This window comes from Sphingobacterium alimentarium (assembly GCF_004342685.1).
Taxonomy (GTDB): domain Bacteria; phylum Bacteroidota; class Bacteroidia; order Sphingobacteriales; family Sphingobacteriaceae; genus Sphingobacterium; species Sphingobacterium alimentarium.
This window is the reverse complement of sequence record NZ_SMBZ01000001.1, coordinates 1-57671: the sequence shown is the minus strand read 5'-3', so window position 1 is coordinate 57671 and position 57671 is coordinate 1. Positions and strand designations below refer to the sequence as shown.

Below are 57671 nucleotides of genomic sequence, written 5' to 3'. Positions count from 1 at the left end.
TAATTATTCCAGTGGTTCGCTGGTATTATATTCTTTACGCGATGATGGAAGTATAAAATCGCAAGATGATTTTATGGCTTTTGCAGGATCTTCTGTTAATAAGGAAAGACAGCAAGAATCTCATATTCATTCTGCCTTCTTCAAGAGGGACGGCTCTCGTGTCTTTGTGTCCGATTTAGGTGCAGATTTGATTTATGTTTTTGAGATAATCCAGAAGGAAGACAAATTTAACCTACACAAAGTTCAAGAGATAAACACCAAAGCAGGAGGAGGTCCACGGCATCTGGTTTTTTCAAAGGACGAAAAGACAATATATAGTGTATTGGAACTGACGGGCGAAATTGAGGTGTTCCAGCAAAATGGAGACAAGTGGGTATCTAAACAGATTGTTCCCATGTATACAGCAGACTTCAATGGCGAGCATGGTGGGGCGGATATTAAAATGAGTAAAAACGGTAAATATTTATACGCTACAAACAGAGGAACAGCGAATACATTAGCTACTTACCAAGTCAATAACAAGGGGTTACTTCAATCGAAAAAAATACAATTTGTCGAAGGTGACTCACCACGTAATGTAAATATTTCTCCCGGAGGAAAACTTTTATTAATTTCAAATCAAAATTCCAACAACATTACCGTGTTTTCGAAGAACGGCAACAAAAAGAATAGCGTTGACGTGCCTAAACCAGTATGTGTGATATTTTAATGGTATAGAATGTTTAGGGATAGCTTAGCTTGTTTTAATCAATTAAAATGTCTTCATATCTTAAAGATTTAAAAGTATTATTCGATCATCACTATCAAAATTTGTGTTTTTTCGTGTATACTTTGACACACGATCAAGTTTTAGCTGAAGATGTAGTGCAAGATGCTTTTATATCTTTACATCATAATTTAGATTCCTTACCATCCGAAGAAAAAGTGACACTGTTGTATCTAATTTTGTTAATTCAGGAAGAAGTGTACGCTATTTTGAATTGAAATTTGAAGGTGCGAGTTCTATGATTTTCAATTTATATTATGCGGCTGGAGCAACCAATTATACGGCTTCTGTGACGTTTGATTATAATATTGAGAACGGTATAATTACTTTGTCAAATCCAACAGGCCATACATCCGGAAACTGGAACACGCGAAGAGCACCAATACAACCATTAGAAACTTACTTATATAACTTGGGGCCTGCTAAAATTGACTGGGTTCCGAATAATGACGGACAAGTGATAGGTGGTTTTTACTCCACCACAAATCCTAACAATGTGTTTTATGGATTCTTAAAGTAGTCTCATATTTTAGGAAAATAACAATTTAAAGGAACTTATTAGCTCCCTTTTTTATTCTGGTACTGTATAATGATTGAGATAACGGACTATGTTATTAGCTCTGGAATTTATATAGCGTGATGGTCTTTTGGCGTCCCATTTCCGAGGGTTAGGAAGAATAGCGATGATCAATGCTGCCTCCTTTTTTGAAAGGCTCTTTCCGGATTTGTTGAAGTAATATTGTGCTGCCGCTTCCGCACCATACACCCCTTGCCCCATTTCTATCACATTCAGATATACTTCCAAAATTCTTTTCTTTGACCAGAAGAGTTCGATGAGAAAAGTAAAATATGTTTCCAATCCTTTTCTGATCCATGAGCGTTCGGGCCATAAAAACACATTCTTGGCCGTTTGTTGAGAGATCGTCGAACCGCCACGCAGGGGTTTTCCATCTTTATTTTTTTCAAAGGCCTCCATGATGGCTTTAGAATCAAATCCATTGTGGGTCATAAAATGCGCATCCTCGCCCGCAAGCGCTGCTTTTTTGAGGTTCGTGGATAGTTCCTCATAGTTTAGCCATTTTTTCTCTATTTTAAAGCCTTTGCCCACAGCCTGCCATTCGAATCCTCTTTTGATCATCAAATAAGTCACAGGCGGATTAATAAATTTGAGTGCTAATACCCACAATATGGTTACAGCAAAAAATCCTCCTACAATGCGGATTGTCCATTTCTTGGTGCGTTGAAGCCACGTCGTAGTGGTGGATTTTCGGGTGTTGTACTTTTTGCGATTTGATGGCGCGTTTGTTCTTTTGATAGCCATTACTATACGATACAGTTTTTCGATGCAAACCTAAATAAAAATTGCACATTTTGCATCAGGAATTGTAACTTGTAGAGCAATATATTTTATAATAATAAGTTAATTATCCGTTTTAAAATTTGTTGAATAAAATGAAAGAATCAAGCAGTCACGATGAAAAAATCGCCAAAATGCGGTTTTCATCCGTTTATCCACATTATGTGACTAAAGTGGAGAAAAAAGGGCGTACTGTACCCGAATTGCATGAAGTAATTTTATGGTTGACGGGTTATACAGAAGAGCAATTGCAAAGCTTTATTTCTGACACCTCAACATTTGAAGAATTCTTCGCTACAGCAAAGGTTAATGAGAACGCTTCTTTGATCACGGGTAGTATTTGTGGTTATCGCGTAGAAGAAATTTCAAATCCTTTGACTCAAAATGTACGCTATCTCGACAAGCTTGTCGATGAATTGGCTAAAGGTCGTAAGATGGAAAAAATATTAAGAAAGTAGCCTTTTGGCTATTTTTTCTTCTTAAAATATAACCTCCTTTGCCCTTGTCAAATCCCCCTAATTCTATTATTTTTACACTTCAACTAAAATTTATTTTCCATTGGCAAAGGCAAAGAAAGAAACTCCTCTAATGCAGCAGTATAATAGCATTAAAGCTAAATATCCAGGTGCATTATTGTTATTTCGTGTAGGTGATTTTTATGAAACTTTTGGTGAAGATGCGATTAAGGCAGCGGGAATTTTGGGTATCGTACAAACCAAAAGGGGAAATGGCTCAGAATCTGAGACTGCGTTAGCGGGTTTTCCTCATCATTCACTAGAGACCTACTTGCCAAAATTGGTTCGGGCGGGCTGTCGTGTAGCGATCTGTGATCAGCTCGAAGATCCGAAACAAACCAAAACCATTGTAAAACGCGGGGTGACCGAACTAGTCACGCCCGGCGTCTCGTACAATGATAATATTGTACAGCAAAAATCCAACAACTATTTAGCGTCCATATTTTTCGAAAAAAGCGTTGTGGGGATATCTTTTCTAGATATTTCTACAGGTGAGTTTTTGGTCGCTCAGGGCAATACACAATATATAGACAAGTTGCTTCAAGGGTTCAAACCTACAGAAGTCATTATGCCGCGCAAGCAGTCCAAAGAGTTTTTAGAACACTTTGGACCGAACTATTATACCTATTTTCTGGATGAATGGCCATATTCTGGTGATTATGCCAATGAAACATTATTGAAACACTTCGAAGTAAATTCTTTCAAAGGATTTGGTATCGATCGCATGCCTGTCGGTATAGTAGCTGCAGGTGTGGCGCTGCACTATCTCAACGAAACCGAGCACCGCAATTTGCAACACATTTCCCACATCGCACGAATCGAAGAGGATCGTTATATGTGGCTGGATCGTTTTACAATTCGAAATTTGGAGTTAATTGGTTCGTCAAACGAAAATGCCATTACACTTTCGGATGTGCTGGATGAGACCGCTTCACCTATGGGTGCACGCTTGTTGAAGCGTTGGATTGTAATGCCGTTGAAAGACCGTAAATCGATTCAAGAGCGATTGAATGTGGTGGATTATTTTTATCAAAATCGTGAACTGCGTGATGAGCTAATTCGGGAAATCAAAACAGTAGGGGATTTAGAACGTCTGATTTCCAAAATTGGTTTGCTCAAAGCGAATCCGCGGGAAATCATACAATTGAAACGTGCTTTGCATGCTGTTGAAAAACTAAAGCAGCTAACAAATGTCGCGGAATCTGAATCGTTGCGTATGATTTCGGAGCAATTGAATGCATGTACAATAATTCGGGAGAAAATAGAAAATACGGTTCAAGCCGAGCCGCCAGTACTACTCAACAAAGGTAATGTCATCGCTGATGGTGTAGATGCTGATCTGGATAAATTGAGGAAGGTAGCTTTTGGGGGTAAGGATTATCTGTTGGAGATACAAAGACGAGAATCTGAGGCTACAGGCATCCCTTCGTTGAAAATCGCTTTCAATAATGTATTTGGATACTATTTGGAGGTGACCAATACACATCGGGATAAGGTGCCCGAAGGATGGATTCGTAAACAAACGTTGGTGAATGCAGAGCGCTATATCACCGAAGAACTCAAAGAATACGAAGATCAAATATTGGGGGCTGAAGAAAAAATTCAAGTCATTGAAAATCGAATCTACGCCGAGTTGCTGGTTTCTATTTCGGAATATATCAAGCCGATTCAATTGAATGCTCAACTTATCGCCAAGCTCGATGTCTTATTGAATTTTGCAACGATTGCCGAGAAGAATTATTACACCAAACCAGAAGTTTCGGACTCCAAGATTATCGATATCAAAGGCGGTCGCCACCCGGTGATTGAGAAAAATTTGCCTATTGGCGAGGATTATATCACAAATGACACCTATTTGGATCCCGAATCCCAGCAAATAATTATTATTACTGGTCCGAATATGGCGGGTAAATCCGCTTTATTGCGTCAGACTGGTTTAATTGTATTAATGGCTCAAATTGGCTCGTTCGTTCCGGCGAAAGTAGCGTATATCGGCTTGGTAGACAAAATATTTACCCGTGTAGGTGCTTCGGATAATTTGTCTTCTGGTGAATCCACGTTTATGGTGGAGATGAATGAAACCGCCAGTATTATGAATAATCTTTCGGATCGTTCGCTAATCCTTTTGGATGAAATCGGGCGTGGCACAAGTACTTACGACGGTATTTCCATAGCTTGGGCTATTGCCGAATTCTTGCACAATCATCCTGCTGCACGGGCCAAAACACTTTTTGCGACGCACTACCATGAATTGAATGAGCTGAACAATTCAATGCCGCGTATCAAGAATTTCAATGTGACGGTTAAGGAACTAAATAATAAAGTGATATTCTTACGTAAGCTAATGCCCGGCGGTTCGGAGCATAGCTTTGGTATTCACGTTGCTAAATTGGCGGGTATGCCACCAAAATTGATTGGTCGCGCCTCCGAGATATTGAAACGTCTGGAGCAAGAGCGTACTGGTGGCGAGAAAATCAAAGACAGTATGCGCAAAATCCAAAAGCAAGCGCATCAATTGCAAATGTTTGCTATTGACGATCCTGTCTTAGAAAAAATCCGGGATATGTTGAATAATCTGGACGTCAACTCATTGACTCCGGTAGAAGCGTTAATGAAATTGGATGAAATCCAACGCGTATTAAAAAGCTAAAACCGTACAAAAAACTCGAAAGAAGCATATTGGGATGGGATAGGAGAATGCAAATTACTATCCCATTGATAAGGAATGATATGCAGGTTGCTTTCCAGGCCTATATAGGTTTTGTTGCGCAGATGACGCATGAACGTCAGTCCAAATGTGGAGTGCAACGTATTGACATTGCGGAATCGTGTGGTCTCCGTTTCGTTACCTTCATCATCTTCACCATATTCTACTTCGGATAATCCCGTCCAGATAAAGCCCAGTCCCAGATTTACTTTAGGAAGAATGGTATTTTTTTTAGTGTCAACGAGTTTGTATCCCAATCCCACGGAGAGGACATGGCTTGTGCTTGATTGCACTTCTCGAATTTCTTCTTTATAATTAAAATCAAAAGGCTGTGCCCCAGGGTGTATTCGGAATTTATACTGCAGTTCACCTACAAAGTCTTTCGTAAGAGGTGTCATGATGGAGAGGCCCGCGGTGAAGGACTTGGAGAAAAAATTATTTGTTCCCAAGGGACTAAATAATCCAGCATATATTCCAAAGGTATGTTTGGGTTGATGCCAATCATACACATTGGGTTCCACGTCGGAGGGCTCGTCATCTTTTCTTTCTGCTATAATATCCAAATACGCTTCAGAGTCTCCAGCAAATAGGTAAAGAATGGCAATTTCTTCGTCATTAATAGAGGAATAAGAAGCAGAATTCAATAGCGCTTTGGCTTTGATTTTCATAAGCGAATCCGTAGCATGCCTTAACGGTACATAGTTGAATTTTTGCTTGTTTCTAGTATATATATTTTGGTAATCTGCTTCCGCTGAATTATCCCATCGGGAAATAAGTTCATCATCAAATCTCTGTTTGATGTATTTGTTATAGACTGCGTCCGTCGTTTCTCTGTTTATAATTTGATATATGAGTTTTGTGCGCAGAGTAAATTCATTTTCGCCACAACTCGATTCCATCGTTTGAAGGGTACTCATGATGGAGGAAACCTCATTTTTTTGCAAGAGTAGGGTAAGCTTTTGTAAGGATAAAGTGGTTTGCTGTTCACAATGATTTTGGGCTTTTAAAGACACAACTGGGCATACAAATAAAATCAATACTATAAGCTTGCGGAAATAAGTCATATTGGTTGCTTTATACGAATGTATGTATAAAATTCAATTTCTTCAACAGTAAAATTGGCTACCTTTGTGCTACATGGGATCAATCTTTAAGTTTAAAGAGTTCGAAATTAATCAACAGGGATGTGCAATGAAAATTAATACGGACGGCGTATTATTAGGTGCACTCGTAAATTCACAGCATCCATCGAGGATTTTGGACATAGGTACCGGTACAGGGGTAATTGCGATGATGTTGGCGCAGCGATTTCCTTTTTCCCAAGTAGATGCTGTAGAGATCGATGAAGATGCGTATGCTACGGCGATTCAAAATTTTCAAAATTCTGCTTTTTCCAATCGATTACGAGGTTATTCAGGATCTTTTGAAGATTTGAAAAAGGTTGATAATTACGATTTGCTAGTAAGCAATCCTCCATTTTATACCAACTCTTTGCATAATCCTGATCTGAGAAAAAAGTTGGCACGTCATACCGACTTCCATTTCTTTGATAAATTGCTTCTTTTTGCGAAGGAAAATCTTTCTGATAGAGGTGAGTTAAACTTAATATTACCTATTGAATTAGCTGATTATGTGATTAGGGAAGGGCTAAAACAGGATTTTCATCTAGTCAAAAAAATAGAAATTAAGTCTTTTGTTAATACAGACGTTATTCGAAATATCATTACACTAAGCAAAGTACAAAATGAGGTTGAGATAGTAGAGTTCGTTATATATGAATCCAAGGGTGTGCACTCGCAAGAATATAAAGAATTACTAAAACCCTTCTTTTTAGCATTTTAGACTATGAAAAAAATTGGATTGCTTTCAGATACACATAGTTTTTTAGATGAAGCGGTTTTTTCACATTTCAAAGATTGTGATGAAGTCTGGCACGCTGGCGATTTTGGATCATTAGAAGTAGTAGAGAAGTTGGAAGCTTTCAAGCCCTTTCGCGGTGTATATGGCAATATCGATGATAAAACAATCCAGCTTCGATGTCCCGAGCACTTACGCTTTGAATGTGAGGGTGTAGATGTGTGGATGACGCATATTGGTGGTTATCCAGGACGTTACTCTTCGTTAGTAAAAGCTGAAATAACAAAGAATCCACCCAAGCTTTTTATCTGCGGACATTCACATATTCTCAAAGTACAATACGATCAAAAATTGCAGTTACTACATCTTAATCCAGGAGCTGTTGGAAAACACGGTTGGCATAAGGTTCGAACATTGATGCGTTTTGAGTTAAATAATGGTAGAATTGAAAATTTGGAAATAATAGAGTTGAAAAACAGATAATAATTTTCATATGTTTGCAAAAGCAAACTAAAAATTATGATTTCCATAAAAACTCTCGGTCAGTTTATCATTGAAAAACAAGCTGACTTTCCTTACGCCAAAGGCGAACTTTCCCGACTATTACGTGATATTGGCATTGCTGCAAAGATTGTGAACCGGGAGGTGAATAAGGCTGGATTAGTCGATATTCTGGGTACGAACGGTGACAGCACAAATGTATTTGGCGAGAACCAAAAGAAACTGGATGTCTATGCTGATGAGCAATTTATTTCGGCATTGAGAAGCGGAGGTGAGTGTTGTTTTGTGGCATCTGAAGAGCAGGAAGAAGGTGTAGTGCTGACAGATACTGGTGTATCCAAAAATGCTAAATATATTGTCTGCATCGATCCATTGGATGGCAGTTCGAATATTGAAGTTAACGTATCGGTAGGTACTATTTTTTCGATCTATAGACGCAAAAGCGAAGTAGGAGAAGATCTGACGGAGGATGATATTCTACAGACGGGTGTGGAGCAGGTAGCGGCCGGATATATTATTTATGGTTCATCGACGATGTTGGTATATACCACCGGCAAAGGTGTCAATGGTTTTACGCTAGATCCTTCTATCGGAGAGTTTTGTCTTTCGCATCCAAACATGAAAATTCCTTCAGCTGGTAAAATCTATTCTATTAATGAGGGTAATTATGTCAAATTTCCGCAAGGCATCAAAAACTATATTAAATATTGCCAGCAAGAAGATAAAAATACCAACAGACCTTATACTTCACGATATATTGGCTCAATGGTAGCGGACATTCATCGCAATTTATTGTTAGGCGGGGTATTCATATATCCAGAGACCTCCGCACAGCCTTATGGAAAGTTGCGCTTGATGTATGAATGCAATCCCATTGCTTTTATAATTGAGCAAGCAGGCGGCAAAGCGACGACCGGTACGAAGCGCATATTGGAAATTAAGCCTACCGAATTGCATCAGCGTGTGCCTGCAATTTTAGGTAGCATTGACATGGTGGATAAAGTATTGGAATTTTTGAGTTAGACTATAAGCTATCGCGAACTTCTATCAAGAAAGACTTTAAGCGTTCAAGGGAATCAACGACACGTTGATTCTCTTTTGCTTCTGTCTTGTTGGCTTTCAAGTAGTCACGTGCCCCTTGTAGGGTGAAGCCTTTGTCTTTAACCAAGTTAAAAATGATTTTTAGGTTTGCGATGTCTTCTTGTGTGAAGAGGCGGTTCCCTTTTTTATTCTTTTTGGGTTGAAGAATGTCAAATTCACGTTCATAAAAACGAATCTGAGAAGCATTAACGTCGAACATCGATGTCACTTCTCCCATTGTATAATACAATTTATTTATTTCTCGTTCTTTGTATGGCATACTTCCAACGTGTTTTACTTAGTGATAACAAATATACAATCTATGTTTCAAATATTAAAGTTAGGAATAATTGTTGTTTGTTTTGTATATATATTGGAACATATGAAAGGTAAAATACTGGTAAGTAAGTTTTGGACTAAAATTTTTTCTTTGGGAAAAGCCGAAGCTATTACTATTTTCCCTTTTATCTTTTTGCGGCGTAAGGTACTAAAGACAGATCCTATATTGCTGAATCACGAACGTATTCATCTATTGCAAGCTCTTGAGTTGCTTGTGTTGCCTTTTTATGTCTGGTATATCCTCGAATTTTTCGTCCGTTATATCCAGCACCAAAATTTTTTCAAGGCCTATAAGCATATCTCTTTCGAAAAGGAAGCCTACGCGAATCAATCAAATTCTGATTATCTAAAGGAAAGAAAGCTGTGGAGCTTCTGGAGGTATGTATAAAAAGAAATATTTTGTTATTATATTTAGTGAATGCCATTAGCTAACCAATGATTTATATTTCCAAAATAACAAACCTAAAGCCTAAAAAGGAACGTAAGGCTTATCCTTACAATATTAAAGCACTTCGAAATCTTACAGAATTAGAATTTACCAATCCTATAACCTTTATCGTTGGTGAGAATGGTATGGGTAAATCTACTTTGGTCGAGGCCATAGCAATCCAAGCTGGTTTCAATCCCGAAGGAGGAAGTCGAAATTTTAATTTCAATACCATGCACTCACATTCGACTTTATTTGAAGATATACGCGTCACACGTACCGCTTGGCGAAATAAGGATGGTTATTTTCTTAGGGCGGAAAGTTTTTATAATGTGGCAACAACTATTGATAGTTATGGCGTGCAAGAGTTTTATAGTGGTTCATTGCATGAATGCTCGCATGGAGAAAGTTTTATGGCATTGCTTCATTCTCGACTGGGAGGAAAAGGGTTATACATATTTGATGAGACTGAGTCGGCACTTTCCTTATCTCGTCAGATGAATATGATGGTACGGATGAAAGAATTATTAGAGCAAGATTCTCAATTTATTATTGCAACGCATTCGCCCATATTGCTTGCTTATCCTGGAGCTGATATTTTTCATTTAGATGAAAAGGGGATACGAAAAGTCGAATACGAAGAAACAGATCAATATCGATTAACTAAGTTCTTCTTAAATAATCATGAAAGGATGTTGAAAGAATTGGAATTGATTTAATATATACGTGTAGAAACGTTTTTGTTGGGAAATTTGTCGCCTTATAAAATTTTGAAAGATGCAAGTATGGTGTGAGGTAGTTCAAAATTTTTCAGCGACGAGCTTTTGGTAACTTTTTTCGGGAAAAAGTTACTGTCCGCCCGGCATGAGGGCGTGAGCAAGCCTGATTAAATTATTTTTAAACACAAAGGTCATTCAAATTTGAATGACCTTTGTGTTTTTATTTTATCAACTTTAAGAACGTTGAAACTTTCTCTTTTAGTTGTCTTCTATCGACGATAAAATCTAGGAAACCATGTTCTAACACGAATTCTGAAGTTTGGAAACCTTTAGGAAGGTCTTTTTTGATGGTCTCTTTGATGACACGTGGACCAGCAAAACCGATTAGGGCACCTGGCTCAGCAATATTAATATCGCCCAACATCGCGTAAGAAGCCGTTACACCACCTGTAGTAGGATCTGTCAATAAACAGATGTACGGCAATTGTGCTTGACTTAATAAGGCTAATTTAGCGGAAGTTTTGGCCATTTGCATTAATGAGAAAGCCGCTTCCATCATACGTGCACCACCCGATTTTGAAATCAACATAAATGGTAATTTATGCTCTAAACAGTAATCTATCGAACGTGCGATTTTCTCTCCCACTACAGAGCCCATAGAGCCACCAATGAAATTAAAATCCATACAGGCAATCACTATTTCATGGCCATTTAGGTTGCCGTGAGCGGATCGCAATGCGTCTTTAAGGCCTGTTTTCTTTTGACTTTCCACTAATCTTTCGTGATAAGGCTTGCTATCTACGAACTGTAAAGGGTCACCAGCTGTCAAATTAGGGAATAATTCGGTAAACTGATTGTCGTCAAATAAAATAGAGAAATATGCAGCAGAACCAATACGGATGTGGTAATCACAATACTGACATACGTACTTGTTCTCGATTTGTTCTAAGTTAAGAAGAGGTTTTTTACAATTAGGACATTTGTCCCACATGCCGTCCGGCGCCTCTTTTTTATTTTCTGTGGCAGTTCTAATCCCTGCTATACTTCTTTTAAACCAACTCATACACTAGTGTTTATTCGCATTACAAATAAACAAAAAGATATGCTAAAAGTAAAACTAAAAGGCTAAAAGTAATAAATGAGGTGTGGGGGAGTAGAAAAGTTTATAAACAAAAAGTGGGCAAGCTCCCTTTATCGCACCGCTCAACCTAATACCCTTGCTATGTTCCCATCCTGGGGGAGTCAAAGGGAGCTGGTCGTAAAGGACTTACCCACCACAAAAGTAGGAAAATTTTTATATGAACAAAAATAAAAAGCGCTATTCTTTCTATTGTGTTGATGTTCAGCCGGAAAAATTACATTTTGCTTTTGTCAAATTCCCCTGTAAGGGCAAAATAGCCAAAAATCCCCAAGCCAATAGAGATGATGGGCGTCAAAATAAACACAATAATGAGCCCAAATACCAAATCTTCTTGATGACCCGTTTGTAATTTGGGAAAACCAAATTGTACTATGCAGAAATAGGCTGCCAATAATGCTAAAACAATCCAAACAATGCCTAATATTTTTTTTATGAATTCCATTTTATTGATTTTTAGCGTAAATATTCTTGTTGATATACAAAGCACCGATGACAAAACATACCGCTGAGATAATAATCGGATACCACAATCCGGCTAAATAAAACTCTGCATCTTGCATGGTCTGCGCATTGGTGGCGAGGTAGGTCGATACTGCGGGCAGTAGACCTCCAAAGACGCCATTTCCGATATGATAAGGCAATGACATGGACGTATAGCGGATTTTGACTGGAAAAATCTCAACTAAAAATGCCGCAATAGGGCCGTAGACCAATGTGATGTAAATAATTTGGATAAAAATGAGTAAAATAAGCTTGATATAATTGATTCCGCTGATGATGACAGTTTGTTTTACGGTCGGGGTAGGATGATCTACCGTTTGTTTGACCTGTGTAGTGGTGACGACGGTGCCATCGGTGTAATAGGATTTGTGTGTGATAAGCTCATCTTTCTGCTGCTCGTTGTTCACTTCTTCAAAAGACTCTTCCTTTTGCGCAGTGATTTCTTCTTTGTTCGCTACATTGGTCAGCTGATACATCTGTTCGTATATCGGTCTGTAGGTGAGGATGGCCAGAGCCATACCTGTGAGCATCACCCATTTGCGCCCAACTTTGTCCGAAAGCCAACCAAATACGATGAAAAATGGTGTACCACACAATAATGCAATACCTAACACCACATCTGCTTGATCGGTATGCAGGTGCATGACGGTCTTCATGAAACTCATGGAATAAAATTGTCCCGTATACCACACTACACCTTGTCCCATTGCAGCTCCAAAAAGTGCTAAAAGCACAAATTTGAGGTTGTACTTGTTGCCAAAGCTTTCTTTAAGTGGATTTTTGGATGTCTTGCCTTCGGTCTTAGCCTGTTTAAATTCGGGCGATTCATCCATATTCTTCCGGATGAGGTAAGATACATAAACCATAAAAATGGACAGTAGGAATGGTACACGCCAACCCCAAGAATCAAATTGGGCTTCGTCCATCAGTGAGCGGGTCAGTAGAATAACAAGAAGGGAAATGAATAAGCCAAAGGTAGCCGTAGTTTGGATCCATGAGGTCCAATAGCCGCGTTGTCCTTTGGGGCTATGCTCGGCCACATACGTCGCCGCACCTCCATATTCACCACCGAGGGCTAGTCCTTGCAATAGGCGTAATATCAGTACTAATATTGGCGCCCAGAATCCAATACTTTCATAGCTAGGAATACACCCAATCAAAAAGGTAGCACCACCCATCAGCATTAGCGTCACCATGAAGGTGTATTTGCGACCAATAAGATCGCCCAAACGTCCGAAAAATAATGCGCCAAACGGCCTTACCACAAATCCTGCTGCAAATGTCGCCAAGGTGGAAAGGAAGGCCGCAGTAGGATTGTCGGCGGGAAAGAATTTGGTGGAAATTACGATGGACAAACTTCCAAAGATAAAGAAGTCGTACCACTCAATGAGTGTGCCCAGAGAGGAGGCACCGATTACTTTCCAAATTCCTTTAGTTTGTTGGGTTTCTGTTGACATATACGTTTAAGGTTAGATTAATTTATAGGTTTTTCCGGGTAGCGAAGTAAGGATATTTTTCATTTCCATTTCGAGATGAACGATAGCCAATTTGCTTTGTAGCCAGTCGCAATAGAGGGCTATTTCGCCTATAGTCGTTTGCTCTTGTTCTTTGATATATTCATATACTTTCGTCCCGTCCTTTGTCATATCCACGGTCAAGAGGTTTAATTGCCGCGAAGTCGCCTTACTATCGTCTTTGTTCCAATTCATGAGGTAGGAAAGATCATCTACGTGGCGTATGATATGTGCACGATGGCTTTTGATAAGGGAATTGCAACCGACGGAATATTCTTGGTCAATTCTGTTAGGAAATGCGCATACATCGCGATTGTAAGTGTATGCTATCTCGGCTGTAATGAGCACTCCTCCCTTTTGTTCGGCTTCTACTACGATCGTGACATCTGCTAACCCCGCCATGATTCGATTGCGCATAGGAAAGTTTTGCCTAGGATTAATTCCAGAAGGAAATTCGGTGAGCAATCCGCCCTTTTCGAGCATTCGGGATGCTAATTCGCGGTGTGTAGCCGGATATATACGATCCTGCCCATGACCTAATACCCCAATTGTAGGAATTTGGTTTTTCAATGACTCACGATGCTCTAGGCTATCTAGACCATAAGCTAAGACGATGATGATTTGTACATTATTTTCTTTTAATTGCTGTATGAACTCTTCGCAAATTCTTTTTCCGTGGGAAGTAGCATTGCGAGCACCAACGATACCGATGACTCGAGAAGGATTGAGACTGATATTGCCTTTGAAATATAGTAATAGGGGAGCGTCCTCACAATTTCTTAGACGCTTTGGGTAATTCGAATCTTCTATCCACGCAATTTCTATATCATGTTTTTGGACAAAATTATATCCCTCTTCCGCATCTTTTAAATAGAATCTGGAGATAATGCTATTGGCGATAATTTCCCAAATATTGGGAATAGACAATAATTGTTTTTTTGAACTTCTGAAAATTTCGTCTACCGAACTATTGTATGCTAACAATGTACGGCTCAATTTAGGGCCAATACCTTTGATTTTGGTTAATGCGATTTTCTCAAGAATGTTCATAACTGGTAGTTTAAATATAAGGAATACTTTGTTTTTGTTCCAAACCTTTGCACCAATTTCTTTCTAGGAGTGTTACCTTTGTATATTAAAATTGAGAACTATGGAAATGAAAGAACCTTTTGATATAGAAATCGGAGAGATCGTATATTCTGTCTTTCCGGATGAAGAAGATACCTATACCATCTTCAAGGAGGGAAAAGAATATGTACAGATTATAAAAGATACAGGTACCAATTGGCTCAAGCTTCATCCTGAAACGGGATTGCCTCTCTTTGGTATGGATGAAGAAGTAAATCTCATTGGTGCAGAGATTACTAAAGAATTGGAAAGTTAAAATAGATTACGTTGTGAGAGAAAAAAAAGCAATATATATAGAATGCACTGCCCCCAAAAAGTTAGACACTTTCTGGGGGTATTTTTATGGAACGAAGAGTCAAATACGATGTAGCATTTAAGCTCAATTGTGTAAAATTAAATATTGAAAAGTATCATTCTATTTCTTCATATCCGAAAAAATATGGATTGAATACAAGGTTAGTCACACGATGGATTCAGACTATCGTATACTAGGATTGCAAGGGTTAATTTCAACTAAGAATAAAAGATATACGGTCGAATTTAAGTTAAAAGTTATTCGCGCAATTGAGCAAGAAAAACTAAGCTCAAGCCAAGCTAAATTCAAGTTTCATATACCCAATGCGAGTATTATTATCCAGTGGCAGAAAAAATATGCTACATTTGGATTGGACGGATTAACCCCAAAACGAAAAGGCCGTCCTGTCAAAAATATGAGTACTAATAAACGTAACCTCTAAAATCGAATAAACCATTGACTCGTGAAGAGGAGCTATTAAGAGAGAATGAAGAGTTACGTTGTGAGGTGGCATTCTTAAAAAAGTACAATGCCTTAATTCAAGCGCTGGAGGAACAAGAACGCCAGCAAAAATCCAAGCCATCCAAGAATTAAGGCAAGAGTTTGATATGACATTCCTCATTAAGTATGGCAAAGTAGTGAGAAGTACGTATTATTTCCATGAAAAAAAAGATAAAAAAGACAAGTATGATGTGATCAAAAACCTGATTAAAAGTGTTTATAACAAACATAAGGGAAGATATGGCTATAGGCGTATCACGGATGAATTGCGTAAGACAGTGTTTTTTGAATATAAAAATAAGCTTTCTATGGAAGAAAATAGCATACTTTTCAAGTTTGCTATTGGAACAAGTGTTAAGGGATGAATAATATTTATCCAGCTAGTTGATCAGTGTTGTGATGATTAATATATGGCTATTAAGTATTTTGATTTACATCTAATTTGAATCAATTTTATTCTAAAAAAAATCAAAACTAAACGATGGGCGAAGGAGGATGTAATAATTAAATTGGAATATATAAACGATTAAAGGAGAACTAAATGTTCTCCTTTATTTTTACATAGGTACGTAAACTACGTATTTGGTATCAAAGAAATCTTCTTTAAAATAGGAGGATAAAGGATGTAATTCTGCCTTCAGTTTGGATTCTTTAATTTCCTCTTTTAAGTCACCTCCTTTTAGGTAAAGAATACCATTCGGAATTGCATTTTTATCTTTTTTCTCAAACTTGTTGCGTATCCAAGGTGTGAAATCCGCCAGACGAGTAACTGCTCTTGATACGACAAAATCATATTTATAGTCTAATTGTTCTGCACGTATATGATCAGCTTCTACATTTTTCAGTCCTATGGCAGCGGCGACTTCACGTACTACCTTAATTTTTTTTCCAATAGAATCTACCAGATGAAATTGTACCTCAGGGAACATGATTGCTAATGGAATTCCCGGAAAACCACCTCCTGTACCTACATCCAAAATGCGAGTGCCGGGTGTAAATTCAGTGACGAATTTTGCAATACCTAATGAATGTAAAATGTGCTTCAAATAAAGACTTTCGATGTCTTTTCTTGAAATTACGTTGATTTGGTCATTCCAAAAAGGATAGACTTCTGCTAATTTGGTGAATTGCTCCTTTTGTTTTTCCGTAAGACGTGGAAAATAATTAAAAATAATATCTACTGATGGATTCACGATTGCTGTATTTAATGTTATTGTACAAAAGCATTTGTAGAAATGCTATTTCCAAGATTGTTGTTTCTTTTTACGATTGAATAATCCGTTAAGACAGATGTAAAAATAATAAAACACGTCCAATATAAGTAGCCAAGCTAATAAATCCTTTACAGCCAGCTTCTTGTATATGGAGGAGAATGTAATAAGTTGACAAAGATAACGCAGCAAAAACATACCTACACCCACAAACCATAACGATGGATAACAGGCGATGCATACTATCAACATGACGTAAAATAGAAATGCAGTAATCAATTGCGTGCCCAGCATACGCTGGTGGGATTTTTTGTAGACTACAGAAGCTCCGGAATGTCTAGCTTTTTGCTTGTAGTAACTTTTCCATGTTTCTTTTGGATTGGAATATACATGTGCATCAGGATGAATGGCAATATTTACATTCTGACGAGTGGCATTTTGATTGACAAATAGATCGTCGTCCCCCGATTTGATATGCATGTGCGCATTGAAACCTTTTCCTTTGAAAAATAGCGATTTCAGATAAGACAAGTTTCGGCCAACACCCATATAAGCATTCCTTTTCAAGGCATAGGATAAATAGCTCATGGCAGTATGTGCCGTCTCAAAACGTATCAACTTATTCAAGAAGCCTGTCTGTGGAAAGTAGGGTGAATATCCCAACACAATTTCTTTGTCTTCGGAATATGCACCTGCCATTTCTTTCAGCCAATTGCTGCTGTTGGGCATACAGTCGGCATCTGTCATGATAAGTAATTCATGCTTTGCCGCTTTAATTCCTAATGTTAAGGCAAATTTTTTGGAGTTCTTAAGTTTGATATGCTCTTTGATGTCGACCACATTTAAATGCGAATATTGACGTTTGAAGTCCTCTAATATCCATTTCGTTTCGTCGGTAGAGTAATCATTGACCACGATCACCTCGAAATTGGGATATTCTTGTTCCAGGATTTGGGGTAAAAATTGCTTTAGATTTTCCTGCTCATTATGCGCGCAGATAATCACCGAGACAGGCGGCAGGTCCGTTGTTTCTTGATAGGATTTTACTTTGTAACGAGAAAGTCTACTGTAGACAAACAGAATATAATACAGCTGTATGAGCAGTAGAATGCCTAATAAGCCATATAAAATATACGAGACTTGAAGTACGATTTCTAAATCAATATTCGCCATGAAGGTTCAAAGATAGAACGTTATTTTTTAATATTATCAGAAAACGGTTAAGAATTGCTAATTAAATTCCCTATATGAGGTAGGCTCGGAATTTTATAGTATTTTTGCACCTGATTTTAATAAGTATATGAAATTTACGCTTCAAGTTCAAGATAAACTATCCCAAGCACGTGCAGGAGTATTAGAGACCGCTCACGGAAAGATTGAAACCCCTATTTTCATGCCTGTAGGTACAGCCGGCACGGTCAAAGCGGTACATCAACATGAGCTGGTAAACGATATTCAAGCCCAAATCATTCTGGGTAATACCTATCATCTATATTTAAGACCCGGATTGGATGTCTTGAATAAAGCGGGAGGATTACATAAATTCAATGGTTGGGACAAACCTATATTGACCGACTCGGGTGGCTATCAAGTTTATTCATTGACGGAAGTACGTAAAATCCGTGAAGAAGGTGTCACGTTCCGTTCGCACGTAGATGGTTCGAAACATTTGTTTACGCCCGAGAATGTAATGGATACACAACGTATCATCGGAGCTGATATTATCATGGCATTTGATGAGTGTACACCATACCCTTGTGATTATAATTATGCGCGCCGCTCATTGGATATGACGCATCGTTGGCTAAAGCGTTGTTGTGACAGATTCGATAGCACGGAGCCTTTGTATGGTTACGACCAGACTTTATTCCCGATTGTACAAGGTTCGGTATATAAAGATTTGCGCGCAAAATCTGCTGAAGTAATTGCTTCATTCGAACGCGAGGGGAATGCTATAGGTGGTCTTTCGGTAGGAGAGCCAGCCGAAGAGATGTATGCGATGACAGAAGTTGTTACCAATATTCTTCCTAAAGATAAGCCGCGCTACCTGATGGGTGTGGGTACTCCAATCAATATTTTAGAAAATATTGCATTAGGTATTGATATGTTCGACTGTGTAATGCCAACTCGTAATGCCCGTAATGGAATGTTATTCACCCGTAATGGTATTATCAATATCAAAAATGAAAAGTGGAAAGATGATTTTTCGCCGATCGAAGCGGAGAGTGATTTGATGATGGATCAAGTGTATAGCAAAGCATATTTGAGACACTTAATTCGTTCACAAGAAATCTTAGGTGCCCAAATAGCATCTTTGCACAACTTACATTTCTATCTCTGGTTAGTAAAACAAGCCCGCGAGAAAATTATTGAAGGCACATTCTATGAATGGAAAGAGAAAATGGTAAAAATATTAGGTCAACGCCTATAAACATTTTAAGTTTTCATTTTTTACTGTTTAATTTGATACCATGAATATCATTGATCGCTATATCTTCAAGAAGTATATGACTACCTTCATTTTTACGGTAGCCATTTTTATTGTAGTTATCGTGATTTTCGATATTTCGGAGAAGTTGGATGATTTCTTGAAGAATAAGGCTTCCTTCACGGATGTCTTGCTCAAATACTATGCGTTAGGATCAGTACCATTCTTTTTAAACATGCTTACACCGCTTATCAACTTTATTGCGGTGATATTTTTTACCTCCAAAATGGCGGATCAAACTGAGATTGTGCCTATTTTGAATGGAGGAATGAGCTTCAATAGGCTGCTGCGGCCCTATATTTATGGTGCTTCCATTATTTTTGCTTTCACTTTAGTGTCAAATCTATGGATTCTTCCGGCGACCAATCGCATAAAAGTTAATTTTGAAAATGTATATGTGAAGCCGCATAAGGTAAGCACAAACACTTCATCGACACATATGCAGATTGATAGCAATACGTATGTGTATATCGAAACTTTTGATACCAAATCCGCTATCGGTTACAATTTTGTGCTGGAAAAGTTTGACGGAATAGAAATGACCGAAAAGCTAATAGCTGATCGGGTGGTATGGGATTCGACGATAAATAAGTGGCGCATAGAAAATTATACCAATCGGATTATCGCTGGATTGAAAGAAACGATGGAAAAAGGGGATCGTAGAGATACGACTCTAGACATGATACCACGTGACTTTGAAGTCTATGAGAATATCTTTACAGCTATGACAACCCAAGAACTCAACGAACGTATAGAAAAAGAGGAGACACGGGGTACAGGTATGATGACGGACTTGCTATTGGAGAAATACAAACGCTGGATAAGTCCCTTTGCCGCATACATCCTGACATTGATGGGCGTAGCGTTGTCATCGAAAAAAGTACGTGGTGGTATTGGACTGAGTCTGGGGATTGGTATAGGTTTAAGTTTTACGTTCTTGGTATTTAATCAATTCACGACTATGTTTGCGCTGAAGGGAGGATTTCCTCCGCTTTTGGCTGTACTTACTCCTAGTTTAGTGTTTTTAGTGTTGACCTTCATTTTGCTCAAAAAAGCACCTAAATAAAATTTATGAATTTCATTACACAACATCGTAATTTGCTAATACTTCATTTTACGGTGCTAATTTGGGGATTTACAGGAGTGTTAGGCTCCTTAATATCTACACCGGCTTTACAATTGGTGTGGTACCGCGTACTGATTGCCGCCCTGACATTGGTGGGTTATCATTTGGCCACGCGCAAAAGTATGGTCGTACCTACAGCTGATCTGCTGAAATTTATGGCTGTCGGACTTTTGGTAGGACTGCATTGGGTATTGTTTTTTCAGGCTATTAAAGTGTCCACCGTATCCGTTACATTGGTTACACTTTCTTCTCTGACTTTGTTTACAGCCATCTTAGAACCTCTATTCTATAAGAGAAAACTATACACCGGGGATATCATCGTAGGACTCATTATTATTTTGGGTATCTACCTGATTTTTAAATTCGAGTTTCAATATTGGTTGGGTATTGTATTGGGCTTAGGAGCTGCGGCTTGTGCAAGTATTTTTTCTATTTTGAATGGAAAGATGGTTCAAAAAACCAGTCCAAGTATTATTACACAATATGAAATGATTGGTGCATTCATTGGTGTCACAATAGTACTTTTATTCACAGGGAAATTTGATTCCCATATGATTCTATCTTCTACGGACTTGGTTTATTTGTTTCTTTTAGGTAGTGTCTGTACCGCTTTGGCGTATGTGCTGGGGGTTGCAGTCATGAAGGAGCTAAGCGCTTTTACTGTGGCTTTAGTGACCAACATGGAGCCGGTTTATGGTATCATATTGGCATTTTTCTTCATCGGAAGCACCGAAAAGATGAGCATGGGTTTTTATGCAGGTGCAGTTTTGGTACTTGCTGCGGTATTTGTTTACCCTACGTTGAAAACCAAGATGCAGCAACGTCTGCAACGCGCTGCACACTAATCCGGAGTCCGATTAGTCCGTTTCGTCTTCTGTTTTTGCAATCTGTTCTTCTGGTTCTTCAGCAGGCGGCTCGGCATCATTTTTCAGCTCGTGTGTTTCTTTATCATACATTCCCGCCAGCTGGTCTACTATTGTTCCTTTCCACAAGGGTGTTCCTGTGAAATAGGCGGCTCTACCTATCATATGGGCAGCAATGGGTGAGGTGATAATAAGGAAAAATGTAATGGCCAAGGCTTTCGTACTCACTGAAATATCCGGGAATATAATTGCAGCACAAAACAAAAGTAAGCCTACACCTAAAGTCGCGGCTTTTACAGTTACCGAAAGGCGCAAATAAAAATCCGGCATCCTCAGAATTCCCAAGGAAGCAAAAAATATCGCAAAAGCACCTATCGTGCTCAAAATTCCTATAATAATATTAATCATCTTCTCTTTTTTCTATGTAAAATGAAAAGGCTACTGTTCCCAAAAAGGCTATAAGTGCAAGCATGATCGCCACATCCAACAGCACGATCTGATTCGACCGAATAGTGAAAATCGTAATGATCCCAATACCAATGGTGATAATGAGATCCAGGGCTATTACTCGATCCACTACTTTGGGACCTTTTATCAAACGTATAAACACCAAAATAACCGATATAGTCAAAATGGGTAGGATAAAGTAGTCAAAATAGGTTTCTAGTGTCATCGTATCGCCTCCAATAATCGTCTTTCTAATCCTGTTTTCATATCGCGGACAAATTTTTCCGGATTATTCAAATACATCACGTGTATATACATCGTGGTCTTGTCCTCACTAATATCCACGATGAGTGTGCCTGGTGTCAGAGATATCATCGTAGACAAGAGATTGATCTCCGTGTCTGTCTTTGCATTGAGCGGGAATTTTACTATTCCTGGACGCATGAAGAAGTTGGGAGTCATTACATCATAGGCTACTTGTACATTTGCTTTAATCATTTCCCAAATGAAATAAAATACAAAACTGATAATGCGCGGTACCTTATAGAAATAACTTCTATCGCCATCTGTACGATTCATGATCCATAGAATACCAAAGCCGAGCATAAATCCAAACAAAAAGTTTGTATAATACATCGATCCAGTAAGCGCTACCCAGATGAATGATAGCAGTAAGTTCATTAAAAACTGTTTAATCATACTATAAATTTTGATTACCCAATACTGCTTGAACATATGCCGAAGTATCCAGCAGTTGATCCGAAATTCGGTCTACTAGCTGCACAATTTCTTCCGCGTTTAATCCGATAAATAAAGTAGCAGCTGCTAGAATTCCTATCGGAAGCACCAATAATATTTTGCGAGCCAATGGTAGGGGCTCAAATTTGTCTTCAATGTCCACATTTGCTGGCACATCTTTCCAAAATACTTCTGACCACATCCGTGCAATGACAAACAAGGTTACAAAACTTCCGAAAACCAAAGCGGCTACAAAAGCATAATATTCCAATGTGAAAGCCTCTTTAAATAAGAAAATTTTAGGCCAAAAACCTGAAAGTGGTGGAATGCCGACTAATGAGAACAGGACGATAGCTATCAATAAAGAGGTTTTTGGATATTGAGCATACAATCCACCCAGGGATTTCATATCCATGGTACCACGTTTATGACGTATCAATCCTGCAATTAGGAACATATTTGTTTTGACCAGAATATCATGAAACAAATAAAATAGTGTACCCATCAAAGCTACCTTGGTAAACATCCCAATACCGCCAATCATAAAACCTATATGACAAACGATGAGGTAGGAAAACAGACGGCGAATATTTAATTTGATAAGCGCACCCATACATCCTGTAATAATCGTCAACACCGCGAGTACCATTAATAGGTTGCGCGTGAAATCGTCTGGAATAAATATAAGACTGAATACCCGCAACATGGCATAGATACCCACCTTGGTCAATAGCCCACCAAATGTAGCCGCTACGGCCGAAGGAGGCGTGTGGTAAGAGGAAGGAAGCCAATAGTACAGCGGAAATACCGCTGATTTAATACCAAAGCCTATTAAAAAGAAGGTTGAGGTGATGCCTAACAAAAACTGATTATTTACCAATTTAATCTTTTGGGAAAGATCAGCCATATTCAAAGAGCCTGTAATACCATAGAGGATACCGATTCCCGTTAGGAAGAATGTAGAAGCCAAGATATTCAATGCCATATATTTCACGGCGCCTTCCAATTGGGTTTTGCGCCCACCCAATGTCATCAGTACAAATGAGGAAATGATGATAACCTCAAACCATACGTATAGATTAAAGATGTCTCCCGTGAGGAATGCACCATTAAGCCCCATGACCAAAAAGTGGAAAATCGGAAAATACCCATATAGCATACGCTGCCGGCTGATGCCCGTGGACGAAAATAGGGATACTGCCAAGCCTGCTAACGAGGTAATAAGAACCAGCGTACTACTTAACAAATCCGCAACAAAGACAATTCCAAAGGGAGCTTCCCAGTTGGAAGCATTCAACGTAAGAATACCTGTCGTATATACTTTTGTAAATAAGCGGATAGCCACCAAAAGCCCCAAGAATGAACCAATGGCACTGATTACTCGCTGTGTCGCCGTTTTCCTCCAGGCCACAAGCTGTAGGATAGCGGTGAATAAATGTATAAATACCGGACCTAAAATGTGATTGTCAATCATATATCTTCCTCCTCCGGTGTGTTTAAATCGTCCAAATCATCTGAATCTACGAGGGCATACACACGCTTCAACAGAACAATGGCAAAAGCGGTAAGTGCGAAACTAATTACAATAGCAGTAAGTATCAATGCCTGCGGAATCGGATCAGCATATACATCCTGAAACATTTTGGCCGCCTCATCAATCACAGGGGGCTTCCCTTTGGTGATACCGCCCAATAAGAATATCAACACATTGGCGCCAGTACCCAAAAACATAATACCCAATAGAAGTTTTACCATACTTCTACGCAGTATCATATAGACACCCGCACCATATAGCAATCCTATTAATATAATAAGTAATAACTCCATTAATTCTTTTCTTCTAAATTATTAAGTGAAATGGTAAATAATATAGTTAACACTACACCTATAACCACGAGATAGACGCCCAAATCAAAAAATAAGGAAGACCCAATCATCCCGATAAATGGTATGGGCTCTTCAAACCATAATCCTGTCATCGGCGGATAACCAAATAAGAGGGGCAACGTCACACTAATGGCAGACACCCCTAATCCAATAGGTATTAGAGAGAGCGGTTTTCTTTTCAATATTTTCATCGTAGCTTCCGTGCCATTGGCAAAACTGTGTAATACAAAAGCAATCGAGGCTACTAAGCCTCCTACGAACCCACCGCCAGGATAATAATGCCCTCTCAGCAGTAAGAAAAAAGAAAATAGCAATAGAATGGGCAACAGATATTTTGTTGCGGACTGTAATATTGGACTTTTCATTATTCTTTCTCTGATGATTTTAAACGTAAACGAATCAAACTATAAACACCTAAAGCAGCAATACTCAACACTACAGTTTCAAACATGGTATCAATTCCTCTGAAATCAACCAATATCACATTTACGACGTTTTTACCTTTTGCGAGTAAATAAGCATTTTCGCCATAGAAATCAGAAATTTCTGTCGAAATAGGTTCTGACCACACTTTCAGAGCTACTAAGGATAAGATAATTCCAAAGCCAGTGGCTACTATCGCATCCCTCACCATTATACCTCTATTGGTCATGTTGATAAATGGAGGAAGTTTGTACAGCACAAGTACAAATAATACAGTCGTAAGCGTATCAATAGTAAATTGCGTCATCGCTAGATCTGGAGCACTATAAATTACGAAGATCAAACAGATACAGTATCCAATGACACTCATCGCCACTACAGCGGTTAGTCGGGATGCCGTACTCACTACTAAATAGAGCGCGCCTATTAAAATAAATATGACTGCAACTTCGTATAAGTCCGGATACGTCAGATCCCACATATCCAATGAAATAGGGCCACTCATCCACAGTCGATAAGCGAGTAAGGCTTCTGCGAAAAGAATAATCTTAAAGTGGTATGACCTTAAGTACCCATTGTGAAATATACCAGTATACCAATGCCCCACACGAACAATATCATTGGCAAATCCTGTGATTATACGTTGCGGGGAAATGCTATTCAGCTTTTCGATCCTTGCGAGTTTTGCTAAACTTGGTTTGTTGATAGCGTAAATTAATGTACCACCGAGTAAGGTTACAACACTGAGAGTAAATACCGTATTGAAACCATGCCACACTTTTAAGTAGGACTCGGTATTCATCCCCCAAATGGTGTTCGAAGCCGCAGTCGTAAAATAATCGCCTGCTATAGCGGGCAGGACACCAAAGAATACACCAAGAATGGCGAGTATGAGCGGTGGAATCCACATGGCTTTGTAGGGCAGGTGGACTTTTTCAAATTTTTCTGGAAGCGGACCTACAAAAGGCTTAATCCCGGCCATGAAACCTGCTGAAACCAAGGCTATATTGGTAGCTACCGTAGCACCTGTCAATATCCATGTCCAATCCGCGTTGGTATAATGCAAAGTAGCTTCATAAATCAGATCCTTACCCACAAATCCAAACGTCAAAAAAGGAAAGCCAGCACTAGACAAAGCCGCCAAAAATGCCGCGATTGCTACAGGAAAAAGAACTTTGCGCAATCCACCTAATACAGTAATATCTCTCGTATGCGTCTCATGATCTACAATCCCAGTCACCATGAATAACGTAGCTTTATAAAGTGCGTGTACAACTATAAATACACAAGCAGCTACTACAGCTTCTTTTGTACCCACGCCCAACAAAAATGTTAATATTCCTAAAGCCGATATCGTAGAATAAGCCAGAATAGCTTTCATGTCTATTCGGAATAATGAATGTATGGCTGCATAAAGCATCGTAATTCCACCTACTACCATGAGTGTAGTATTCCAATAAGTATGGTTTCCAAGAATTGGTGTGAATCGCGCTAATAAATATATTCCGGCTTTTACCATTGTCGCCGAGTGCAAATAAGCGGAGACCGGGGTAGGTGCTTTCATCGCTCCGGGCAACCAAAAGTGGAAAGGAAACTGAGCCGATTTGGTGAATGCACCTATAAATAACAATCCGATGATAAGCGGATAAAATTGGTGATTTAAGATCGTATCACGATGCTGGATTAATTCTGTAATGGTGTATGTGCCTGCAATATTTCCCATTAGCACTAGTGCTAACAGTAAAAAGAAGCCGCCTATACCTGTAATGCTCAAAGCAGTAATTGCACTTTTTCGCGAGTCCGCACTGTCGTTGTTAAAGCCTATCAGAAAGAAAGAACTTATACTCGTCAGCTCCCAAAATATAAATAGTAATAGAATATTATTGGATAAAACCACTCCCAGCATGGCTGACATGAAAAGAAGTAGATAGCCAAAAAAGCGATCAAAATAAGGGTGTCCTTTCAGGTATGCTCGTCCATAGAAAAAAATACAACTGCCTATTCCTGTAATAAGCAGAGCGAATAGCGAGGAAAGACCGTCAAGTTGAAATTCAAAGTTAATGCCTAAGGATGGTACCCAATCATAGTGTTGCAAAAATCCTTTGCCTGATGATATAGTGGGAATCATCTGTGCAAAATATATGACTAATATAGTTGGCAGAATGGGTATTAATATACTCCATTTGGCTTTGAATGCTCTGCCAAAAAATACAAGAACTATCGAAAATATTAATCCTGATAATACAGCTAATAGCATTTACTCTCTCTTATGAATTTATAGATTCCATAAAAATAATAAAATTAGGCGGTTTTTGTGTGGATTAATTGATAGATTTTGATTTTAGAAGGCTGTTTTTGCAATTTTTAATCAATTAATTGGGCAACTCCGCATGAGGGAATATCAAATTTTTGGCTCCAAAATACAAGAGCCATTGAGGTGTTTGTCGTGTGTTAAAAAGTATATTAAAGAGCAGTTTTGACAATCTAAGTAGCTGTTAAGACTTAGTTTGGGAGTTATGGTGTTGAGTCAATTAGGTTTATTCAAAAAAAGAGGGGGAGATTTGTGTTCGTAGGGCTTAAAAAGAAGAAAGGGGCACTTGGCCCCTTTCCATATGGATTTATTCCTTATTTTCTTAAATTTTTAGCTCCTTCGACGATTTTGTCTACCACCGTAGGATCCTGCAATGTAGAAGTGTCACCGAGACTTCCTAATTCGTTCTCTGCAACCTTGCGCAATATTCTTCGCATGATTTTCCCTGAACGGGTTTTTGGTAAGTCCGTTACGAATTGAATGATGTCCGGTTTTGCGATAGCACCGATTAATCGTGTAACCGTCTGCAGAATATCCTGTCTAGTTTTATCTGCGTCAATGTGATGATTCGCAATAACGTAGGCGTAGATACCTTGACCTTTCACCGGATGTGGGTAGCCTACTATTGCAGATTCTACCACGTCCGAGTGCATATTAATCGCATTTTCTACTTCGGCAGTTCCGATGCGGTGACCTGATACATTCAATACATCATCTACACGGCCTGTGATGCGGTAATAGCCTTCCGGGCTACGGTAACAACCATCCCCTGTGAAATACATATTTTTGTATGTCGAGAAATAGGTTTGTTTACAACGCTCATGATCTCCCCATGTCGTACGTAACATACCCGGCCAAGGGAACTTAATACATAAGTTTCCTGATACATCATTACCTTCAATTTCTTTACCTGTCTCATCCATCAAACATGGCTGAATACCTGGTAGTGGTAACAAGGCATATCCTGGGATTTCTGGAGTAACGCCTGCAATAGGGGTGATTAAGTGACCGCCATTCTCGGTTTGCCACCATGTATCCGCAATCGGACATTTGCCTTTTCCTACTTTATCTTTGTACCAATGCCAAGCTTCTTCGTTAATTGGCTCACCTACGGACCCTAATACACGAAGGGATGATAGATCTTTAGAATCCACATATTCATCGCCAAAAGCCATCAACGAACGAATAGCTGTAGGCGCTGTGTACAAGATGTTTACCTTGTATTTGTCTACTATATCCCAATATCTACCTGCATCTGGGAATGTTGGGATACCTTCGAACATTAATGAAGTTGCACCCTGCGAAAGTGGGCCGTATACAATATAGCTATGACCTGTAATCCAACCAATATCTGCTGTACAGAAGTACACTTCTCCTGGTTGATATTGGAAAGTATTGGCAAAAGTATAGCCTGTATATATCATATAACCTGCAGTTGTATGCACGACACCCTTAGGTTTTCCTGTAGAGCCAGAGGTATATAGGATAAATAAAGTGTCTTCTGCATCCATTTCTTCAGCAGGACAAGCAGGATTACCTTGTGTTTCTACTTTTTTGATCTCGTCTTCCCACCATACGTCACGACCTTTTAACATCGAGATCGGCGTACGTGAACGTGTTAATACAATTACTTTGTCAACAGATTTACATTGCATCAATGCATCGTCAACGATAGTTTTAAGCTCTAATACTTTATTTCCACGGAAACCGCCATCCGCAGTGATGACTAATTTACACTCAGCATCATTGATACGGTCTGCGATAGATTGTGCAGAGAAACCGCCAAAGACAACAGAATGTATAGCACCAATACGAGCACAAGCTAATACAGCAATTACCAACTCAGGAACCATCGGCAAGTAGATACATACACGATCCCCTTTTTTGATATTATTGTTTTTTAAAACATTGGCGAATTGCTCAACCTTGTTCAAAAGTTGTTTGTAAGTCAAGACACGATGTGCCTCAGATGGATCATTAGGCTCCCAAATGATCGCCGGTGTATCTCCATTTTTATAGATATGTCTATCCAGACAGTTCTCGGTAATGTTTAATTTTCCTCCTTCAAACCATTTGATCTCTGGTTCGGAAAAATTCCAATTCAGTACATTCGTCCATTTTCTTTTCCAAAAGAAATTATTTGCAATCTCTCCCCAAAATTCCTCTGGATTTTCTACACTTTTCTTGTAAGCGTCCTGATACTCCTCAAAAGTTTTTATTTGAAAACTCATCTCTTTTTCTCTAAAATTTCTATAGGTTTACTTAATTATTATACTTAGTTATCCAATTCAGACATTTATTTATTTGATAGAGTAAAACGTCTGATGCTGAATCTAATTTAATTTTTTTTGGCATAAAAGCGAATAAGAATTAAGATTCTTGACAATAAAATGTGGTTAATATGAACAAATAAATGTTATGAAAATGCATGTTGGGCCCTGGAAATTTTTGGTTTTTACCAACCTCTTAATTGCCTTTGCGGCGACGGCTCAGACATTGCTCAGCTATAAGATTTTTGATCTACCTTATAATTATTCCATCGTTCTTTTGGAATTTGCATCCACACTATTACTTTATAATCTTAGTATCTGGATTTCGAAGCCAAAAGATTATAGCAAGTCACCTTATGAGCGTACGCGATGGATATTTAGCCATCAGTCGTTATTTTATTTATTCAATGTATTAGCTTTTGTACTCTTAGGCTATGCCCTGCTTCAGGTACACTTATATACTTTTATCTATTTGGGATTTATAGGGCTATTGAGCCTAGGGTATGCAATTCCTGTTTTTAGAATACAAGGTAAATGGCAAAGTTTGCGGCATATTCCCTACATGAAAGTGTTTTTCATCGCGTTTATTTGGTCCTTGAGTACAGTGGGCTTGGTATATATAGAAAGTTTCAGTGGATTGCAGGCTATAGGTTGGGATAGGGTGCTTTATCTTCTGATGAGCAAATTTCTATTTATTGTGTTGGTGACGCTACCATTTGATATTCGGGATATGAAGCAGGATTCTTTTTATCATCTCAAAACTGTACCATTACGACTCGGGCGCCATCGGACGGAGCGATTATGCTATTCGCTTATTGTTGCGCACTTACTTCTTGTACTATTCATGCCTACTACGCTTCCAGTACAGATGGGTTTGTTAGCTTGTGATATGGTGGTTTGGATATTATTTAAAACCATCATCTTGCAGAAGCAGGATAGTTTTATGCAGGTATACCTGTTGGATTTGGTGCTAATACTGCAATACATTTTCTGCCTATTAGCTGTTCAAATAGCGAATTACCTTATCCGCTAAAATATCCGAAAGCTTAAAATAACTTTCAAAAGTCCAACCTGCTACGTGCGGGCTTAATAGGACATTATCTCTTTTTATTAATTCCGGATACCAATCTTGTTCGCCTAATGCAGGGAATTTTTCCACAGGAAGGACATCAAAGGCAGCACCGATTATTTTACCCGAATCTAAGGCATTAAGTACCGCAGGAATATCGACTATTCCTCCGCGAGCACCCATCAGAAAGAAAATAGGTTTACGGAAATGATATAAATATTCCGCATTGATCATTCCTTTGGTTTCACGGGTCAGCGGAATGTGAAAACTGACAACATCAGCCTGCTTTACGATTTCCTCCATAGACACTTCCGTGGCATACTGATCCGAAAATCCCGTTTTGTACTTGTCATAAGCAATGACTTTGACATCAAAACCCGAAAGTTTTTTTGCCATAGCTTGGCCATTGTGCCCATAACCGATTAATGCAACGGTTTTTCCTTTGAGTTCGTAGCCTCGGTTTTCTTCGCGCTTCCAGAAGCCCTGACGGATTTCGGTATTGCCCCGATTGAGGTTATTCATCAGACTCAATAACATGCCGATGAGATGTTCGCCTACGGCGTCACAATTCCCTTCATTGGCAGGAAGAAGTTGTATGCCCTTTTGTGCGGCATACTCTTCGTCAATATTGTCCATTCCAGCACCTGCTCTTCCGATGAGTCGCAGCGGTGGCGCCAAATCAATAAATGCTTGATCGACTTGAAATTTAGAACGGATTATCAAACCTGAATATGCTGAGATGATTTCTTCAGCTTCTGTACGCGTGATGTTGGGTTGATAACTGTATGAAATATTTGCTTTGTCAAACTTCTCCAAAAGAACCTCGTGTACGTCATCTACTATTAGAATATTCATGATCTGTTATTTTTCAATTTTCATAAAATCCACCGACAGAAGTTGGGTGAGCCCAGATTGAGCGAGCGTTGCGGGCAACCACTTCATGATTTGATTGCGAATAGCGACTAAGAAGGCATTGTCCCACTGTGAAATCTCACCAATCCTTTTTGATGTATCAGTGATGTATTTGGTGCGTTTCAAACGGCGTTTTTCAAAATTACGGAAGGCATCCGTCACCGCTTGGTTTTCCTTTAATTCATCCATCAGCACAGCCACATCTTCTAATGCCTGACAGGCACCTTGACCAAGATTGGGTGTAGTAGCGTGCCCCGCATCGCCAAGCAAAAGGATATTCCTATAAGCTAAATGGGACAGCGGTTTGATATCTATAATGTCATTCCAGATCAAATCTTCATCCTTAGTTTCCGCTAATATGGTTGGAATAGGGTTGTGATAATCTCCAAAATATTGTTTTAAATCTTGAACGGTATAATCTCTGTAAATAGGATTATTTGCTTTACTGTTGACACAAGCATACCAATAGATGCGGTTTCCGACTAGGGGCGTCATCCCAAATCGTCCTTGGGTACCCCAAGTCTCTGAACCTTTGTCTAGCTGAATGCTACTATTGTCTATTGTGGCGCGCCAGCAGGTGTATCCCGAGTAACGTGGCGTAGCATTGGGGAGCAATTGCTGACGCAAAGGTGATTTTACACCATCGGCGATAAGCAAATATTTGGCCCTGATAAGTGTGCCGTCTTCAAAATAAATTTCGATGAATTCGGAGTGACTCTCAAATTTAATTGCTTTTTTGGCGAGCAATACATCTTCAGTCTGCAATTGAGAAAGTAGATAAAGGTGTAAATCCGCACGATGTATGGTGAAGTTTTCCTGATTGTATTGTTCCGATAATTTTTGCGTGTCTGGGGCCAGAAGAACTTGACCTTTTTGGTCCAAAATGTGATAGGAGTTGGTATAAAAACCCAGTTTCTCAATATCATGCTTTAAACCCATCAAATCCAACGCCTGCATAGCGTTTGCTGCCAACCCAAAGCCCGCACCTATACCTTTGAGTTCTTTCGCTTGCTCAAATACTTTGAATTCACGACCCAATTGGCTTAATCCAATTGCAGCTGTTAATCCAGCAACGCCGCCGCCAATTATCGCAAATTCAGTATCAATATGCATATCATTTTGTATTAGCTATCTCATTTGTCAAAGCCACAAAATCCTGCACAGTCAATCTTTCTGCTCTCAATTCATACAAGGGATTGTCACTCATTTTGTCTTTGGCAATGACACCAGAAAGTGAATTTCGTAGAGTTTTTCGGCGTTGGTTAAAACCTGCTTTCACGACTTTCCAAAATAAAGCTTCATTACAACCCAAATCCGTCACCTTATTTCGTGTCATGCGCATGACGCCGGATAACACTTTCGGAGGGGGATTGAATGCACCTGCTTTGACCGTGAAAAGGTATTCTACATCATAGTAGGCTTGCAAGAAAACAGAAAGAATTCCATACTCTTTGCTACCCGGCTTAGCCACACAACGTTCAGCCACTTCTTTTTGGAACATACCGGCCATCTGTACGACACGGTCTCTTTCTTCTAGAATTTTGAATAATATTTGAGAAGAGATATTGTATGGATAGTTTCCGATCACAGCCATCTTGTCCCCAAAATATTGGCTAAAATCGAGTTTTAAGAAGTCACCATGGATCAATCTGTCACCCAATTGTGGGTATTTATCTGTGAGGTATTCAATGGATTCGTCGTCTACATCAATCAAATAGGTCTCGTATTCTTCCTTTTGGAGCAAAAAATCTGACAATACACCCATACCTGGTCCTACTTCCAACACTTGGGTAAACCCAAGCGAGGTGTCCAATGCATCTGCGATGCGTTGAGCAGCATTTTTGTCATTCAAAAAGTGTTGTCCTAAGTGTTTTTTTGCGCGTACGTTACCCATATTCTTCTATTAGCCTCAAAATTAAAAAGTAAATATGACATTGCAGCAAAAAGATTTGGCATATTCCGAAACTTAACTGACAACATTGGTGACCGAAATACCTTTCTTTCTCATTTTTTTTCTATTTTTGAATTGAAAAAACGCTAAAACGATGAGTGAAAAATTAAAAGTTGGAATTAGTATTGGAGACATCAACGGAATAGGTCTAGAAGTGATTATCAAATCTCTGATGGATAATCGCGTGTTGGACTTTTTTACGCCTATTGTGTATGGTAATACTAAGAACGCTTCATTTCATCGTAAAGCAAACAATATCAATGACTTCAGTTTTAATGTCATCAATGATGTGGAGCAAGCCAATCCGAAACGTCCTAATCTGATCAACTGTTGGCAAGAAGATGTCAAAATCACATTGGGTGAGGAAAATGAAACAGGGGGCAAATATGCTTTCATTTCATTAGAAAGAGCCGTAGCAGATTTGACGGCAGGTAAGATTGATGCTTTGGTCACAGCACCGATCAATAAACACAACATTCAAAGTGAAAACTTTAATTTTCCAGGTCATACCGAATATTTGCAAAGCAAAACTAACGCGGATGATGTATTGATGTTTATGGTGTGTGATGAATTAAAGATAGGCGTAGTGACGGGACATATTCCGCTAAATGAAGTCGCTACTAAAATCTCTGAAGAAGCTATTCTGAAGAAATTGCGATTGATGAATAACTCCTTGAAAACAGATTTTTGGATCCAAAAACCGAAAATCGCCGTGCTAGGATTGAATCCGCACGCAGGTGATAACGGAGTGATTGGCATCGAAGATGATACAATCATAGCACCATCTTTGGCCAAAGCGAATGAAGAGGGGATATTCTGTTTCGGACCTTATCCAGCAGATGGATTTTTCGCAGGCGAAGCCTACAAAAAATTTGATGCTGTACTTGCGATGTATCACGACCAAGGTTTAATTCCATTTAAACATATTGCAAATCGTAAAGGAGTAAATTATACTGCAGGACTGCCTATCGTGCGCACTTCACCAGATCACGGCACAGGTTACGATATCGCAGGTAAAAATTTGGCTTCGCATGCATCCTTTATGGAGGCGATTTTCACGGCAGTACATATCGTAAAAAATCGTCGCGAGCAAGCTGTGTTGTCCGATAATCCTTTAGCATTCCGTAAACTTTCTAAAGATAGAGATTAGTCCACACGGGAGATTACCTTAGATTTTTGACTTATTTTTCTTTTAAATTGAGTATTTTTGCCAACGAAATAGGTCGGTAAGGCCTATATGTGTGCTATGACTGAAGATTTACAACATCCCATATTTTCTATTATCAAAGATTTAGCTGACAAGACAGATACAGAAGTGTATGTCATCGGTGGCTACGTACGGGATAGGATAATGGGACGTTCTTTCAAAAATGACGTAGATATATTGGTGATTGGTTCAGGAATAGATTTTGCAACCAAATTAGGTGAGCATTTGCATACCAAAGTGGCGGTGTATAAATCGTTTGGTACAGCCATGTTGGTGTATGATGGGCTGGATGTCGAATTCGTAGGTGCCCGAAAAGAATCCTATAGACGTGATTCGCGTAAGCCTATCGTAGAAGATGGTACATTGCAGGATGATCAAAATCGTCGTGACTTCACCATTAATGCGATGGCCTACTCGTTGAATAGCGCTACGTATGGACAATTGTTGGATCCATTTGATGGATTATCTGATATTGAAAATCGCATTATCCGTACCCCATTAGCACCCAAAGAAACATTCTCGGATGATCCGCTGCGTATGATGCGTGCGATACGATTTGCTACTCAATTGAATTTCAAAATTGATGTGGAAACTTTGGAAGCTATTGTGGAGACCAAGGAGCGCATTCAGATTATTTCCAAAGAGCGTATTACGGACGAAATGAATAAAATTATTTTGTCCAAAAAACCTTCAATAGGTTTTAAATATTTGTTTGATACGGGTTTGCTGCAGTTGGTATTTCCGGCTATGGCAAATTTGTATGGTGTGGATTATGTCGATGGCAAAGGACATAAGGACAATTTCTACCATACTTTAGAGGTGCTGGACAATGTTGCCGATATGTCCGATGACTTGTGGCTGCGCTGGGCTGCAATCATGCACGATATCGCCAAGCCAGCGACAAAGCGTTTTGATAAGCGTATTGGATGGACATTTCATGGGCACGAAGATCGCGGCGCTCGCATGGTGCCTAAGTTGTTCGCTGACATGAAATTGCCGCTGAATGAAAAGATGAAATTTGTTCAGAAGCTAGTTCAACTGCATTTGCGACCGATTGTTCTTGCACAGGATATTGTGACAGATTCGGCAGTACGTCGTCTTTTATTCGAAGCAGGGGATGATATTGATGCGCTCATGCTCTTGTGTCATGCGGACGTGACGACCAAAAATGAGTTTAAAAAGAAAAAATACCGCGACAATTTTGAGCTTGTCAAGCAAAAACTCAAAGATGTCGAAGAGCGTGATCACTTACGCAACTGGCAGCCACCAGTGACGGGAGAAGATATCATGCATGTTTTTGGATTGGGACCAAGCAAGCAAGTGGGGGTTATCAAGAATGCGATTCGCGAAGCGATCTTAGAAGGAGATATTCCAAATGAGCGTATGGCTGCGTACCAATTTATGTTGGATAAAGCCAAGGAGCTTAATTTGGAACCCAAGGCAATATTGTCTTGATAGACTTCAAAATAATTTTATAATTTTATAAACAGAAACTAGGTTATACTTAGTCGATATAGATATATGGCAGTTTACAGATTTAGAGTTACATTCGAAGATTATGAAGATGTATATCGTGATATTGATATGCCTTCAAAGGGTACTTTTTTAGAATTACATCATGAGATACATAAGAGCACGGGTTACAATCCTGAGGTATCGTCCTCCTTTTATGTGAGCAATGATCAGTGGAAAAAAGGTACTGAAATAGCGCATCTTCCGAATCCACGTAAGAAGGAATCAGGTGTATTAATCATGGAGGATATCCGTCTAAGTAAGTTTATTGATGACCCGCACCAAAAGTTTTATTACATCTATAATTTTGACAGACCCTATGATTTTCATGTGGAACTCATTAAGATTTTGAAGGAGGAAGACGGCAAGGTATATCCGGCACTGTTCAAATCTGTAGGTCTAGCTCCTAAAATCGCTGCCGCTGCCAATTTCCCTGTTGCGGATTTGGATGAGGACGACGATGATGACTTCATCGAAGAAACTGCTACCGAAGAATATGGTGTAGACGATGAAGATGAATACAGCATCGATGAGGGTGATGAGGAAGAAGAAGGTGGAGAGGAAGAACAAGAATTCGGCGCCGGAGAAGAAGATTATTAATTAATGTCTTTTGTGGACAAACATAAAAAAACGTTAGTCGTAGTGGTTGGTCCTACAGCAGTAGGTAAAACAGCTACGGCTATTTTATTGGCGCAGCATTTCAATACGGAAATAATATCGGCTGATTCTCGTCAGTTTTATCGGGAGATGACCATAGGCACGGCCAAACCTGATGCGGAGGAGCTTGCTGCCGCTCCTCACCATTTTATCAATTCACATTCCATCGCGCAAGAATATTCTGCAGGTGATTTTGAGCGTGATGCATTGAAGCTGTTGGATGAACTATTTTTAACGAAAGACACCGTCATTATGGTCGGTGGTTCGGGATTGTTTGTTCGTGCAGTGTGCGAAGGCTTGGATGATTTGCCCAAAGCTCCGGAGGGAGTACGCGATGCGTTGAACAAAGCCTTTGAAGAAAAAGGACTGGAGCCTCTGAAGGCCCGCCTCAGAGAATTAGACCCTGCATATTATGCGGTGGCCGATATTGACAACCCCCAACGTGTCATTCGCGCACTGGAGGTGTACGAAGCTACCGGAAATCCTATGTCTTTTTATCAAAAGAAAGAGCAAGCTTCCCGTCCATTTCAAGTCGTGACAGTCGGTCTGAATATGGATCGTCCCAAATTATACGAGCGTATCAATCTTCGGGTGGACAATATGCTGGCAGCAGGATTGATAGATGAAGTAAAATCCTTAGAACAATATCGCCATAAGCCGGCGTTACTGACTGTAGGCTATTCAGAAATATTTGATTATTTCGATGGTGACCTCAGTCTCGAAGAAGCCATTGACAAGATTAAACAAAATTCAAGACGCTATGCCAAAAGGCAAATCACATGGTTCAAGAAATATGGTAACACCACCTGGTTCGAACCTCATGACTTAACAGGTATTTTGCATTACATTTCACTCCAAAATAAATAAGGCCTCCCCATCGGAAGGCCTTTGATTTATAGTGGAAGAGTTGTAATTATTTATAGTTGGTGATTACTTCGCTTATTTTCCATCCCTCAGCAGTATCTTGTAGCGTAAGGATATCCACACGGGTAAAATTGTCAAATTTGAAAGTTGCTTTTGCTACAGCAAATTTGCCTGTCTGATCCAATACTTCATAAGTGTAAGCGCAGTCGTATTTTGAATTGTTCGTTTCGTTCAGGAATTTCACATACTCTTCTTTAGAAGATTTTTTCTTGTTCGCTGTGTTGAAGTATTCAAAGTTGTCGGCCAACATTTCTTTAATATCGTTTTGGTGACCCAAAACTGAAGCATTCAAATAATTAGCTACGATGCTTACTGATGGTCCTGATACAGAAGGGTTTGCTTTCTCATTTGCAAATGAGCTCAATGATAATACCATCATCATTACTGTTGCGATTGCTAATAGATTTCTTTTCATGGTTGTTTATATTTTTAGTTTTTTAATTTCTTTTGATACTCCAAAGGTAGGGTGAATGGGAAGGCTGCAGAATGGCAATTAGATTAATCGACGAAGAAAGTCGGTAAAAATCGAGGTTTATTCGGTGAGTAAATGTGTAGCGTAGAAAACAAAAAAGGTCTAAGTAGCTAACTTAGACCTTTCTATATACAGTGACAGTATGGGCTATACGATAAAGTTCCAACCGAATGGATCTTCAATTTTACCATATCGTAATTGATTCAAATAATCTAATACTTTATTAGAGAATTCACGGCCTTCTACTGGAGGCAAAGTATAGTCTTTACCTTCAAAACCGATTCTATCGATATGCGTAATTGTAGCAGCAGTACCTGCAGCAAATGCTTCGGCAACTTGACCTGCTTCGATACCATCAATCAATTCTTTTACGGAAACCTTGCGTTGTTCCGCTTTATAGCCCCATTCTTCTGCCAATTGCATGATGGTACGTCTCGTCACGCCATGGAGAATGGTATCGCCATGTGGCGTAATGATGGTGTCTCCAATACGGAAGATTAGATTGGCTGTTCCAGCTTCTTCAATATATTTGTGCTCAAGAGCGTCTGTCCACATGATTTGGTCGTAACCTTCATCATTCGCCAGTTGTGTAGGGTATAATGACAATGCATAGTTACCTGCATTTTTTGAAAAACCAACACCACCTTCGGCTGCACGTGTATAGTGCGTTTCCACTTTCAGTGAAATCGGTTTGCTGTAATATGCACCTACCGGACAAGTAATAACAATAAACTTGTATGAAATCGAAGGATGCACGCCTAATGCGGATTCCGTTGCAAACATAAATGGACGAATATACAATGAAGTACCTTCTTTAGAAGGAACCCAATCGCGATCGATATCCAATAATTGTTTCATCCCGCCCAAGAAAATATCTTCCGGCACTTCGGGCATCTGCAGACGCGCTGCGGACTTGTTAAATCTTTCCCAGTTATTCTCTGGTCTAAATATACTTACTGTTCCATCGTCAAATTTGTATGCTTTGATACCTTCAAAAATGGATTGACCATAGTGCAATGCAGACATGGATGGACTAATGCTAAGCTCGCCATAGGGCACAATACTCACATCTTCCCATTTACCATTGTTATACTCAGCGACCAGCATGTGGTCTGACATGATATGCCCAAACTTAAGATTATTGAAGTCTACTTGCGAGAGTCTTGATGTACTTGTCGGCTCTACGCGAATTGAAATTTGTTCTGTCGCGCTCATTCTCTTTTTATATTTTATTGGAATGCAAGTTAAAAAAAAAGATTTAGAGCTTTTGCTTTAATTTCGAAATAGGGTATTCAATTTGCCAATTTAGGGGCATAAATAAAAATCTCCTTATTGAATTAAAATTTGTAATTTAGGATATATGCGGTTCGTAAATTAATTTGATATCCCGTCGAATTTATCTGTTAAACCAATTAACTACCTTATTATGAAGTCTTTATTGCAGAAATCAACGACAAAACGTCGTGAAGAACAACACATCACCTTATTCGGATTTATTAAAGGATATTTTATTTATCTCTATAAAAATTTTATTCGCCCGTGAGTCTAATTCGGCGGATTATGTTTATGATACACGGAGTGTATGTATAATTATTTAAGAAATGCATTAACTGTTATGGACAAAGGTATATTAGTTTGCGGTTCTGCTGTTATTCTTCCGTAACAAAGTTCATTAATTGTGAATGATTTTCAATAAAGGATCCAAATAATCGCGATTGTTTGCTAAGCGAGGCACTTTATTTTGTCCACCCAATTTGCCACGCGATTTCATCCAGTTGTAAAAAGTCTTATCCGGAGCATTATGGATAATAGGTTTTGCCAAAGCCATATTTTTATATCTTTTGGCATCATAATCCGAGTTGATCTCCCGAAGCGTATTGTCTAGTATGTCGCAGAATTGATTAAAATCTCCAGGTTGTTTTTCAAATTCAATAATCCATTCGTGAGCACCGGCGTCCTTATTGTTAAAATAGACAGGTCCAGCGGTGTAATCCTTAATTATAGCTGCCGTAGCATCACAAGCCGCTCGGAGCGCCTGATCGGCATTGTCTACGATCACTTCTTCACCGAAGGTATTGATATACTGTTTTGTGCGACCCGAAATCTGGAAACGATAAGGGGATAGGGAAGTGAACTTAATGGTGTCACCTATTTTATAGCGCCAAAGTCCAGCATTTGTGGAAATAATCAGCGCATAGTTTTTACCTATTTCTACTTCGTGCAAACCTAATGTTTTGGGATGCTCGTCTTCTAAATTTTCGAAGGGCAAAAATTCATAGAAAATGCCGTAATCGAGCATAAGTAACAAATCGTCTGAATCGGACTGGTCTTGTATACCAAAATAGCCCTCAGAAGCATTGTAATTCTCCAGATAATACATATTGTCAGTAGGAATTAAACGCTTGAACTGCTCTTTATAAGGCATGAAACTGACACCGCCGTGGCCGTAAAACTCTAAATTTGGCCAAATGTCCAAGAGATTATCTTTGCCTGTAATCTCTAGTATGCGCTTTGCCATGACGATATTCCAAGTCGGTACACCCGCGAGACTCGTCACATTTTCTTTTATGGTAAGCTGAGCGATTTGCTCTATTTTCTCTTCGAAATTAGGATTGAGCGTGACTTCCATAGTTGGCGTCCGTAAGAACTCGGCCCAAAAGGGGAGGTTGCGGATTAAAATGGAAGATAGATCGCCGTAATAGGAATCGGGACTAAAATTATTGATCTGCGAGGATCCACCAATTACGACGGTTTTTCCTGTGAAAACCTTATTATTGGGTTTGTTGTGGCAGAATATTGTCAACATATCCTTGCCGCCTTGGTAATGACATTCCTCTAAAGCTTCCAGGCTAACAGGAATAAATTTACTGCGGTCTGCCGTCGTGCCTGAGGATTTGGCAAACCATTTTATGTCCGATGGCCAAAGGATATTCTGCTCACCTTTGATCATGCGATCGATATAGACTTTGAGACCATCATAGTCACTAATGGGCACACGATTTTTGAATTCCTCAACAGTATAAATACTCTTAAAATCGTATTTTCTGCCCCATTCGGTAGCTTCAGCTGCTGAAATCAAGTTTTGAAACCATTCTTCCTGCACATCATGGGGATATTTAATAAAGAGCTCAATCTGATGAATTCTCTTTTGCATAATCCACGTGAATATTGAGTTAAGTATGGCCATGATTCAATGAAGTAGCGTGATGTTAAAGTTTCTTTCTGCGTAGTACGAAATTTTGTCCCAAATAGAATTTACGGGCCATTTCGTTGTCGGCAATTTCCTCCGGCTTACCTGTTAACATAATCTTTCCTTCGGTCAACAAATATGCGCGGTCCGTAATGGATAAAGTCTCCTGCACATTGTGGTCAGTGATGAGTACCCCTATGTTTTTGGCTTTGAGCTTCGATACGATCGATTGTATTTCTTCAACAGCGATAGGGTCAACACCGGCAAAGGGTTCATCCAAAAGGATGAAATGCGGGTTGGCTGCTAGCGCGCGTGCGATCTCCGTACGACGGCGTTCGCCACCTGAAAGTAAGTCGCCGCGGTTTTTGCGTACACGGTGCAAACTAAATTCACTTAGGAGTTCCTCTAATTTGGCTAGACGTTCTTGTTTATTAGGGTAATGTATTTCCAATACAGCAAGAATATTATTTTCTACGGATAGCTTACGGAATACAGAAGCTTCTTGGGCAAGATAACCTATTCCTTTCTGGGCTCTCTTGAACATGGCATCTTTCGTGATCTCCTCGTCATTGAGGTATACGTGGCCATCATTCGGTTTGATAAGACCTACAATCATGTAAAAAGAAGTCGTTTTACCAGCACCGTTAGGGCCCAGAAGTCCCACGATTTCCCCTTGTTCCACATGAAATGAAACATCATTGACAACTGTACGTTGCTTGTATTTCTTAATGAGATTTTCTGCTCTAAGTATCATGAATAATATTTCTGCTATTGCAAATATATTTTAATATCGTATTGCTTTGATGTTTAATTGCAAATTCTTTTTGCCGCGCCAGTTATTTTCCTCAATGGTATAACAAATATCGAAGGCATTCTGATTTTGAATATAATCGAAATGTTCGGCCAAGCCAAATGCTATACAATCAAAACCTGGTGAATCACCTTGCCTAATAGTGAATTTCAGGTGATTGTTGCCCACAATATTTGCCGATCCGATGATACGCACCTGACGCGTCATGAATACAGGTGCTTCATTTTGCGGGCCGAAAGGTTCAAATTGCTTTAGCAAGCGATACAATTTGCTATCAATATGCTGAAGATTAATTTCTAAATCAATGCTAACCTCTTGCTGTAACATCTCCGGTTTGATCGTTTTTTGGACGACATCCTCAAACCTTTGTTGAAATAAGCGGATATTTTCTTCTCGCATGGTCAGTCCAGCAGCATATTTGTGCCCACCAAATTGTTCTAAAAGGTCACTACACTCACTCAGCGCCTCGTATAAATCAAAGCCAATAACCGAACGCGCGGAACCTGCAATGTGTCCATTGGTGTGTGTAAGGATGACGGTAGGACGGTAATATTTTTCAGTAAGACGGGACGCCACGATTCCAATCACGCCCTTGTGCCAATCAGATTTGTACAGGACAGTAGATTTGCGAAGTAAATTATCCGTAGATGATTCAATGAGCGATAATGCTTCTTTGGTGATGTTAAGATCAAAATCCTTGCGGACATTATTCTGATCATCGACTGCGTTCGAAAAGTTTTTAGCTTCCTCTTCGGATTTGGAAATGAGTAGGCGCACAGCATCTTTTGCATGTTCTATACGACCAGCAGCATTGATACGAGGACCAATTTGAAAAACTATATCATTAACGGAGAAAACGCCTGTTCGATTGGTCGAAAGGTTAATCAACGCTTTGAAACCTACCGAAGGATTGGTATTTAATTTTTTAAGACCAAAAAATGTTAAGATTCTATTTTCGCCGGTAATCGGAACAATATCTGAAGCGATGCTGACAGCAACCAGATCGAGATATTGGTACGCGGCTTCCATATCCATGTTATTTTTAAGGATGAAAGCTTGTATGATTTTAAATCCTATGCCACAGCCCGAGAGCTCTTTGTATGGGTATGCACAATCCGAACGTTTGGGATCCAATACCGCTACGGCATCCGGAATGGATTCTCCCGGAAGATGATGGTCACCAATGATGAAGTCTATGCCTTTACTCTTTGCGTAATCCACTTTTTCAATGGCTTTGATGCCACAATCCAATGCGATGATAAGCGTAAAACCATGTTCGGCAGCGTAATCAATACCTTGAGTAGAGATTCCATAGCCTTCGGCATAGCGATCTGGAATATAAAATTCAATGCCTGTATGAAAAGTACGGAAGAAACTATAGACTACAGATACGGCGGTAGTACCATCTACATCATAATCCCCGTATATTAGAATCTTCTCCTTATTGCCGATAGCTCTTTCGATTCGGGTAATGGCTTGATCCATATCCTTCATCAAAAAAGGATCATGCAAATGATCCAAAGATGGTCTAAAGAAATATCTTGCTTGTTCAAAGGTTTGGACTTCTCGACTTACCAAAAGGTTTGCAACGATGTCATTGACACCTAGTTCTGTTTTTAAATTATTTACTTTGTTGCTATCGTTTTTTGGTTTTAGGACCCACCTTTTTTGCATATCTTTGCACAATATTTGTATGTAAATATACATTATAAAGGTGTAGTAACCTAGTACTTGCAGTCTATAATTAATTTACAGATTCTTAACTCTCATATTTACAATAACATAAAAGAATGATTCAAGCATATTCTTTATTCGAAGGTTCCTTCTCTGTGGACGCATCCAAAAAGTTTGTTCCTTTTGATCCATCGAAAGATGATCCAAAAAGTCGTCCAGCGTCTTTGTTTGTACATGTTCATCCATTTTTGGTCGAATCGAGTCATGGCCTTTTGCTATGCGATGCAGGCTTGGGCATGCGTGCTGAAGAAGATGAGTTGTTGATTCACCACAATATTCGTAAATTGGGGTTTGAACCAGAAGATGTGAAATATGTTCTTATGTCACACTTGCATAAAGACCATACAGGAGGATTAGTAGATTTCAAAGGTGGGGTAGGGCGCCTTGCATTCCCTGAAGCGGAGTATGTGATACAGCGCGGAGAATGGGAGAATGCCTACGCAAAAGAATCTGCTTCATATCGTACAGAGGTGTTTGATGTGATTCAGCGCAGTGGAAATTTGCATCTTGTGGAAGGAGATGGTCGTGTCAATAATGAAATTAGCTACGCGATAAGTGGTGGGCATACCGAATACCACCAAGTGTTTCATATAGAGACGGGTGGTGAGCATTTCTTTTTCGGGGGAGATGTGGTGCCCGAGCCGGAGGAGCTATTCAAAAACTTCATCGCAAAGTATGATTATGACGGGCGCACTTCACGCGACAAGCGCAAAGAGTTCTGGCAACAGGGTGCTCCTGAAGGCTGGATTTATTTATTTTACCATGGCAAATCATTGGCTATGGGTCTACCTAAGAAAAAAGAAGATGGGACCTATTTGTTGGTTGACCCTAACAAATAACTCGTTTTTATTATATTTGATAAATCAGTCGTTATAAACTAATAACATATTTTCTATGTCAGTAGTAAGAGAAAGTGATCTTATTGGTATTGGAAAGAAGTTTCAGATCGAAACTGAAGCCGGAGACAATATGGTCGTAGTGATTCATGATGATGGTCGTCGTGAATTGTATCGTCATGAGGATGAGGATAATGAAACACGTTGTGTGATGACTTTATCCGATGAGGAATCACGTCAAGTGGCAGGTATAATTGGGGGACTATCCTATAAACCTAAAGCCCTTGAAACGATTGAAGTCGCCTTGGATGACTTGCGTATCGAGTGGTATAAGGTAGAGCCGACCAATGATGGCGTGAACAAGACTATAGGTGAGCTTGACGTCCGTCAGAAAACTGGTGCTTCTATTATCGCCGCCATTAAAGATGCAGAAACTAAAATTAACCCCGGACCGGATTACGTAATTGAACCGGGCGCAACTTTGGTCATTGCAGGAAAAGCTAAACACATCAAACTCCTTAAAGAACTATTAGTATAATTGCATGTATATGTCTCATATCATAATCTTAGAAATCGGAATTGCTGTATTTTTAGTGGCCTCAGTAGGTCTACTAGCGAATAGACTACGTTTCTCTGTTATTCCTTTTTTTATTATTATAGGTATGTTGTTGGGTAATAGAGAATATCCTGACGTCATCGCCAATACACTCGCTAGTATTAATAATCCGAGCATAACTTCTGGATTCAATACCCTTTGGTCATTCTTTACGTTTACCGAAAGCAAACCCTTTATCGAATTCATGGGCAGGCTCGGTGTTTTGTTCCTTCTATTTTATCTGGGATTAGAGTTTTCGGTGGGTCGCCTCATTAAGTCAGGCAAGTCCATTGTCACGGGAGGAACCCTTTATGTCATATTGAACTTCGTTTCCGGGCTATTAATCGGCTGGTTGATGGATTTGCCATTCAAAGAATTGATGGTGCTATGTGGTTTGATGACAAGTTCTTCTACCGCTATTGTGGCTAAAGTGCTTACAGATTTAAAGCGTACAGCAAATCCTGAGACCGAGGTAATCATGGGGATGATTATGTTTGATGATTTGTTTATCGCCATGCACATCTCTTTCCTTTCGGGATTGATTTTAGCGGGCGGAACCTCTTTCTGGGCGGTTACGGCCACTTCATTAATGGCTCTTGGATTTATATTGGCCTTCTTAATCTTCGGTCGTAAGTTGGTGCCATCTATTGATAGAATACTACAAGACAAGTCCTCCGAACTTTTTATCCTGATTATATTCAGTTTGCTATTTGTGATTGCAGGCTTTTCCGAAACAATACATGTGGCGGAAGCTATTGGTGCACTCATGGCCGGACTGGTATTTGCCGACTCCAAGTACCTCAAAAAAATCGAAAGCATGGTCCTGCCATTTAAAGATTTTTTCGGAGCGATGTTCTTCTTCAGCTTTGGGTTGTCTATTGATATTTATTCTTTAGGCGGTGCAGTAGGATGGGCAGTTTTGGCTGCTTTGATCACGGTTGTATGTAATGTAGCCTCTGGGTATTTTGCAGCACATTTTTCTAAGATGAAGCCTCGCACTTCTTTTGATATTGGATTTACACTATCAGCGCGCGGCGAATTCTCAATCATCATGGCCAATATTGGGAAAGCAGGTGGGTTGTTGCCGATAATTCAATCTTTCGTGGTGGTGTACGTGTTGATACTTTCTATTGTTTCTCCTTTACTAACCAAAGAATCTAGAAATATCTGGACTGGGTTATTTGGGAAAGAGGATAAAGCTTCCAAACCTAAAAAGACTTTAGCAGAATTGGAAGCTACAGCTCGGGAAGAAGTCTAGAGAAAGCCTAATTCCAATTTCGCTTCTTCAGTCATCATATCTCTGTTCCACGGTGGGTCAAATGTAAGCTCCACTAGCGCCTCATTTACGCCCTCCACAGCAGCCACTTTGCGTTGTACTTCATCCAAAATATCTCCCGCTACAGGGCAGCCAGGAGCTGTAAGGGTCATAATGACCTTGGCAATACCGCCTTCTTTGGTGATGATCTCATACACCAGGCCTAAGTCCACAATGCTAGCTGGTTTTAACTCGGGATCATATACCGTTTCGAGCGCTTCTTTTATTTTCGGAGCAATTCCTAAATGATCGATTATTATTATATTACTCATATCTTATTTCCTTTCTAATACGTCTTTATATATATCTTCTAGCGTTTGTATATTATTTGCTAGTTGATAGTTTGCTTCATATTCCTTTAGACAATTTGCTGCCAATATTTGTTTACCTTCTTCATTTAATAACGCAAATTTTTTGATTTTATCAGCCAGATCAATGGCATTACCCGCTTCAAAATGATATCCTGTAGATGCAGCCACGATCATATCTTCCAGCGCGCCTATTTTGCTTCCGATGACCGGAGTGCCCATGGCATAGGCTTCCAAAATAGTCATCGGCATCCCTTCAAACCATATAGATGGTACAATGAGCGCTTGGCCACTGGCTAATGCTGTATTCAGTATTTCTTTGGATTGAAAACCTTTATATAGGATATTGGGATGGCTAGCGGCCGCGGACTCCACGGCATCCAGCATAGGACCATCTCCATATATCTCCACACTATACTCCGGTAGCTGTGCAAAAGCCGCAATCAATGTTTTTATGCCTTTTTCGACGGCTAATCTCCCAATATACACAAAATGATTGGTCTTAGGTACTTCAGGCCGCACAGGAGCTGCAATCGCATTGGTCTTAATACTGATTTGATGCGGTTCAATTCCTTTAGATGATTGCAAGAGCAAGCGCTTCATAAAATTGGAAAACACCAAATAACGGTCGATTTTATTCCAAGTTGCAAGGAGCTGATGTAAATAATAAGCAAAGGCAACCCAGAATGTCTTAATCGCTGAATTATCTAGACTTTTGCGATTAATGGAAGCCCAAGGAAATTTCTTATTTAGGGTGTCCAAAAAGACCTGATCTTCATGAAACAGAGTTGCAGAAGGATCCAATAATCTGTAATTATGTAAGGTCTGCACGGTCTTAATATTTCGACGATGCAGGGTTCTGAATACCCACGGTCCAATTGCATAGTGCGTATTGTGGATGTGCACAATATCCGCTTTGAAAAGCAATGCCTTTTGAGCGATTTTATGTGCTGCACTTATATTCCAAGGGTACAATGCAAACTGAATAAGCCCCTTCAAACCTTTTTCGTTGCGAAATGTCATAGTCTCCACGCTATGCTTCTTGCTCAAAGCATCGACCTCTTGCTGAAAAACTACATCTTCTCCGCCTTTGTGTTGATAAAAGTTATGGACTACTAAAATTCGCATGCATTCCTATTTTTACAAATATACTATTATTACAAAACCCAAATTACCTGGAAATGTAAAAGCCTAAAAATATATATGTATCTTCGTATGACTATTCACTTAAAAAATATGTTTGGAAATCCGTATTATGCTGAAAAAATCAGTAATGCCTTAGAGAATATAGAATTACCTACAACTCCTAAAAATCTATACGAACCCATACTTTATATTTTGTCTCTATCCGGAAAAAGGGTACGTCCTCAACTGGTATTTATGGGCGCACAACTATTTGGTTATGATGACGTAGATACTGTGTTGCCGGCTTCGGTAGCGATAGAATACTTTCATAATTTTTCGTTAATGCATGATGACATTATGGACAAAGCGCCATTGCGCCGCGGTAAGCAGACAGTCCATCAGCGTTGGAATGACAATGTGGCTATTTTGTCGGGCGATGCATTATTGGTCAAATCGTATGATGAACTCGCAAAATGCCCAATCACTGTTGTTCCTGAATTAATAAAGACTTTCAATCGGGTAGCCTTAGAGGTGTGCGAAGGGCAGCAGCATGATATGGACTTTGAGCAGCGTAATGATGTGTCCGAAGAAGAATACATCAATATGATTCGACTCAAGACTTCCGTGCTCCTAGGTGGTGCTTTGGAGTTGGGTGCTATCATCGCAGGGGCAAATGCAGCCGACCGACTGAAGATATACGATTTTGGTGTGAATCTTGGTGTTGCTTTTCAGCTGCAGGATGATATTCTCGATACTTTTGGAGATCCCGAGACATTTGGCAAGCAAGTGGGCGGCGATATCATCGTTAACAAAAAGACTATCCTGCATATTTTATTGAAAAGAGCATTGCTGTCTGAAGACGAAGCAGAATTCAATGCTATTCTCGAGCTCGAAGAAAGTGCCGGCGAAGAAAAAGTGCGAAGAATGATAGAATTGTACAATAAATATAAAATATTGGAACAGGCAAATACGTTAAAGGTAAAGTATTCCACTAAATCGTTAACGAGTCTGCAAGATATAAATGTGAATGACACCCAAAAGGAGGATTTACTTCTTTTGTCCAATAGCTTGTTGAATCGTAATAAATAGTGTGAACCTTTTTAGATTTTAATTTCAATTTTATTATATTAGACAATATTAATTCACAGACGGAGTACCTTATTAATGGAGCCTATAAAAATCACCATATTTCAAGCTTATCTTTTTTGGGAGAATGTAGAAAAGAACCTTCAAAATTTAAGCTTGCGATTATCATCCTTACGGGAGAAAACAGACTTAATCATTTTACCCGAAATGTTCAATACGGGTTTTACGACTAATGTCGAGAAATGTGCGGAAGAAATGGATGGAATGACCATGCGTTGGCTGTATGAGACCGCCAAAAAGTTCGAGTGTGTGGTCGCGGGTACATTGATTATCAAAGAAGGGAGTAATTATTATAATCGCTTTGTGTGGATGTCTGCCGATGGCAGTTACGTGCATTATGATAAGCGGCATTTATTTGCTTTGGCCAATGAGACGGATCATTTTTCGCCAGGCAACTCCCGCATCATGTTACAATTGAAAGGATGGAAAATATGTCCGATGATTTGTTATGATTTAAGGTTCCCGGTGTGGTCGCGTAATGCTGAGAACGGCTATGACTTATTGGTGTATACTGCTAGCTGGCCTGATAAGCGTTCAGCGCATTGGCGTGCATTGATACCTGCACGTGCTATAGAAAATCAAGCGTATGTGATCGGTGTCAACCGTGTAGGCCATGACGGCAATGAAGTCTATTATTCGGGTGGGTCGATGTGTATCTCACCAATGGGAGATGTCGTGTACTATAAGCCGGAGGATGAAGATTTGTACACTTTCACGCTTAATCCTCAGGATTTGCAAAAATCAAGAGAACAGTTCCCTTTCCTTAAAGATGGAGATAAATTTAATTTGCTATAAATTATACTATTGCTATAAATAAAAAAGTCTGTGCATGCACAGACTTTTTTATTTATAAGGTCTTTCGAGTATCGCTGATTGAATGACAGCCTGTCGGAGATCAAATTCAAATGCTTTTGTAGTTTCGGGCTCTGGAAGCCGTGTCGGTATCTTCACTTGGGACTCTTGAAGTGATTTTCGACGTTGTTGTGCCGCAATAACTTCCGCTGGTAACTCTGGTTTATATTCCATTTTTGGAATTTTTACTTTTCGGTCCACGGTTTGTCGTATTTCCGCCGGAGGATTAGGAAGTTGTACGGGTGCTGGCGACGGACGTTTATGCGGAGTCCGTTGAGAAGCTTTAGCCGCTTCTTTCCTGTAGTTTTGAACAAAACTAATTATTACAAAGGCAATGGCTACCAGTACACCAAAGATATTTTCCATACTATAAAGATATTAAATAATAAATGTTTAATTTGAAAAATCATAAAAATTTGCAAAATTCAAATAATCTTGTTTAATTGCATAGGCAACCTAATTATATCTAAATAATGAATGATTCGTTAATAATATCCAATGAATTCTACTCTTTCCTAACAGGAAAGGTGTCAACAGCCATTTCCAGGAGGTTACAGCGTAATTTAAAAGCGGGGAAACTTAATATTACAGCTGAGCAATGGACAATCTTATACCATCTGTGGCAGGAAGAAGGACTTACACAACAAGAGCTTGCTAACCTTACTTTTCGTGACAAACCCAGTATTACTCGGTTAATAAATAATCTGGAGAAAATGACACTCGTAATCCGGGTTAACGATAAGCAAGATCGTCGATCCAATCTCATTTACTTGACCAAAGAGGGACGGAAATTGCGGGAGGAAGGAATGAAGCAATCCTTACTTACACTACAGGAAGCTACAGCAGGATTGGAAATAGAAGAGCTGCGCGCAGCGCAAATAATATTAGATAAAGTATTCCACAATATTAAATAATGAAAAAGGACGACATTTTTAATTGTCGTCCTTTTTTTATTCTTAATCATCCAAAAATTCTTCTTTCTGGAAAGAGTTTTCTTTTTTGTTGAATTTACCCGTATTTTTAAAGTAGATATCGTGGAAGCTCAATGTCGTGACAGCATCCACTTTTCGGAAGAATTTTTCTGCACGAATATCATCAATTGTCTTGAATCCACATGCTTCCATAATTTCTACCGTTGCACGAAGCGTATTACGATGGAATTGAGCAACACGAACATGTTTGTCCGCTACATCCAAGCCTTTATATAAGTGTGGTTTTTGTGTAGCCACACCTACTGGACATACGTCCTCGTTACATTTCAATGCTTGGATACATCCAAGGGCAAACATCATACCGCGTGCACTATAACATGCATCAGCTCCCAAAGCCAATGCTTTCAACAAGTCAAATCCTGTTACAATTCGGCTAGAAGCAATAACTTTGATATGTTTTTTTAATCCGTAATTGATTAATGTAGTAGTCACAAAAGTAAGCGCATCGTATAATGGCATACCGATATTGTCTGTAAATTCTAACGGTGCAGCACCTGTTCCTCCTTCTGAACCATCAATAGAGATGAAATCAGGGAAAATTTGTGTGTTTTGCATCGCATTACAGATGTCTACGAACTCTTGTTTGTCACCCACACAAATTTTGAAACCTACTGGTTTGTAACCAGAAAGTTCACGCAGTTTTTGGATGAAATACATCATCTCCTCTGCATTGCTGAATGCACTGTGTGCAGGAGGCGACATAACGTCTGTACCTGGGATGACGTGACGAATAGCAGCTACCTCAGGAGTGTTTTTTGCTGCAGGCAGGATACCACCATGACCAGGCTTAGCACCTTGTGAGATTTTAAGTTCAATCATTTTCACGTATGGTCTATTGGATTTTTCAGCATATAATTCGCTGTCAAAATAGCCATGCTCATCGCGACAACCGAAATAACCTGTACCAATTTGCCAGATCAAATCACCACCGCTCATGTGGTAGTTACTGATACCACCTTCACCGGTATTATGTGCAAACTTTTGTAGTGCAGCACCTTTATTCAACGCTGTAATAGCTGTTTTACTCAACGCACCATAACTCATCGCCGAAATATTAAAAATACTTAAGCTGTATGGTTGTTTACAGAATTTGTTGCCAACCATTGTGCGCAAATCGTGATTTTCGATATGCGTAGGGAATATTGAATGCGCTACCCATTCATTTCCCACAGCCTGTGGGTCAGTTTGCATACCGAAGGCGACAGTCTCGCGTTGGTTTTTCGCTCTTTGATATACAATAGAACGCTGTCTTCTGTTGAATGGCCTACCATCTGTATCCGACTCCCAAAAATATTGTCTCAATTCAGGACGAAAGGATTCGAAAAAGTATCTGAACGCACCAACTAATGGATAATTGCGTAGAATAGCATGATGTGTCTGTACACTATGATATACTGCCACTACTAATAACGGAATAGGAATAATTAATAACCAAAACCAACGAGGAGTAAAGATAAGTCCAAAGGAAATGATGATTAGGTTTACGATTATTATAGTTGTGAGAATTAGTTTTCTAACTGCCATGATTTAATCTGAAGTTATTGGATATACTAATATTTTATATTTTTACGAAAGCAAAATTAGTAAGTAATTTTAGCATTAACACTAAACTCTTCACTTTTATATTTTTTGTAATTAAAAGATTATTTGGGGTATCTTTTAACAATAAAATCAGATAAAAGTTGATATATTTTGCTTTCCTCAGGGTATTGCGTTAAGAATTGCAAATGCTTATTGATAACCTGATAATCTCCTCTCCGCGCTGGCCCCGTTTGCGTGTCTTTCGGGGAATGCTGTTGCACCTTTTGAGCAGTTTCTGCGATGATCGGTTTGAGCAAATCAAAACTCAAGTGTTCGCGTGTCAAGATCTCTTCTGCCATTTGAAATAAGGCGTTGCTAAAATTATTGACCAATACGGCGGATAGATGCAGTGCCAATCGCTGTGAGGAGTCGCATGGAAAAGCTTTTGGGGTGACAGGAGCAATTAACCTTAACAATGTATCAAATGTACGCTCGGAATCAGCTTCTATGCCAAAAGGAATAACAGACAGGTCAGTGTCTATTTCTTTATTCAAGCTTTGGGGAGGATAGATGACACCATAGCGGTGAAATGCTTGCAATACTTCGATAGAGGTGGCACCAGAGGTATGCACTACGATTCCTTCTATGGAAGGATCAAGCGCTTGTGTGACCTGATGTATAGCGGCATCGCTGACAGCGATGAGATATACATCAGCATGCTTGCTTATCAATTGCAGGTCATCGATTGACTGGCTATTAACTACACTAGCCAATGCATTTGCATTGGCTAGTGTAGGTGAGTATACTTGTAGAATATTATGACCTGTAGCGTAGCATGCTTTCGCTAAATGCGTTGCTATATTACCGCTACCGATTATAACTAAATTCATATTAAGCTTCCTTGTGTTCTATAACTTTACCTTCTTTGCTGCGTCTGATTATCGCCATGATAAATCCTATCGTCATGATAATGGTACCCGCCCAGAAGAAATTAATGTAAGGGAATTTAATAGCTTTGAATACAATCCATTTTTTCTCTGGCAATGGTTTTTGGTATACCATGATTTCCAATTTATCCTTATCTGGGATAATGTTGGTGAATCTAAATTTCAGACCTTCTTCGGATACATCTTTATTGAAATCATAAGCATTACCATCTTTTAATAAGAATATAGGTTCTGCATTATATTCCTTTTGATCCGCATCGATAACTTTTATTTTTAATCCTACAATGACGTCATCCGATTTAAGTGGGATATTCTCCAATTTCGCCTCTTTATTCACTCCCTCAATCACAAAAACACCATTACGGTAACGAAGTGTATCCCCAATGTTGACCTGATAAGTAGCGGGTTCTTCGTAATCCTCAAAACCGGTCTTCTCTTCTTGCGTGATCTTATTCAATGGAGCATGCGAATCCGCTGCAGCTGCAGTGATTAAAGTGTAGATATCGTGTGTAATATAGTGGCGCGTATCAGGCGTACCTATCAAACCACCCATATCCGGATTGTTTTGTGCAAATGGACTCAACGTGAAAGATTCTTTTACCTTTCCTGTCTCCTCATCAATTTTTTCGTATTTAATATGGTAATACACATTTGGCGCAGCGACACTGTCGCCTGTATAGGTAATTCGGTAGTCGCCCATTTGTACGGGTTCACCTTCTGTCAAGAATAAATTCTCTCCAGGATCGGTGAATTTATCGCCTTCCTTACCGAAATTTTTGACACCGATATAGCCACTTTGATTAACCGAAATTACTTCATTGGTGGCTGCAGCGACCAAAGCACCAATCACTAATAAGCCAAAGCCAATGTGAGATACTGCCGAACCTGTTAACTTCCATTTACCTTTGATGGCATCGCTCAATATGCGGATATTGGCAACGATACAGTATATACCCGTGAACATAATGAGCTTATACATTACGTTGGTATACGTTTTGGTGAAGTATATCGCTGCTGCTGCCAATAATATGGATACAACTAATGTAGCAATTGTAGATGCCCAAAATCTTCTGCTTTCTGTACGTTTGTATTTCAAAAATTGAGTAAAAGCGGTCAAAAGTAAGATAACTACTGCAAATGCACCTTGCCATTTATTATAATGCGCAATAGGATCAACAGGAGGGGCTACTTTGGTTCCAAATAAGGCGTTAAACACCGGGATTGATGTGGTAGCAATCATTTGTACACAAGCTACTGTCAGCACCAAAGCACCAATAAACATCCAGAACTCCCGGGAATATATTTCTTCTTCTTTTTTCGTGCTTGGCAGTTCTTTTCTTCTCCAGATTAGTAAACCAATCATGATGATGAAGAAGACCAGGTTGAATGCAATCAGCTGACCATTCATGCCCAATGTAGTGAAGGAGTGTACGGAAGTTTCACCCAATACACCTGATCGCGTTAGGTATGAAGCATAGATTACTAATACGAAACTTATTAAAGATAATAAGGTCGCAGTGAAATAACCGTGACCAGAATGTCTAAATGCTAAAATAACGTGTACAGCAGCGATTAAGGTAAACCATGGAATGATAGAAACATTCTCTACCGGATCCCAAGCCCAGAAACCGCCGAAATTCAAGGCTTCATAAGCCCAGAATGAACCCATGATAATACCCGCACCTAAGATCATAACCGCAAATAAAGCCCAAGGCATTCCCTTTACGGTCCACTCTTTGTATCGACGTGTCCAAAGTCCGGCTGCAGCATATGCAAACGGCACGATCATCGACGCAAATCCTAAGAACAATGTGGGTGGGTGGATCACCATCCAATAGTTTTGCAATAAGGCATTTAATCCTTTTCCATCGATCATGGATAGGTAATTCGGATCTTGAAAGATAGGCGCATTCATGGCATCACGCAACAATATAAATGGCGATGAACCGATGCGGTTGCCAAATATTTCAACACCTATCAGCATACTTGCCAAGAAGGTTTGACAAAGCATGACAAATGTCATTACGGGTGATTCCCACGATTTGGTACGGAATAATAATACGGTTCCAATAACGACCTGCCAGAACATCCATAACCAGAAACTACCTTCTTGGCCTTCCCAGAATGAGGAAATAATATAGTGCGTAGGTAACTTGGTGTCTGAGTGTGACCACACATAATAGTACTCAAACATGTGGTTGTAGATCATGTAAAACAGCAATGAACCTATTGTCACTACTGAAATAGCATTAAGAATGAAACCGATGCGGCCCATTGTTTTCCATGATTTCTCATCAGGGTTCTTTGTGGCAAAGAAATAGCTTATAAGCGAAAATAAGGCAGCTCCAAATGATAGAATCACAAAAAACTGTCCTATTTTACCAGGTAAAAGGTTTTCACCTACGTAATTAATATCCATTAAATAGTTATATTAAAAATATATTATAGCGAAGCGTTCGTTGATACGGCCTCTTTAATTTCCATCTCGTCTTTATTGTATTTTGAAGGACATTTCATCAAAATTTTGCTGGCATGAAAGGTATCGCCCTCCATCTTGCCTGTTAATACAATTTGCTCCGAACGTTCAATGTCTTGGGGTTTCGAACCGTTAAATACAACCTTACACTCCGTACTATCGTTGTCATACATATAGAATGCGAAGTGATTGGCATCTTTTACCGGATCATACACTAACTCTTTTTCTTTATTTAGTACACCTACTACATAAAGTTCTGTGTTTTTCTCTTTTGCTTGAGCGAATGTTGAATACGTACTAGAGTCCGTATAGATAACTAAAATCATCGCAATAGCAACAGCAATGATAACGATGAGAATGATTGAACTTTTTTTCATACTATAATTTTGACTAAAACAAGTACAAAATTACGAAAAGGTATGTGAAAGAATGAATTTACCAAGAAGTGCTGTCTATTTAGAACAGTTCTAAATAGAATTAGTAACCAGGTAAGTTCTTAGCTATCTGAAATTTATCTCCTGATGTAAAATAATTGTTAATTATCTTACGGGGTAACTGAGGGTTAATTTTACATTTCTATGGGTTCGGCAGAGGTGTTCTCCGCTGAACTAAACTTCTCTCCGCTGAATTTAGTGACCAGCATGGCGGCAAGAGAATCTCCTGTAGCATTCAGAATCGTAGCCAAGGGATCCACCAATGCACCAATAATCATAATTGCCGGAACAGCCTCATTGGGTATGCCATATACGGATATCATGAGCATTTCACCTATGAATCCACCGTTTGGTATTCCTCCAGCCACCATACTTACGAGAATAGTAATTCCCACTGCAGTAATAAGGGTAGTAGGCTCGAAAAAATTCCAATCCAAAATGGCAAATGCTACATATATTTTGAGAATGGAGGATATAGAAGAGCCATTTTTGTACAATGTATTGCCCAGCGGAATCACCACACTAGCAATATAATTCGGTACTCCCATTTTTTTTGCGGCTAATAGATTAGCGGGCAATGTGGCTAGGCTGCTGCATGTACTCACAGCGGTCAGGGAAGGTGTAATATTAAATCGCCAATAGTCCTTAATGCCTTTGCGTCCATTGGCTATGAAAGCATATAATGAAAATATGGTAAAGAAAAAGACTATTCCGAAAATGTAATAAAATGCAAGAGGCTTAGCATAAAAACCAAAAAGTTCGGGTCCTAGCGTCTGCACCTGATAGGCGAAATAAGCGCCCAAACCTATAGGTCCTAACTGCATGATCAGCGTCAGGAGATTTTTCATCACCTCATTTCCGGCTATCAAAAACTGAAGAAATGGTCGTGCCGCTTCTCCGCTTTTACGCACAGAGATGCCTATTAAAAATGAAAATATAACGAAGGCTAGAATATTTTGGCGGGAGAGTAAGTGGACAAATTCACCTACACTCAAAAAACGGACGATTTTGTCGCCCCATGTATCTTCGGCATTGGTACTGATTAATTCAGATGCCGCATTGGACTGTGTGATCGCGGTAACCGGAAAGGCCCATAATCCAAGTATGGTCAATACCGCTGCTATGGCTATAGTGGAGATGAATACAGCGCTCATCACACCCAATATTTTGCCCAATTGACTATTGCTCTCAATATTAGCGATAGCGGTGCTGATAGCGAAAAATAATAAAGGAATTACAGCGACAAACAACAAATTCAAGAAGATATCTCCGATGGGTTTGATATATAGTACCAAGTCAGGCACGAATAGACCGACAAGACTCCCAATAGTGATGCCCATTAGAAGTAGAATGATACTGCTATAACTCTTTAGTATAGTATTCATGTGGAGATTATCTTTAAGCTAAAATAGTTTTTTTGTTTTAGATTTGACACAAAAAATATAGAATATGGATATTGTGACGACAGGCGATGGTTCAAAAACCATTTATAATGCAGAAGTAGGGGAGCATTATCACTCGAAGCATGGGGCTTTGCAAGAAAGCAAACATGTGTTTCTAGGGTCGGGCCTTC

General features: G+C 39.4%; 61 protein-coding genes and 1 other RNA gene (1 of these 62 running past the window's edge). 28 read left to right on the top strand and 34 right to left on the bottom strand.

Annotated features, from left to right (window positions below; all coding sequences use genetic code 11):
* The 3 genes in view from EDC17_RS00310 to EDC17_RS00300 are tightly spaced (at most 47 nt apart) and all read left to right on the top strand, a layout consistent with a single transcriptional unit that may run on beyond the window.
* On the top strand, positions 1–709 hold the 3' portion of the coding sequence (locus tag EDC17_RS00310) for a lactonase family protein (protein WP_165894342.1). Its footprint begins 314 nt before the window's first position; the window shows 709 of its 1023 coding nt (coding positions 315–1023); its start codon lies beyond the left edge, outside the window; its stop codon occupies positions 707–709.
* A 47-nt stretch (positions 710–756) separates the two neighbouring features.
* Positions 757–984, top strand: a complete 228-nt coding sequence (locus tag EDC17_RS00305) for an RNA polymerase sigma factor (protein WP_132775810.1) — start codon at positions 757–759, stop codon at positions 982–984.
* Positions 985–1004: 20 nt separating this feature from the next.
* Positions 1005–1286 (top strand): hypothetical protein, encoded by a 282-nt coding sequence (locus tag EDC17_RS00300; protein WP_132775809.1) that lies wholly within the window; start codon positions 1005–1007, stop codon positions 1284–1286.
* Positions 1287–1337: 51 nt separating this feature from the next.
* On the opposite strand, the gene mtgA is transcribed toward EDC17_RS00300, so the two are convergent.
* Positions 1338–2087: a monofunctional biosynthetic peptidoglycan transglycosylase gene (gene mtgA, locus EDC17_RS00295; RefSeq protein WP_132775807.1), complete on the bottom strand. Its 750-nt coding sequence runs from the start codon at positions 2085–2087 to the stop codon at positions 1338–1340.
* A 131-nt stretch (positions 2088–2218) separates the two neighbouring features.
* Here mtgA and EDC17_RS00290 point away from each other — a divergent pair, with 131 nt between their 5' ends.
* Both EDC17_RS00290 and mutS read left to right on the top strand, forming a co-directional pair.
* Positions 2219–2581, top strand: coding sequence for a DUF2200 domain-containing protein (locus EDC17_RS00290; protein ID WP_132775805.1), 363 nt, complete (start codon positions 2219–2221; stop codon positions 2579–2581).
* 100 nt (positions 2582–2681) lie between these two features.
* Positions 2682–5288, top strand: coding sequence for a DNA mismatch repair protein MutS (gene mutS / locus EDC17_RS00285; RefSeq protein WP_132775803.1), 2607 nt, complete (start codon positions 2682–2684; stop codon positions 5286–5288).
* Here the strand turns inward: mutS and EDC17_RS00280 are convergent.
* Positions 5285–6262, bottom strand: coding sequence for a hypothetical protein (locus EDC17_RS00280; protein ID WP_132775802.1), 978 nt, complete (start codon positions 6260–6262; stop codon positions 5285–5287). The genes mutS and EDC17_RS00280 overlap by 4 nt on opposite strands.
* Positions 6263–6536: 274 nt before the next feature.
* On the opposite strand from EDC17_RS00280, the gene EDC17_RS00275 reads away from it, so the two are divergent.
* Genes EDC17_RS00275 through fbp form a run of 3 tightly spaced genes read left to right on the top strand, consistent with a single transcriptional unit; the run spans position 6537 to position 8726 of the window.
* On the top strand, positions 6537–7187 hold the full coding sequence (locus tag EDC17_RS00275) for a tRNA1(Val) (adenine(37)-N6)-methyltransferase (RefSeq protein ID WP_243645924.1): 651 nt from the start codon (positions 6537–6539) through the stop codon (positions 7185–7187).
* A gap of 3 nt (positions 7188–7190) precedes the next feature.
* On the top strand, positions 7191–7685 hold the full coding sequence (locus EDC17_RS00270; protein WP_132775798.1) for a metallophosphoesterase family protein: 495 nt from the start codon (positions 7191–7193) through the stop codon (positions 7683–7685).
* Positions 7686–7721: 36 nt separating this feature from the next.
* A complete protein-coding gene (gene fbp / locus EDC17_RS00265; RefSeq protein ID WP_132775796.1) occupies positions 7722–8726 on the top strand; it encodes a class 1 fructose-bisphosphatase in 1005 nt (334 codons plus the stop codon).
* 1 nt (position 8727) lies between these two features.
* Here the strand turns inward: fbp and EDC17_RS00260 are convergent, their stop codons facing one another.
* Complete coding sequence (locus EDC17_RS00260) at positions 8728–9063, bottom strand: MerR family transcriptional regulator (RefSeq protein WP_132775795.1); 336 nt, start codon at positions 9061–9063, stop codon at positions 8728–8730.
* 102 nt (positions 9064–9165) lie between these two features.
* On the opposite strand from EDC17_RS00260, the gene EDC17_RS00255 reads away from it, so the two are divergent.
* Positions 9166–9510 (top strand): hypothetical protein, encoded by a 345-nt coding sequence (locus tag EDC17_RS00255; protein WP_207895611.1) that lies wholly within the window; start codon positions 9166–9168, stop codon positions 9508–9510.
* Positions 9511–9557: 47 nt separating this feature from the next.
* Positions 9558–10268, top strand: a complete 711-nt coding sequence (locus EDC17_RS00250) for an AAA family ATPase (RefSeq protein ID WP_132775793.1) — start codon at positions 9558–9560, stop codon at positions 10266–10268.
* A gap of 220 nt (positions 10269–10488) precedes the next feature.
* Here the strand turns inward: EDC17_RS00250 and accD are convergent, their stop codons facing one another.
* The 5 genes from accD to dprA all read right to left on the bottom strand — a co-directional run bounded on the left by accD (position 10489) and on the right by dprA (position 14474).
* A complete protein-coding gene (accD, locus tag EDC17_RS00245; protein ID WP_132775791.1) occupies positions 10489–11331 on the bottom strand; it encodes an acetyl-CoA carboxylase, carboxyltransferase subunit beta in 843 nt (280 codons plus the stop codon).
* A gap of 112 nt (positions 11332–11443) precedes the next feature.
* An RNA gene (ffs, locus tag EDC17_RS00240) (signal recognition particle sRNA small type) lies at positions 11444–11541 on the bottom strand.
* Positions 11542–11623: 82 nt separating this feature from the next.
* Positions 11624–11851: a DUF6814 family protein gene (locus EDC17_RS00235; RefSeq protein WP_132775789.1), complete on the bottom strand. Its 228-nt coding sequence runs from the start codon at positions 11849–11851 to the stop codon at positions 11624–11626.
* Position 11852: 1 nt separating this feature from the next.
* On the bottom strand, positions 11853–13367 hold the full coding sequence (locus tag EDC17_RS00230; protein WP_132775787.1) for an MFS transporter: 1515 nt from the start codon (positions 13365–13367) through the stop codon (positions 11853–11855).
* A gap of 12 nt (positions 13368–13379) precedes the next feature.
* The gene (gene dprA / locus EDC17_RS00225; RefSeq protein WP_132775785.1) at positions 13380–14474 is read right to left on the bottom strand and encodes a DNA-processing protein DprA; all 1095 of its coding nucleotides are present in this window, start codon (positions 14472–14474) and stop codon (positions 13380–13382) included.
* Positions 14475–14574: 100 nt separating this feature from the next.
* Between dprA and EDC17_RS00220 the strand changes: the two genes are divergently transcribed.
* From EDC17_RS00220 to EDC17_RS00210, 4 genes are all read left to right on the top strand, one after another.
* Complete coding sequence (locus EDC17_RS00220) at positions 14575–14808, top strand: hypothetical protein (RefSeq protein ID WP_132775783.1); 234 nt, start codon at positions 14575–14577, stop codon at positions 14806–14808.
* 211 nt (positions 14809–15019) lie between these two features.
* Entirely contained in the window at positions 15020–15289 is a 270-nt protein-coding gene (locus EDC17_RS16960) for a helix-turn-helix domain-containing protein (protein WP_207895609.1), read from the top strand.
* Between the two features lie 14 nt (positions 15290–15303).
* On the top strand, positions 15304–15441 hold the full coding sequence (locus EDC17_RS16955; RefSeq protein ID WP_207895606.1) for a hypothetical protein: 138 nt from the start codon (positions 15304–15306) through the stop codon (positions 15439–15441).
* Positions 15442–15455: 14 nt separating this feature from the next.
* Complete coding sequence (locus EDC17_RS00210; protein ID WP_132775781.1) at positions 15456–15713, top strand: IS3 family transposase; 258 nt, start codon at positions 15456–15458, stop codon at positions 15711–15713.
* Between the two features lie 192 nt (positions 15714–15905).
* On the opposite strand, the gene rsmG is transcribed toward EDC17_RS00210, so the two are convergent.
* Positions 15906–16541 (bottom strand): 16S rRNA (guanine(527)-N(7))-methyltransferase RsmG, encoded by a 636-nt coding sequence (rsmG, locus tag EDC17_RS00205; protein WP_132775779.1) that lies wholly within the window; start codon positions 16539–16541, stop codon positions 15906–15908.
* A gap of 45 nt (positions 16542–16586) precedes the next feature.
* Entirely contained in the window at positions 16587–17732 is a 1146-nt protein-coding gene (locus tag EDC17_RS00200) for a glycosyltransferase (protein ID WP_132775777.1), read from the bottom strand.
* Between the two features lie 127 nt (positions 17733–17859).
* On the opposite strand from EDC17_RS00200, the gene tgt reads away from it, so the two are divergent.
* The 3 genes from tgt to EDC17_RS00185 are packed head-to-tail and all read left to right on the top strand — an operon-like array spanning position 17860 to position 21018.
* Positions 17860–18990 (top strand): tRNA guanosine(34) transglycosylase Tgt, encoded by a 1131-nt coding sequence (tgt, locus tag EDC17_RS00195; RefSeq protein ID WP_132775775.1) that lies wholly within the window; start codon positions 17860–17862, stop codon positions 18988–18990.
* 40 nt (positions 18991–19030) lie between these two features.
* A complete protein-coding gene (locus EDC17_RS00190; protein ID WP_132775773.1) occupies positions 19031–20113 on the top strand; it encodes an LptF/LptG family permease in 1083 nt (360 codons plus the stop codon).
* A 5-nt stretch (positions 20114–20118) separates the two neighbouring features.
* Entirely contained in the window at positions 20119–21018 is a 900-nt protein-coding gene (locus EDC17_RS00185; RefSeq protein ID WP_132775771.1) for a DMT family transporter, read from the top strand.
* A 12-nt stretch (positions 21019–21030) separates the two neighbouring features.
* Here the strand turns inward: EDC17_RS00185 and mnhG are convergent, their stop codons facing one another.
* The 8 genes from mnhG to acs all read right to left on the bottom strand — a co-directional run bounded on the left by mnhG (position 21031) and on the right by acs (position 29073).
* Positions 21031–21444, bottom strand: coding sequence for a monovalent cation/H(+) antiporter subunit G (mnhG, locus tag EDC17_RS00180; RefSeq protein ID WP_132775769.1), 414 nt, complete (start codon positions 21442–21444; stop codon positions 21031–21033).
* On the bottom strand, positions 21437–21709 hold the full coding sequence (locus tag EDC17_RS00175) for a monovalent cation/H+ antiporter complex subunit F (protein ID WP_132775767.1): 273 nt from the start codon (positions 21707–21709) through the stop codon (positions 21437–21439). Before EDC17_RS00175 ends, mnhG begins: the two co-directional genes overlap by 8 nt.
* On the bottom strand, positions 21706–22182 hold the full coding sequence (locus EDC17_RS00170; RefSeq protein ID WP_132775765.1) for a Na+/H+ antiporter subunit E: 477 nt from the start codon (positions 22180–22182) through the stop codon (positions 21706–21708). Before EDC17_RS00170 ends, EDC17_RS00175 begins: the two co-directional genes overlap by 4 nt.
* Before the next feature lies 1 nt (position 22183).
* A complete protein-coding gene (locus EDC17_RS00165) occupies positions 22184–23695 on the bottom strand; it encodes a proton-conducting transporter transmembrane domain-containing protein (RefSeq protein WP_132775763.1) in 1512 nt (503 codons plus the stop codon).
* Entirely contained in the window at positions 23692–24048 is a 357-nt protein-coding gene (locus EDC17_RS00160; protein WP_132775762.1) for a Na+/H+ antiporter subunit C, read from the bottom strand. The genes EDC17_RS00165 and EDC17_RS00160 overlap by 4 nt, the downstream gene beginning before the upstream one ends.
* A complete protein-coding gene (locus EDC17_RS00155; RefSeq protein WP_132775760.1) occupies positions 24048–24473 on the bottom strand; it encodes a Na+/H+ antiporter subunit B in 426 nt (141 codons plus the stop codon). The genes EDC17_RS00160 and EDC17_RS00155 overlap by 1 nt, the downstream gene beginning before the upstream one ends.
* Positions 24473–26788, bottom strand: a complete 2316-nt coding sequence (gene mbhE / locus EDC17_RS00150) for a hydrogen gas-evolving membrane-bound hydrogenase subunit E (RefSeq protein ID WP_132775758.1) — start codon at positions 26786–26788, stop codon at positions 24473–24475. The genes EDC17_RS00155 and mbhE overlap by 1 nt, the downstream gene beginning before the upstream one ends.
* A gap of 368 nt (positions 26789–27156) precedes the next feature.
* The gene (gene acs / locus EDC17_RS00145; protein ID WP_132775756.1) at positions 27157–29073 is read right to left on the bottom strand and encodes an acetate--CoA ligase; all 1917 of its coding nucleotides are present in this window, start codon (positions 29071–29073) and stop codon (positions 27157–27159) included.
* A gap of 187 nt (positions 29074–29260) precedes the next feature.
* Between acs and EDC17_RS00140 the strand changes: the two genes are divergently transcribed.
* Positions 29261–30145, top strand: coding sequence for a UbiA prenyltransferase family protein (locus tag EDC17_RS00140; RefSeq protein WP_132775754.1), 885 nt, complete (start codon positions 29261–29263; stop codon positions 30143–30145).
* Here the strand turns inward: EDC17_RS00140 and EDC17_RS00135 are convergent.
* Genes EDC17_RS00135 through rsmA form a run of 3 tightly spaced genes read right to left on the bottom strand, consistent with a single transcriptional unit; the run spans position 30110 to position 32987 of the window.
* Positions 30110–31036, bottom strand: coding sequence for an NAD(P)-dependent oxidoreductase (locus tag EDC17_RS00135; protein WP_132775752.1), 927 nt, complete (start codon positions 31034–31036; stop codon positions 30110–30112). The genes EDC17_RS00140 and EDC17_RS00135 overlap by 36 nt on opposite strands.
* Before the next feature lie 6 nt (positions 31037–31042).
* A complete protein-coding gene (locus tag EDC17_RS00130) occupies positions 31043–32206 on the bottom strand; it encodes an FAD-dependent monooxygenase (protein WP_132775750.1) in 1164 nt (387 codons plus the stop codon).
* A 1-nt stretch (position 32207) separates the two neighbouring features.
* A complete protein-coding gene (gene rsmA / locus EDC17_RS00125; protein ID WP_132775748.1) occupies positions 32208–32987 on the bottom strand; it encodes a 16S rRNA (adenine(1518)-N(6)/adenine(1519)-N(6))-dimethyltransferase RsmA in 780 nt (259 codons plus the stop codon).
* Positions 32988–33138: 151 nt separating this feature from the next.
* Here rsmA and pdxA point away from each other — a divergent pair, with 151 nt between their 5' ends.
* The 4 genes from pdxA (at position 33139) to miaA (ending at position 37287) form a co-directional block, all read left to right on the top strand.
* Entirely contained in the window at positions 33139–34194 is a 1056-nt protein-coding gene (pdxA, locus tag EDC17_RS00120; RefSeq protein WP_132775746.1) for a 4-hydroxythreonine-4-phosphate dehydrogenase PdxA, read from the top strand.
* 96 nt (positions 34195–34290) lie between these two features.
* Entirely contained in the window at positions 34291–35706 is a 1416-nt protein-coding gene (locus EDC17_RS00115; protein WP_132775744.1) for a CCA tRNA nucleotidyltransferase, read from the top strand.
* A 66-nt stretch (positions 35707–35772) separates the two neighbouring features.
* Positions 35773–36363: an IS1096 element passenger TnpR family protein gene (locus EDC17_RS00110; protein ID WP_132775742.1), complete on the top strand. Its 591-nt coding sequence runs from the start codon at positions 35773–35775 to the stop codon at positions 36361–36363.
* Positions 36364–36366: 3 nt separating this feature from the next.
* Positions 36367–37287 (top strand): tRNA (adenosine(37)-N6)-dimethylallyltransferase MiaA, encoded by a 921-nt coding sequence (gene miaA / locus EDC17_RS00105; RefSeq protein WP_132775740.1) that lies wholly within the window; start codon positions 36367–36369, stop codon positions 37285–37287.
* A 46-nt stretch (positions 37288–37333) separates the two neighbouring features.
* Here miaA and EDC17_RS00100 read toward each other — a convergent pair whose 3' ends face one another.
* From EDC17_RS00100 to recJ, 5 genes are all read right to left on the bottom strand, one after another.
* Positions 37334–37759: a nuclear transport factor 2 family protein gene (locus EDC17_RS00100; RefSeq protein ID WP_132775738.1), complete on the bottom strand. Its 426-nt coding sequence runs from the start codon at positions 37757–37759 to the stop codon at positions 37334–37336.
* Between the two features lie 204 nt (positions 37760–37963).
* The gene (locus EDC17_RS00095; protein WP_132775736.1) at positions 37964–39031 is read right to left on the bottom strand and encodes a branched-chain amino acid aminotransferase; all 1068 of its coding nucleotides are present in this window, start codon (positions 39029–39031) and stop codon (positions 37964–37966) included.
* A 457-nt stretch (positions 39032–39488) separates the two neighbouring features.
* The gene (locus EDC17_RS00090) at positions 39489–41003 is read right to left on the bottom strand and encodes a GH3 auxin-responsive promoter family protein (RefSeq protein ID WP_132775734.1); all 1515 of its coding nucleotides are present in this window, start codon (positions 41001–41003) and stop codon (positions 39489–39491) included.
* Positions 41004–41025: 22 nt separating this feature from the next.
* Entirely contained in the window at positions 41026–41760 is a 735-nt protein-coding gene (gene lptB, locus EDC17_RS00085; RefSeq protein WP_132775732.1) for an LPS export ABC transporter ATP-binding protein, read from the bottom strand.
* A gap of 30 nt (positions 41761–41790) precedes the next feature.
* Entirely contained in the window at positions 41791–43491 is a 1701-nt protein-coding gene (gene recJ, locus EDC17_RS00080; RefSeq protein ID WP_132775730.1) for a single-stranded-DNA-specific exonuclease RecJ, read from the bottom strand.
* 116 nt (positions 43492–43607) lie between these two features.
* Here recJ and EDC17_RS00075 point away from each other — a divergent pair, with 116 nt between their 5' ends.
* From EDC17_RS00075 to EDC17_RS00065, 3 genes are read left to right on the top strand one after another with little or no spacing between them, the layout of a single operon-like run.
* Positions 43608–44390 (top strand): MBL fold metallo-hydrolase, encoded by a 783-nt coding sequence (locus tag EDC17_RS00075; RefSeq protein WP_132775728.1) that lies wholly within the window; start codon positions 43608–43610, stop codon positions 44388–44390.
* Positions 44391–44445: 55 nt separating this feature from the next.
* On the top strand, positions 44446–44925 hold the full coding sequence (locus tag EDC17_RS00070) for a cation:proton antiporter regulatory subunit (protein WP_132775727.1): 480 nt from the start codon (positions 44446–44448) through the stop codon (positions 44923–44925).
* A 10-nt stretch (positions 44926–44935) separates the two neighbouring features.
* Positions 44936–46240 carry a cation:proton antiporter gene (locus tag EDC17_RS00065; RefSeq protein WP_132775725.1) on the top strand — a complete coding sequence of 435 codons (1305 nt, stop codon included), beginning with the start codon at positions 44936–44938 and terminating at the stop codon, positions 46238–46240.
* Here the strand turns inward: EDC17_RS00065 and EDC17_RS00060 are convergent.
* Together EDC17_RS00060 and EDC17_RS00055 are read right to left on the bottom strand one after the other, a co-directional pair.
* A complete protein-coding gene (locus EDC17_RS00060) occupies positions 46237–46569 on the bottom strand; it encodes a metal-sulfur cluster assembly factor (protein ID WP_132775723.1) in 333 nt (110 codons plus the stop codon). The genes EDC17_RS00065 and EDC17_RS00060 overlap by 4 nt on opposite strands.
* 3 nt (positions 46570–46572) lie before the next feature.
* Positions 46573–47733, bottom strand: coding sequence for a glycosyltransferase (locus tag EDC17_RS00055; protein ID WP_132775721.1), 1161 nt, complete (start codon positions 47731–47733; stop codon positions 46573–46575).
* A gap of 108 nt (positions 47734–47841) precedes the next feature.
* Here EDC17_RS00055 and EDC17_RS00050 point away from each other — a divergent pair, with 108 nt between their 5' ends.
* Both EDC17_RS00050 and EDC17_RS00045 read left to right on the top strand, forming a co-directional pair.
* The gene (locus EDC17_RS00050; RefSeq protein WP_132775719.1) at positions 47842–48819 is read left to right on the top strand and encodes a polyprenyl synthetase family protein; all 978 of its coding nucleotides are present in this window, start codon (positions 47842–47844) and stop codon (positions 48817–48819) included.
* 75 nt (positions 48820–48894) lie between these two features.
* Positions 48895–49671 (top strand): amidohydrolase, encoded by a 777-nt coding sequence (locus EDC17_RS00045; RefSeq protein ID WP_132775717.1) that lies wholly within the window; start codon positions 48895–48897, stop codon positions 49669–49671.
* A gap of 48 nt (positions 49672–49719) precedes the next feature.
* Here the strand turns inward: EDC17_RS00045 and EDC17_RS00040 are convergent, their stop codons facing one another.
* Positions 49720–50094, bottom strand: a complete 375-nt coding sequence (locus EDC17_RS00040; RefSeq protein ID WP_132775715.1) for a hypothetical protein — start codon at positions 50092–50094, stop codon at positions 49720–49722.
* Positions 50095–50201: 107 nt separating this feature from the next.
* Between EDC17_RS00040 and EDC17_RS00035 the strand changes: the two genes are divergently transcribed.
* On the top strand, positions 50202–50642 hold the full coding sequence (locus tag EDC17_RS00035; RefSeq protein ID WP_132775713.1) for a MarR family winged helix-turn-helix transcriptional regulator: 441 nt from the start codon (positions 50202–50204) through the stop codon (positions 50640–50642).
* Positions 50643–50684: 42 nt separating this feature from the next.
* On the opposite strand, the gene EDC17_RS00030 is transcribed toward EDC17_RS00035, so the two are convergent.
* From EDC17_RS00030 to EDC17_RS00010, 5 genes are all read right to left on the bottom strand, one after another.
* Positions 50685–52244, bottom strand: coding sequence for an FMN-binding glutamate synthase family protein (locus EDC17_RS00030; RefSeq protein ID WP_132775711.1), 1560 nt, complete (start codon positions 52242–52244; stop codon positions 50685–50687).
* A gap of 119 nt (positions 52245–52363) precedes the next feature.
* A complete protein-coding gene (locus EDC17_RS00025; RefSeq protein WP_132775709.1) occupies positions 52364–53131 on the bottom strand; it encodes a Rossmann-like and DUF2520 domain-containing protein in 768 nt (255 codons plus the stop codon).
* Position 53132: 1 nt separating this feature from the next.
* Positions 53133–55607, bottom strand: a complete 2475-nt coding sequence (locus EDC17_RS00020; protein ID WP_132775707.1) for a heme lyase CcmF/NrfE family subunit — start codon at positions 55605–55607, stop codon at positions 53133–53135.
* 23 nt (positions 55608–55630) lie between these two features.
* Entirely contained in the window at positions 55631–56041 is a 411-nt protein-coding gene (locus EDC17_RS00015; RefSeq protein ID WP_132775705.1) for a cytochrome c maturation protein CcmE domain-containing protein, read from the bottom strand.
* Positions 56042–56232: 191 nt separating this feature from the next.
* Positions 56233–57483, bottom strand: coding sequence for a dicarboxylate/amino acid:cation symporter (locus EDC17_RS00010; RefSeq protein WP_132775703.1), 1251 nt, complete (start codon positions 57481–57483; stop codon positions 56233–56235).
* Positions 57484–57671: the final 188 nt, after the last annotated feature.

Coding starts and splice junctions, on each gene's coding strand:
- EDC17_RS00305 (WP_132775810.1), top strand. CDS start 757: ATGTCTTCATATCTTAAAGATTTAAAAGTATTATTCGATCATCACTAT.
- EDC17_RS00300 (WP_132775809.1), top strand. CDS start 1,005: ATGATTTTCAATTTATATTATGCGGCTGGAGCAACCAATTATACGGCT.
- mtgA (WP_132775807.1), bottom strand. CDS start 2,087: ATGGCTATCAAAAGAACAAACGCGCCATCAAATCGCAAAAAGTACAAC.
- EDC17_RS00290 (WP_132775805.1), top strand. CDS start 2,219: ATGAAAGAATCAAGCAGTCACGATGAAAAAATCGCCAAAATGCGGTTT.
- EDC17_RS00280 (WP_132775802.1), bottom strand. CDS start 6,262: ATGAGTACCCTTCAAACGATGGAATCGAGTTGTGGCGAAAATGAATTT.
- EDC17_RS00275 (WP_243645924.1), top strand. CDS start 6,537: ATGAAAATTAATACGGACGGCGTATTATTAGGTGCACTCGTAAATTCA.
- EDC17_RS00270 (WP_132775798.1), top strand. CDS start 7,191: ATGAAAAAAATTGGATTGCTTTCAGATACACATAGTTTTTTAGATGAA.
- fbp (WP_132775796.1), top strand. CDS start 7,722: ATGATTTCCATAAAAACTCTCGGTCAGTTTATCATTGAAAAACAAGCT.
- EDC17_RS00260 (WP_132775795.1), bottom strand. CDS start 9,063: ATGCCATACAAAGAACGAGAAATAAATAAATTGTATTATACAATGGGA.
- EDC17_RS00255 (WP_207895611.1), top strand. CDS start 9,166: ATGAAAGGTAAAATACTGGTAAGTAAGTTTTGGACTAAAATTTTTTCT.
- EDC17_RS00250 (WP_132775793.1), top strand. CDS start 9,558: ATGATTTATATTTCCAAAATAACAAACCTAAAGCCTAAAAAGGAACGT.
- accD (WP_132775791.1), bottom strand. CDS start 11,331: ATGAGTTGGTTTAAAAGAAGTATAGCAGGGATTAGAACTGCCACAGAA.
- EDC17_RS00235 (WP_132775789.1), bottom strand. CDS start 11,851: ATGGAATTCATAAAAAAAATATTAGGCATTGTTTGGATTGTTTTAGCA.
- EDC17_RS00230 (WP_132775787.1), bottom strand. CDS start 13,367: ATGTCAACAGAAACCCAACAAACTAAAGGAATTTGGAAAGTAATCGGT.
- dprA (WP_132775785.1), bottom strand. CDS start 14,474: ATGAACATTCTTGAGAAAATCGCATTAACCAAAATCAAAGGTATTGGC.
- EDC17_RS00220 (WP_132775783.1), top strand. CDS start 14,575: ATGGAAATGAAAGAACCTTTTGATATAGAAATCGGAGAGATCGTATAT.
- EDC17_RS16960 (WP_207895609.1), top strand. CDS start 15,020: ATGGATTCAGACTATCGTATACTAGGATTGCAAGGGTTAATTTCAACT.
- EDC17_RS00210 (WP_132775781.1), top strand. CDS start 15,456: ATGACATTCCTCATTAAGTATGGCAAAGTAGTGAGAAGTACGTATTAT.
- EDC17_RS00200 (WP_132775777.1), bottom strand. CDS start 17,732: ATGGCGAATATTGATTTAGAAATCGTACTTCAAGTCTCGTATATTTTA.
- tgt (WP_132775775.1), top strand. CDS start 17,860: ATGAAATTTACGCTTCAAGTTCAAGATAAACTATCCCAAGCACGTGCA.
- EDC17_RS00190 (WP_132775773.1), top strand. CDS start 19,031: ATGAATATCATTGATCGCTATATCTTCAAGAAGTATATGACTACCTTC.
- EDC17_RS00185 (WP_132775771.1), top strand. CDS start 20,119: ATGAATTTCATTACACAACATCGTAATTTGCTAATACTTCATTTTACG.
- mnhG (WP_132775769.1), bottom strand. CDS start 21,444: ATGATTAATATTATTATAGGAATTTTGAGCACGATAGGTGCTTTTGCG.
- EDC17_RS00175 (WP_132775767.1), bottom strand. CDS start 21,709: ATGACACTAGAAACCTATTTTGACTACTTTATCCTACCCATTTTGACT.
- EDC17_RS00170 (WP_132775765.1), bottom strand. CDS start 22,182: ATGATTAAACAGTTTTTAATGAACTTACTGCTATCATTCATCTGGGTA.
- EDC17_RS00165 (WP_132775763.1), bottom strand. CDS start 23,695: ATGATTGACAATCACATTTTAGGTCCGGTATTTATACATTTATTCACC.
- EDC17_RS00160 (WP_132775762.1), bottom strand. CDS start 24,048: ATGGAGTTATTACTTATTATATTAATAGGATTGCTATATGGTGCGGGT.
- EDC17_RS00155 (WP_132775760.1), bottom strand. CDS start 24,473: ATGAAAAGTCCAATATTACAGTCCGCAACAAAATATCTGTTGCCCATT.
- mbhE (WP_132775758.1), bottom strand. CDS start 26,788: ATGCTATTAGCTGTATTATCAGGATTAATATTTTCGATAGTTCTTGTA.
- acs (WP_132775756.1), bottom strand. CDS start 29,073: ATGAGTTTTCAAATAAAAACTTTTGAGGAGTATCAGGACGCTTACAAG.
- EDC17_RS00140 (WP_132775754.1), top strand. CDS start 29,261: ATGAAAATGCATGTTGGGCCCTGGAAATTTTTGGTTTTTACCAACCTC.
- EDC17_RS00135 (WP_132775752.1), bottom strand. CDS start 31,036: ATGAATATTCTAATAGTAGATGACGTACACGAGGTTCTTTTGGAGAAG.
- EDC17_RS00130 (WP_132775750.1), bottom strand. CDS start 32,206: ATGCATATTGATACTGAATTTGCGATAATTGGCGGCGGCGTTGCTGGA.
- rsmA (WP_132775748.1), bottom strand. CDS start 32,987: ATGGGTAACGTACGCGCAAAAAAACACTTAGGACAACACTTTTTGAAT.
- pdxA (WP_132775746.1), top strand. CDS start 33,139: ATGAGTGAAAAATTAAAAGTTGGAATTAGTATTGGAGACATCAACGGA.
- EDC17_RS00115 (WP_132775744.1), top strand. CDS start 34,291: ATGACTGAAGATTTACAACATCCCATATTTTCTATTATCAAAGATTTA.
- EDC17_RS00110 (WP_132775742.1), top strand. CDS start 35,773: ATGGCAGTTTACAGATTTAGAGTTACATTCGAAGATTATGAAGATGTA.
- miaA (WP_132775740.1), top strand. CDS start 36,367: ATGTCTTTTGTGGACAAACATAAAAAAACGTTAGTCGTAGTGGTTGGT.
- EDC17_RS00100 (WP_132775738.1), bottom strand. CDS start 37,759: ATGAAAAGAAATCTATTAGCAATCGCAACAGTAATGATGATGGTATTA.
- EDC17_RS00095 (WP_132775736.1), bottom strand. CDS start 39,031: ATGAGCGCGACAGAACAAATTTCAATTCGCGTAGAGCCGACAAGTACA.
- EDC17_RS00090 (WP_132775734.1), bottom strand. CDS start 41,003: ATGGCCATACTTAACTCAATATTCACGTGGATTATGCAAAAGAGAATT.
- lptB (WP_132775732.1), bottom strand. CDS start 41,760: ATGATACTTAGAGCAGAAAATCTCATTAAGAAATACAAGCAACGTACA.
- recJ (WP_132775730.1), bottom strand. CDS start 43,491: ATGCAAAAAAGGTGGGTCCTAAAACCAAAAAACGATAGCAACAAAGTA.
- EDC17_RS00075 (WP_132775728.1), top strand. CDS start 43,608: ATGATTCAAGCATATTCTTTATTCGAAGGTTCCTTCTCTGTGGACGCA.
- EDC17_RS00070 (WP_132775727.1), top strand. CDS start 44,446: ATGTCAGTAGTAAGAGAAAGTGATCTTATTGGTATTGGAAAGAAGTTT.
- EDC17_RS00065 (WP_132775725.1), top strand. CDS start 44,936: ATGTCTCATATCATAATCTTAGAAATCGGAATTGCTGTATTTTTAGTG.
- EDC17_RS00060 (WP_132775723.1), bottom strand. CDS start 46,569: ATGAGTAATATAATAATAATCGATCATTTAGGAATTGCTCCGAAAATA.
- EDC17_RS00055 (WP_132775721.1), bottom strand. CDS start 47,733: ATGCGAATTTTAGTAGTCCATAACTTTTATCAACACAAAGGCGGAGAA.
- EDC17_RS00050 (WP_132775719.1), top strand. CDS start 47,842: ATGTTTGGAAATCCGTATTATGCTGAAAAAATCAGTAATGCCTTAGAG.
- EDC17_RS00045 (WP_132775717.1), top strand. CDS start 48,895: ATGGAGCCTATAAAAATCACCATATTTCAAGCTTATCTTTTTTGGGAG.
- EDC17_RS00040 (WP_132775715.1), bottom strand. CDS start 50,094: ATGGAAAATATCTTTGGTGTACTGGTAGCCATTGCCTTTGTAATAATT.
- EDC17_RS00035 (WP_132775713.1), top strand. CDS start 50,202: ATGAATGATTCGTTAATAATATCCAATGAATTCTACTCTTTCCTAACA.
- EDC17_RS00030 (WP_132775711.1), bottom strand. CDS start 52,244: ATGGCAGTTAGAAAACTAATTCTCACAACTATAATAATCGTAAACCTA.
- EDC17_RS00025 (WP_132775709.1), bottom strand. CDS start 53,131: ATGAATTTAGTTATAATCGGTAGCGGTAATATAGCAACGCATTTAGCG.
- EDC17_RS00020 (WP_132775707.1), bottom strand. CDS start 55,607: ATGGATATTAATTACGTAGGTGAAAACCTTTTACCTGGTAAAATAGGA.
- EDC17_RS00015 (WP_132775705.1), bottom strand. CDS start 56,041: ATGAAAAAAAGTTCAATCATTCTCATCGTTATCATTGCTGTTGCTATT.
- EDC17_RS00010 (WP_132775703.1), bottom strand. CDS start 57,483: ATGAATACTATACTAAAGAGTTATAGCAGTATCATTCTACTTCTAATG.